Raw genomic sequence first — 57,095 nt, 5'->3', positions numbered from 1 at the left:
TGCTGCCGTTGCCGCGCGCCTATGTCGTGCCCGGCGGACGCTTCCACGAACTCTATTACTGGGACTCCTATTTCACGATGCTCGGGCTCGCGCACAGCGGCCGTCACGACCTGCTCGTGAGCATGGCGGACAATTTCTCCTTCCTCATCGATACGTACGGCCATATTCCAAACGGCAACCGCACTTACTATCTGAGCCGTTCGCAGCCACCGGTATATGCGCTGATGGTGGCGCTTTTCGAATCGCACGGTGTGGCGCGCGCGTTGCGTTATCTGCCGCATCTGCGTCGGGAATACGACTATTGGATGGAAGGCGAGGCGTCGCTCGGGCGAGGAGATGCGTATCGCCACCTCGTGCGTTTGCCCGACGGCGCATTGCTCAATCGCTACTGGGACGAGCGTGAAACGCCGCGTGAGGAGGGCTATCTGGAGGATGTGACGACAGCGCTCGATGCGCCGCTTCGTCGCGCCGGAGAGGTTTATCGGGATCTGCGAGCCGGCGCGGCCTCGGGCTGGGACTTCAGTTCGCGATGGCTCGCAAACGCCAACGATCTGTCGTCCATCCGCACGACGGCGATTCTGCCAGTCGACCTGAACAGCTTTCTGTATGCCGCAGAGACGCAGATCGCCAGGCTCAGCGAGGCGGGCGGCGATACGGATACGGCGCGCGCGTTCGCCTTGCGCGCACAGGCGCGACGCGATGCCATGACCCGTTACCTCTGGGCGGATGCGCAGGCGGCGTTCGTCGACTACGACTGGCAACTGGGCGCGCCGCGCCCGCAATTGTCCGCAGCGATGGCCGCGCCGTTGTTCGTCGGGCTGGCGTCGCGCGAGCAGGCGCACCGCTCGGCGGCCACGATGGCGCAGCGCATGCTGGCCGCCGGTGGGCTGCGCACGACCGAGACCTCCAGTCTTCAGCAATGGGACCCGCCCAACGGCTGGGCGCCGCTGCAATGGATCGGCATCCATGGACTGCGCAAGTATGGCGAACACCGGCTCGCGAACGACATCGCGCATCGGTGGTTGTGCACGGTCAGTTCGCTGTACGCGCGTGAGAGCAAGCTGGTGGAGAAGTACTCCCTGCATACGAGCGATGCCATGAGCGCGAGCGGCGGTGGCGGCGGGGAGTACCCGCTGCAGGATGGGTTCGGATGGACCAATGGGGTGGTGCGTCGCCTGCTGGGCGAGCATCCGGATCACCATGCGCATCGGGTGAGAGCCCGGGACTAGTGCGCGTCGGTGTTCGGTGGCGCTCCCGTGGGGCGGGGCTTCTACGGCCGCGAGGGCATGCTCGCGTGACGGGAAATTTGGCGTCGTACAATGCGCCATACGCACATTTGCATTTCCTGTGAGGCCCCATGAAGCATTCGGCGCATGCCGTAACCGACGCCGCCGTCGCCACGATTCGCGAACGTATCGAACGTCAGGTCTATCCGGCCGGTGCGATGCTGCCCTCGCAACGTCAACTCGCCGAGGAACTCTCGATCAGCCGCGCCTCGCTGCGCGAAGCCCTGTCGACGCTCGAAGCGCTCGGTATGGTGGCGATACGCCCCGGCAAGGGCGTGTACGTGAATGACGCATCGGCGCGCATCGGTGTCGCCTGGCGCTTTGCGGACCAGATCTCGCTCGCAGATACCTACCAGTTGCGCTACGCCCTGGAGGGCTTCGCCGCCCGGCTCGCGGCGCTCGCGGCCAGCGGCAGCGAGATCGAGTGGCTCACCGACAACGTCGAATCGATGAAGGGCGCGCTCGTCGAGGGCGACGTCGATACGGCTGCCCAACTGGATTTCGCATTTCACTTGCGTATCGTGGGGCTCGCGGGCAACGCGGCCATCGCCGACATTCTGCGCGGCAGTACGGAAATCGTGATGGAAAGCCAGCGTCTGCCGTTCTATCAGCGTGAACTGGTGCTTTCCACCTATCATGAACATCTGGAAATCCTGGACGCCCTAAGACGCCGCGACGGTGCCGCCGCGGGGGCTGCGATGGAGCGTCATATCGTGCTGGCGGCCCAGCGGGCGGGCATTCACTTCCCTATCCCCTCTGCGTATCCGTCTGGCGGCGCCTCGCCCCTCAGGGAGAACGCAGAGCGTACTGGTGCCCCACACGTTCAGCTTTGAGATGAACCGGAAATGCGCTATACTTTGAAGGTTTTAGTCATTTAACCCTCACCCTAGCGCCTACCCGCCTGACATCTCGTCCGCAGTCCGAGCATCCGCTGTGCGCATATTCCGCGCAATTCCGGTGCCCGCGCTGATGTCATCGCGAGCGGACGATGGGGCTGGCAGCAGGGTGAACCCTTCAGGAGTTTCCCGTGCTGCCGTCATTCCCACCCGCCATTCTCGCGCTCGCTGACGGCACGGTCTTTCGTGGGTACGCCATCGGCGCTGCCGGTCACACCATCGGTGAAGTGGTCTTCAATACGGCCATTACCGGCTACCAGGAAATCCTCACCGACCCCAGCTATGCGCGCCAGATCGTCACGCTGACGTATCCGCACATCGGCAACACGGGCGTCAATGGTGAAGACGTCGAAGCCACGAAAGTCCATGCCGCCGGCCTGATCATCAAGGATCTGCCGATCCTCGACTCGAATTTCCGCGCCGACAAGACGCTGTCCCAATACCTGAAGGACGAAGGCGTCGTTGCCATCGCCGGCATCGACACGCGCCGTCTGACCCGAATCCTGCGCGACAAGGGCGCTCAGAACGGCTGCATCCTCGCCGGAGAAGAGGCCGACGAAGCCAAGGCCATCGCACTCGCCCAATCGTTCCCCGGCCTCGCCGGCATGGACCTCGCCAAGGTCGTCTCGACCACGGCGTCGTATTCATGGACCGAGACGGAATGGCGTCTGGGCGAAGGCTACGGCGAGCAGAAAGATCCGAAATTCCACGTGGTCGCGCTCGACTACGGTGTGAAGCGCAACATTCTTCGCATGCTCGCCGAGCGTGGCTGCAAGGTCACCGTGCTGCCTGCGCAGAGCTCGGCCGATGACGTGTTCGCCCTGAACCCGGACGGCGTGTTCCTCTCGAACGGCCCCGGCGACCCGGAGCCGTGCGACTACGCCATCGCCGCCACGCGTACGTTCCTGGAGCGCCGCATTCCGACCTTCGGCATCTGCCTCGGCCACCAGATCATGGGCCTGGCCGTGGGCGCCAAGACGCTCAAGATGAAGACCGGTCACCATGGTGCGAACCACCCGGTGAAGGATCTCGAGACGGGCCGCGTCGTGATCACGTCGCAAAACCACGGCTTCGCGGTGGACGCAAACAGCCTGCCGGCCAACGCGCGTGTCTCGCACGTCTCGCTGTTCGACGGCACGTTGCAGGGCTTCGAGCTGACGGATCGCCCGGCATTCTGCTTCCAGGGTCACCCCGAAGCGTCGCCCGGCCCGCACGACATCGGCTATCTGTTCGACCGCTTCGTCAAGTCGATGGCCGACGCGAAGGCGTCCGCATAAGCGCGCACGCGACGGGATCAGGAAACAGGAAAGGAACACACGCATCATGCTCGGAAACTCGATCGGCATCCTCAACCTCTGGACGTATCTGGCCGGGGTCGTGGTCGTCATTTTGCTGCCGGGACCGAACTCGCTCTACGTGCTCGCCGTGGCCGCACAGCGCGGGGTTCGTCAGGGTTACGCGGGCGCTTGCGGCGTGTTCCTCGGCGACACCATCCTCATGACGCTGTCGGCGGCCGGTGTGGCGTCGCTGTTGCATGCGCAGCCGGCGCTGTTCTTCGTGGTCAAGTACCTCGGCGCCGCCTATCTTTGCTGGATGGGCCTGAACATGCTGCGCGGGGCCATTGCCAACGCTCGTGCTGCCCGCGCCAACCCGGAGGTATCGGCCGTTGCCGCACCGAAGCAGGTCGACGCGGATCAGCCGTTCCGGCGCGCACTGTTCATCAGCCTGCTCAATCCGAAAGCGATCCTGTTCTGCGTGTCGTTTTTCATCCAGTTCGTCGATCCGGACTACGCCTACCCCGCGGTGTCGTTTGCCGTGCTGGGCGTGATCGTGCAGACGTGCAGTTTCCTGTATCTGAGCACGCTGATCCTGGCCGGTTACCGCCTGGCCGAGCACTTCCGGCAACGTCGCCGGTTGAGCGCCGGGGCAACCGGCGGCGTGGGCGCGTTGTTCGTCGGCTTCGGTGTGAAGCTCGCGACCGCGACGCTGAGTTAAATTTTTGTTGAGAACGTTATGCCAAAGCGCACAGACATCAAGAGCATCCTCATCATCGGCGCCGGCCCGATCATCATCGGTCAGGCATGCGAGTTCGATTATTCCGGCGCACAGGCCTGCAAGGCGCTGCGCGAGGAAGGCTACAAGGTCATCCTGATCAACAGCAACCCTGCCACGATCATGACCGACCCGGATACGGCCGATGTCACCTACATCGAGCCGATCACCTGGGAAGTCGTCGAGCGCATCATCGCCAAGGAGCGCCCGGATGCCATTCTTCCGACGATGGGCGGCCAGACCGCGCTGAACTGCGCGCTCGACCTGCATCGTCACGGCGTGCTCGACAAGTACAAGGTCGAGCTGATCGGTGCGTCGCCGGAAGCCATCGACAAGGCTGAAGACCGTCAGAAGTTCAAGGACGCGATGACCAAGATCGGTCTCGGTTCGGCCAAGTCGGGCATCGCTCACTCGATGGAAGAGGCGCTGGCGGTGCAGGCGCAGATCGTTGCCGAAATCGGTGGCAGCGGCTATCCGATGGTGATTCGTCCGTCGTTCACCCTCGGCGGCTCGGGCGGCGGTATCGCCTACAACCGCGAAGAGTTCGAAGAGATCTGCAAGCGCGGTCTCGACCTCTCGCCCACGCGCGAACTGCTCATTGAGGAGTCGCTGCTGGGCTGGAAGGAGTTCGAGATGGAAGTCGTGCGCGACCGCGCCGACAACTGCATCATCGTGTGCTCGATCGAGAACCTCGACCCGATGGGCGTGCACACGGGCGACTCGATTACCGTGGCCCCCGCGCAGACGCTGACCGACAAGGAATACCAGCTGCTGCGTAACGCGTCGCTCGCCGTGCTGCGCGAGATCGGCGTGGAGACGGGCGGTTCGAACGTGCAGTTCTCGATCAACCCGAAGGACGGCCGTATGGTCGTCATCGAGATGAACCCGCGCGTGTCGCGTTCGTCGGCACTGGCCTCGAAGGCCACCGGCTTCCCGATCGCCAAGGTCGCAGCCAAGCTGGCCGTGGGTTATACGCTCGACGAATTGCGCAACGAAATTACGGGCGGTGCAACGCCGGCGTCGTTCGAGCCGACGATCGATTACGTGGTGACCAAGGTGCCGCGTTTCGCCTTCGAGAAGTTCCGTGAAGCCGATGCCCGCCTGACCACGCAGATGAAGTCGGTCGGCGAAGTGATGGCCATGGGTCGCACGTTCCAGGAATCGTTCCAGAAGGCCATGCGTGGTCTGGAAGTCGGAGTGGACGGTCTGGACGAAAAGTCGACCGACCGCGACGAAATCGTGGCCGAAATTGGCGAGCCGGGCCCGGACCGTATCTGGTATGTGGGCGACGCCTTCCGTCTGGGCATGAGCCTCGAAGAGGTGTACGCCGAGACCGCCATCGATCCGTGGTTCCTCGCCCAGCTCGAAGCCATCGTCAAGAAGGAAAAGGCGCTCGCCGGTCGTACGCTGGAAAGTCTGTCGACCGAAGAGCTGCGCTTCCTGAAGCAGAGCGGCTTCTCGGATCGTCGTCTGGCCAAGCTGCTGGGCACCGATCAGACTGCCGTTCGCAAGGCGCGTATCGCCCGGAAGGTGCGCCCGGTCTACAAGCGTGTGGACACCTGCGCGGCCGAATTCTCGACGAACACCGCGTACATGTACTCGACCTATGAGGAAGAGTGCGAAGCCCAGCCGACCGACAAGAAGAAGATCATGGTGTTGGGCGGTGGCCCGAACCGTATCGGTCAGGGTATCGAGTTCGACTATTGCTGCGTGCATGCCGCGCTCGCGCTGCGCGAAGACGGGTACGAGACCATCATGGTCAACTGCAACCCGGAAACGGTGTCGACGGACTACGACACGTCTGATCGCCTGTACTTCGAACCGGTGACGCTCGAAGACGTGCTGGAAATCGTCGACCTGGAAAAGCCGGTCGGCGTGATCGTCCAATATGGCGGTCAGACCCCGCTGAAGCTCGCGCTCGATCTCGAAGCGAACGGTGTGCCGATCATCGGCACGAGCCCGGACATGATCGACGCCGCAGAAGACCGCGAGCGCTTCCAGAAGCTGCTGCAGGACCTCGGACTGCGTCAGCCGCCGAACCGTACGGCCCGCGCCGAAGACGAAGCCCTCAAGCTCGCGGCCGAGATCGGCTATCCGCTGGTCGTTCGCCCGTCGTACGTGCTGGGCGGTCGCGCGATGGAGATCGTGCACGAGCCGCGTGATCTGGAGCGCTACATGCGCGAGGCCGTCAAGGTGAGCAACGACAGCCCGGTGCTGCTCGATCGCTTCCTCGACGACGCCATCGAATGCGACGTCGACTGCATTTCGGACGGCAAGGACGTCTACATCGGCGGCGTGATGGAGCACATCGAACAGGCGGGCGTTCACTCGGGCGACTCGGCTTGCTCGCTGCCGCCGTACTCGCTGTCGGCCGAGACCATTGCCGAGCTCAAGCGTCAGACGGCCGAGATGGCCAAGGCGCTGAACGTGGTCGGCCTGATGAACGTGCAGTTCGCGATTCAGCAAGGCAACGGCGTCGACACGATCTATGTGCTGGAAGTGAACCCGCGCGCCTCGCGTACGGTGCCGTACGTGTCGAAGGCGACCGGCCGTCAGCTGGCCAAGATCGCCGCGCGTGCGATGGCCGGGCAGTCGCTCACGTCGCAGGGCGTGAACGGCGAGGTCGTGCCGCCGTACTACAGCGTCAAGGAAGCGGTGTTCCCGTTCGTGAAGTTCCCGGGTGTCGATCCGGTGCTCGGACCGGAAATGCGCTCGACGGGCGAAGTGATGGGCGTGGGCCGTACGTTCGGCGAAGCGCTCTTCAAGTCGCAACTCGCGGCCGGCTCGCGCCTGCCTGCGTCGGGTACGGTGTTGCTTACGGTCAAGGATGCGGACAAGCCGCGTGCCGTCGAAGTCGCCCGCATGTTGCACGCGCTGGGCTACCCGATCGTCGCCACGCGCGGCACGGCCGCAGCGATCGAAGCCGCCGGTATTCCTGTGCGTGTGGTCAACAAGGTGAAGGACGGCCGTCCGCACATTGTCGACATGATCAAGAACGGCGAAATCGCGCTGGTGTTCACCACGGTGGACGAAACCCGCACCGCGATTGCCGATTCGCGCTCGATCCGCATGTCGGCACAGGCACATAAGGTCACGTATTACACGACGATCTCAGGTGCCCGCGCCGCCGTGGAAGGCCTGAAGTACCTGCAAAACCTTGAGGTCTACGACCTTCAGGGGCTGCACGCGCAATTGCCGGCCTAAGCTCGAGTCAGTTGGAGCCAGCTGGCGGATTGCGGCAGGTGAGCTCGGGGCGAGGGGCAGTTGCCGCCGTCCCGGGCAAAGACGCAAAACAAATGGCGCGCCCGTTGGGGAACTGATCCCCGTCAGGCGCGCCAAATGCTTTAAACGCGCACCGAGTGTGCTCTGCATCGGGTGTCGCGCCGCACGACCGGTCCGCCGGTTGGCAGCGACGGCAACTCTGCTACACTAGCGCAACACAGGTGTCACAGCCGCGGTCGAGCGGCGTTCGCAAAAAGTGCGAATGCGGCTTAGCTGCGGCAATTTTTTTGTCTTTCGGAACAACGCGCATGAGTACCATTCCTCTGACCAAGCGGGGCGCTGAGCTGCTCAAGGAAGAGCTGCACCGCCTGAAGACCGTCGAACGTCCGAACGTGATCACTGCCATTGCTGAAGCCCGTGCGCAGGGCGATCTGTCGGAAAATGCGGAGTATGACGCCGCAAAGGAAAAGCAGGGCTTTATCGAAGGTCGCATTGCCGATCTGGAATCGAAGCTCTCGGCAGCGCAGATCATCGACCCGGCGGCGCTCGACGCCGAGGGCCGTGTGGTCTTCGCTGCGACCGTCGAACTCGAAGACCTCGAGAACGGCGGCACGGTCGAGTATCAAATCGTCGGTGACGACGAGGCGGACCTGGAGCACGGCAAGATTTCGGTGAGTTCGCCGATCGCCCGTGCATTGATCGGTAAGTACGCAGGCGATGTGGCCGAAGTGCAGGCCCCGAGCGGCGTGCGCGAGTACGAGATCATCGATGTCCGCTACGTCTGATGTGACGTCTGACGTGAGGTCTGCCGGCAGCGTGCCGCGGCTCGAACGTCTGTTCCGCCTGATCGCGACCCTTTGGTGCGGCAGCCAGTGGGCCATCGGTTACCTCGTGGCCCCTACGCTTTTCGCCGTACTTGAGTCTCGCATGGTGGCCGGCACGGTCGCCGGGCGACTGTTTCACACACAGGCCTGGCTGAGTCTGGTCTGTGGCGTGCTGCTGGTCTGGCTGGCAACGGCGCTCATCTCGCGTACGGCCGATGCGTCGGTGGCGCGTAGCTATCGGGCGCTGCGCTGGCTGGCAGTGGCGATGATGGTTTGCGTGCTGATCAGTTCGTTCGGTTTGCAGCCTTTCATGGCGCAACTGCGCGAGCAGGCGGAAGCATCCGGCGTCGACATTGGTCAATCGGCCTATGCCGCACGTTTTGGCATGCTTCACGGCATTTCGAGCGGTATCTATCTGCTGCAAAGCCTGCTGGGCATTGCGCTGATCTGGCGGCAGCCGGTGCGCGGCTAAATGCCGCAGCAGCGGGCGGGCACATGCCGGATTCGCTTCCGGCCCATGCCCGGCCCTTGGCCCGGCCCGTGCCCCGCTCATGTCGGACCATGCCAGACCAAAAAAAACGCGCCCGACGATGTCAGGGCGCGTTCTTTTGAGGGCGGGCGGATCGCGTTGCGCGCGTCGCCGTTGGGGACTTAGTCGTTGCGCTGGCGCTTGACGCTGGTCTGACGCTTCTTGGCGCGCTTGACGATGCCGCCAGCCGTCATGCGTTCGTTGCCAGCCACCGTCACCTTCTTGACCGTCGGGCGACGACCGGCGTTGGTGCTGGTCTTGACGACGGTCACGGTGCGCGGGGCACGGCCCTTGACCGTGGTGCCGGTGCCGCCGGACCGGGCGCGAACGGGCGTCGGCTTTTCGTCCGGCGTCGGGCGGTACAGCACCAGCAATTTGCCGATGTGTTGTACGGGCGCCGCACCCAATTGGTCGCAGATGGATTCGTAAATGGCCACGCGTGCGTCACGTTCGTCGCCGAACACCCGCACCTTGATCAGTTCGTGGGCCTTCAGGGCGCCGTCGATTTCCTTGAGCACCGCCGGCGTCAAGCCGTCGGCGCCGATCAGAACGACGGGATTCAGCGCATGGGCGGCAGAGCGCAAGTCGGCGCGTTGCGCCGGGGTCAGGGTCAAAGCGGGCATAGAAGACAGACGAAAGACAGACGAGACAAACGAGTTAGGATGCGCCCGCAACCCGTGGCATTGAGCCTGTTAGACCATCGGCATGTGCCGGCCGGCTAAAGGATTTTGGGCGCGCAAGGGCGTATTATCCTGCAAATTCGCAGTGTTTTTGAAGAATTATGGCAAAAAACCGTTTCAACCACGCGTGGTTGCACGATCACATCAACGATCCCTACGTCAAAATGGCGCAGCGCGAGGGTTATCGCGCCCGCGCAGCCTACAAGCTCAAGGAGATCGACGAACAGGACCGGCTGATCAAGCCCGGTCAGGTCATTGTCGACCTCGGATCGACACCGGGCAGCTGGAGTCAGTACGCGCGTAACAAGCTGGCGGCGGGCAAGCGCGTCGACGGCGGCATCGACGGGACGATCATCGCGCTGGACATTCTGCCGATGGAGCCGATTGCCGACGTCCATTTCCTGCAGGGCGATTTCCGCGAAGACAGCGTGCTCGAACAGCTGGAAGAAATTGTCGCTGGCCGGAAAGTCGACCTTGTAGTTTCTGATATGGCCCCCAACTTGTCCGGTGTGGCGTCGGCCGATGCGGCGCGGATCGAGCATCTATGCGATCTGGCGCTGGATTTTGCACAGCGACACCTGAAACCGGAAGGGGCGTTACTGGTCAAATGTTTCCACGGCAGCGGCTATAGCCAGATTGTCGAAAAATTCAAACACCAGTTCAAAACGGTGGCGCCGCGCAAGCCGAAGGCGTCCCGAGACAAATCCTCCGAAACGTTCATTCTGGGTCGGGGTTTGAAAAAACCGGCTTGATGCCCGTCAAACCAGCGCACTGGCGCTATGGTGGCGGTAGAGAATCACTATAGCGGTGCGCCTGCGAGTGGATTAGAATGAATTCCTGGCGCGAAGCGATTTCATGAAGGAGCAACGCTTTGAACAATAATATGTTTTCCAAAGCGGCGGTGTGGTTAGTCATCGCGCTGGTCTTGTTTACTGTTTTTAAACAGTTCGACAAGCCGCACGTCCAGGAGGGCGTGACGTACTCCCAGTTCATGGACGATGCCAAGAACGGCAAGATCAAGAACGTGGTGGTGCAGGGGCGCAGCCTTCAGGTGACGCCCAGCGACGGCCAGAAATACACCATCGTGTCGCCAGGCGACATCTGGATGGTGGGCGATCTCATGAAGTACGGCGTTCAGGTGTCGGGCAAGGCTGACGATGAACCGAACGTGCTCATGTCCGCCCTTTACTATCTCGGACCTACGTTGCTGATCATCGGCTTCTGGTTCTACATGATGCGACAGATGCAGGGTGGGGGTAAGGGCGGTGCCTTTTCCTTCGGCAAATCCCGCGCGCGCCTCATCGACGAGAATGCCAATCCGGTTACATTTGCCGACGTCGCGGGTTGCGACGAGGCCAAGTATGAAGTCGGCGAACTGGTCGACTTCCTGAAAGATCCGCAAAAATTCCAGAAACTGGGCGGTCGTATTCCGCGCGGCGTGCTGCTCGTCGGCCCGCCGGGAACCGGTAAGACACTGCTCGCGCGTGCCATTGCCGGCGAAGCCAAGGTGCCGTTCTTCAGCATCTCGGGTTCGGACTTTGTGGAAATGTTCGTTGGCGTGGGCGCTGCCCGCGTTCGCGACATGTTCGAAAACGCGAAGAAGCAATCGCCCTGTATCGTGTTCATCGACGAAATCGACGCGGTTGGTCGCCATCGTGGCGCCGGCATGGGCGGCGGTAACGACGAGCGCGAACAGACGTTGAACCAGATGCTGGTCGAGATGGACGGCTTCGAGGCCAACTCGGGCGTGATCGTGATTGCCGCGACCAACCGTTCGGACGTACTCGACAAGGCGCTGCTGCGTCCGGGACGTTTCGACCGTCAGGTCTACGTCGGTTTGCCGGATATCCGTGGCCGCGAGCAAATCCTCAAGGTGCACCTGCGCAAGGTGCCGATCGCGAACGACGTGGACGCCTCGGTCATCGCACGCGGTACGCCGGGTATGTCGGGCGCCGATCTGGCCAACCTGGTCAATGAAGCGGCGTTGTTCGCCGCACGCCGTAACAAGCGCATCGTCGAGATGCTCGACTTCGAAGACGCGAAGGACAAGATCTTCATGGGTCCGGAGCGCAAGTCGGCGGTCATGCGCGACGAAGAGCGCCGTGCCACGGCTTATCACGAGTCGGGTCACGCCGTGGTCGCCATGCTGCTTCCGGGCGCCGATCCGGTGCACAAGGTAACGATCATCCCGCGTGGTTGGGCGCTGGGTCTGACGATGCAGTTGCCGGAGCACGACAAGTACTCGGAGTACCGCGACACGATGCTCACGCAGATCGCCATTCTGTTCGGTGGCCGTGCAGCAGAGGAAGTCTTCATCAACAAGATGTCGACGGGCGCTTCGAACGACTTCGAGCGCGCCACCAAGCTGGCTCGCGACATGGTGACCCGCTACGGTATGTCGGACGCATTGGGCCCGATGGTCTACGTCGATACGGAGCAGGATTCGGTGTTCGGTCGCATGTCGGCCAAGTCGGTGTCGGAAGCCACGCAGCAGAAGGTCGACGCGGAAGTGCGCCGCATTCTGGACGAGCAGTACGCGCTGGCCAAGAAGCTGCTGGAAGACAACCGTTCGAAGGTCGAGTCGATGACCGAAGCCCTGATGGAATGGGAAACGATCGACGGCGAGCAGATCGGCGACATCATGGAAGACCGTCCGCCGCGTCCGCCCAAGGGTGGTCCGACGAATGGCGGTGCTTCGGGTGGCAACCCGCCGCTCAAGCCCAGCAACACCCCGGCGACCGTCTGACGAGCGCCACGACAGGACGACGACGTCCCCTGTCACCCGGAAAGGCCGGCATTTCGCCGGCCTTTTTGCATTCTGATGCCGAACGTCTGCGGCAAGTCCCGTCAGCGCCCGCCGGCCGACCGTTGCACCCGATGGGACGTAACGGTCATAACGGTCGTAACGGTTGTCACGGTCGGCAGGCGAGACCGTGAATTTCGGTGTTACCGAGTGTTTCCGTGGTCGAAGTGACGGACGATTCCGGTAACATTACGGCCATACAGGGCCTCCGGCCCCGCCGGAGCGCCGAGCTTGCGCCGATCCGTCGGCGGGCAGGCGGCCAACGGGCCTTCAAAAGGGGTCTTGATACCGGTCTTCGGGTTTTATTGAGCTACGAGCTTTCGCATGTCCACCGAGCAGTCGCAACCCCATTCTCTTAATGCCCCCAATGCCGTGTCGGCCGACGCGGCACAGGATATCGTCTTGCCGGCGAGTGCCGGGCAGGCCCCGGTCAAACCCGACACGCTGGCGCTGGGACCGCGCTTCCGGCTCGACGCCCGTCGCGTGCATGTCATGGGCATCCTCAACGTGACGCCCGACTCGTTCTCCGATGGCGGCAAGTTCGTCGCACGCGACGCTGCGCTGCGCCATGCCGAACAATTGCTGGCCGACGGCGCGGACATGCTCGACATCGGTGGCGAATCGACCCGTCCCGGCGCCGAAGCCTTGCCGGAAGACGCCGAACTGGCACGTGTCGTGCCGATCGTCGAGGCGTTGCGAGACTGCGGCGTGCCGCTCTCCGTGGATACCTACAAGCCGGGCGTCATGCGTGCGGTGTTGGCCGCGGGTGCCGACATGATCAACGATATCTGGGGATTCCAGCAGCCGGGCGCGATCGATGCCGTGCGAGACAGCGAAGCGGCGCTGTGCATCATGCACATGCTGCACGACCCGAAAACCATGCAGGACGCCCCGATCTACACGGACGTCGTCACCGAAGTGGCCGCGTTTCTCGACGGCCGTGTGGACGCCATGCTCTGCGCCGGTGTGGCGCCCTCGCGTCTTTATCTCGATCCGGGATTCGGTTTTGGCAAGAATCTCGCTCATAATCTCGCCTTGCTCAAGCATTTGCGGGTGCTGTCGCGTGACGGTCTGCCATTGCTCGTTGGTATGTCGCGCAAGCGGATGCTGGGCGAGATCACCGGTCGTCAGACGCCGCAGGAACGCCGGGTGGCGAGCGTTGCAGCCGCCATGTGCGCCGCCGAACGAGGCGCGGCGATCGTGCGGGTGCACGACGTCGCGGAAACCGTCGACGCGCTCAAGGTCTGGCAGGCGGTGCGCGAGGCCGACTGAGGCATTCGCCCCGTCCAGCCCCGGTGTCGCGCTGTACGCGACACGACAAGTACAAGACACAAGGAATGCGCGCGCGAACGGACCCTCAACCGGTTAACCTGCGCGACGCTTCAACTGGGAACGATGCAACGATGAAACGACGCTATTTTGGGACTGATGGAATTCGCGGCACGGTGGGCGAGAGTCCGATTACGCCGGAGTTCGTACTGCGCCTGGGCTACGCGGCAGGGCGCGTGCTGGCGGGCAACCAGACGCTGGGACGTCCCACGGTATTGATCGGCAAGGACACCCGTGTCTCCGGTTACATGCTCGAAGCTGCGCTGGAAGCCGGTTTCGCGGCGGCGGGTGTGGACACCATGCTGGCCGGCCCGATGCCGACACCCGCCGTCGCGTACCTCACCCGGGCGCTTCGTCTGGCGGCCGGTGTCGTGATCAGCGCGTCGCACAATCCGTATCACGACAACGGCATCAAGTTCTTCTCGGCCGACGGCAACAAGCTGCCGGATCAGACCGAGCTGGCCATCGAGGCCGAACTGGACAATCCGATGACCTGCGTGCGCTCCGAGCAACTCGGCAAGGCGCGCCGTCTGGATGACGCCGCCGGTCGCTACATCGAGTTCTGCAAGAGCACCTTCCCGAACGATTTCGATCTGCGTGGCATGAAGATCGTCGTCGATTGCGCCAACGGCGCGGCGTATCACATTGCACCGCACGTGTTCCACGAACTCGGCGCGGAAGTCATCGCCATCGGCAACCAGCCGAATGGTTTCAACATCAACGAGGACTGTGGCGCTACCGCGCCCGACGCACTCATGCGCGCCGTGCGAGCGAACCACGCGGATCTCGGTGTGGCGCTCGATGGGGACGCCGACCGTCTGCAAATCGTGGACAGCGCAGGCCGGCTCTACAACGGCGACGAACTGCTGTATCTGCTGGTAAAGGACCGTCTGAACAACGGCGGTGTGCCGGGGGCAGTCGGTACGCTCATGACCAACATGGCCGTCGAAGTGGCGCTCAAGGAACTGGGCGTGCCGTTCGTGCGCGCGAAGGTCGGCGATCGCTACGTGCTGGAGCAGTTGCACAAGCACGGATGGCAAATCGGTGCGGAGGGTTCCGGCCACATTCTGTGTCTGGACAAGCACACGACGGGCGACGGCATCGTCTCGGCCCTCCAGGTGCTCGCTGCCATCCGCCGTGCGGACAGCAAACCGCTCGCCAGGCTGCTGGAGGGCGTGCGCCTGTTCCCGCAGCACATGATCAACGTACGCACGCCCGCCGGTTACGACTGGCAGGCCGACGCGCGTCTGGCCGCGGAGCGCGAGAGCGTCGAGTCCAAACTGGGCGATTCGGGCCGCGTACTGATCCGCGCGTCGGGCACGGAGCCGGTGTTGCGGGTGATGGTCGAAGCGCGCGACGAGTCGCAGGCTTCCGGCTTTGCCCAACATCTGGCCAACGTGGTCAAGGCGGCGGCCTGATGGCTTGATGGGCTGACCGTTGGCCCCTTGGACCGCTGGACCGCTGGACCGCCGGTCCATCGCTTGACCGACCTATGCGTCGGGCCCTTGCATTTCCCCACCGGCGACGTCCGTTCTGACGTCGCCGCCCCCACCGCCAGGAATCGCCTGGCAACGTCGATCCCTTCAACCTTCCCTCGATAGTAATCCGAGCGCGGCATCGTGCGTTTGTGACAGTGCCCTCGGCGTCGTCAGACGGATTCCGACATCGTTTCGTCACTGTCACAGGGCTGACACAGACCGAAAGCGAGGCCTTTCACGCGTCTGATTTCGATGCGATCCCGCCGAAACCCGCGCCAATCCGAGATTCTTCCGATGCCGTGAGGCACACCGAGCGTCGCATGCAATGTGACGATTTCGAGGCGACTCCGTGACATTCCCATTGTGAGCTTTCGAAAATGACACATTACTGTCACATTCGGAATCTATTCTTCGAGCCATCCACACGCTGTACCACACCAACTCGGAGAGATCCATGAAGCTGATGAAGACTGCGATTGCCGGCCTGGCTGGCGTTCTGTTCGCCGCTGGCGCGATTGCGGGCGAGATTACGGGCGCTGGCAGCACGTTCGCCGCACCGATCTACACCAAGTGGGCTGACGCTTATCAGAAGTCGACCCAGAACAAGGTCAACTACCAGGGCATCGGCTCGTCGGGCGGCATCAAGCAGATTCAGGCAAAGACGGTCGATTTCGCCGGCTCGGACGCCCCGCTGACCGATGAAGAACTCGCCAAACAGGGTCTGTTCCAGTTCCCGACGGTTGTCGGCGGCATCGTGCCGGTCGTGAACGTGCCGGGCGTGAAGCCGGGCGAACTCGTGCTGTCGGGCGAAGTGCTGGGCGACATCTACCTGGGCAAGATCAAGAAGTGGAACGACCCGGCCATCGCCAAGCTCAACCCGAAGGTCAAGCTGCCGGATACCGACATCGCCGTGGTTCGCCGCGCCGACGGTTCGGGCACCAGCTTCGTGTTCACGAACTACCTCTCGAAGGTCAACGCCGAGTGGAAGAGCAAGGTCGGCGAAGGCACCACGGTCAACTGGCCCACGGGCACGGGCGGCAAGGGTAACGACGGCGTCGCGGCCTTCGTGCAGCGTCTGCCGGGCGCCATCGGCTATGTCGAGTCGGCCTACGCCAAGCAGAACAAGCTGACGTACACGGCCCTGACCAACGCCGACGGCAAGACGGTCGAGCCGACCGCCGAGACGTTCGCCGCCGCCGCCGGCAAGGCCGAATGGTCGAAGACGTTCTACCAGATCCTGACGAACGAGAAGGGCGACAAGTCGTGGCCGATCGTGGCAGCGACCTTCGTGCTCGTGCACCAGAAGGCTGACGCCGGCAAGGAAGCGCAAAGCGCCGACGTGCTGAAGTTCTTCGACTGGTCGTTCAAGAACGGCGTGAACACGGCCAAGGAACTGGACTACATCCCGCTGCCGGAAGACGTTCTGAAGCAAATCCGTGCCGGCTGGAAGGCCAAGGTTGCCGAGTCGGCTGCCAAGGCCGGCGTCTAAAGCGCCCTGCAATGAGGCACCCGACGATGCGCATGTGCGGTCTCGGGCGCCTTGATACCGGCATCATCCGCGCCGCCTGCGCCGAAGCCCGAATCATGATCCGGCAACGGCTGGCGGCGCGCTCACGCTGAGACGACATCATGGCAGAAGCCACCAGCCCCCTCGCAACACCGGGCGCACAGCGCGCCCCGTCTTCCGTTGGCGACTTTCTCTTCGCGCTGCTCACCCGCGCCGCCGCCCTCATCACGCTGCTCCTGCTCGGTGGCATCATCGTGTCGCTGATCATCAGCGCGTTGCCGTCGATCGAGAAGTTTGGCTTCGCCTTTCTGTGGACCAAGGACTGGGATCCGCCCGCAGAACAATTCGGCGCGCTCGTGCCCATCTACGGCACGATCGTCACTTCGGTCATCGCCCTGATCATCGCGGTGCCGGTCAGCTTCGGCATCGCCCTGTTTTTGACGGAACTCTCGCCCGTGTGGCTGCGCCGCCCGCTCGGCACCGCCATCGAACTGCTCGCGGCCATTCCGAGCATCGTCTACGGGATGTGGGGCCTGCTGGTCTTCGCCCCGATCTTCAGTCAGTACTTTCAGAAGCCGCTGGGTGCGCTGCTCGGCAACGTGCCGGTCATCGGCGCGCTGTTCCAGGGGCCGCCGCTCGGCATCGGTATCCTGCCCGCCGGCGTGATCCTCGCGATCATGATCATTCCGTACATCGCTTCGGTCATGCGCGACGTGTTCGAAGTCACGCCCGTGCTGCTCAAGGAGTCGGCGTACGGCATCGGCTGCACGACCTGGGAAGTGATGTGGCGCGTGGTGCTGCCCTTTACGAAGACGGGCGTCATCGGCGGCATCATGCTGGGTCTTGGCCGGGCGCTCGGCGAGACCATGGCCGTCACGTTCGTGATCGGCAACACAAACCTGCTCGACAACGTCTCGCTCTACTCGCCGGGCAACAGCATTACCTCGGCGCTGGCCAACGAGTTCGCCGAAGCCGGCCCGGGCCTGCACACGTCGGCCCTGATGGAACTCGGCCTGATCCTGTTCTTCATCACCTTTGTGGTGCTGGCGCTGTCCAAGCTGATGCTGCTGCGCCTCGAGAAAAGCGAAGGTAAATAATGATGACCCAACAAGCGCTCGAATTGGAATCGCCCGCCGTGAAGCCCACCGACGCCTTTACCCGCGTGCGTCTGCAAGCCTATCGCCGCCGCAAGAACATGTTCGCGATCGCCATGTCGCTCGCGGCCATGGCTTTCGGTCTGCTCTGGCTGCTGTGGATTCTGTACACCACGCTCTCGCTGGGCATCGGCGGCCTCTCGCTCTCGCTGTTCACGGAAATGACCCCCCCGCCGAACACGGCCGGCGGCGGTCTGGCCAACGCCATCATGGGTAGTCTGGTGATGGTCGGCGTGGCGACGCTGGTGGGCACGCCGCTGGGCATTCTGGCCGGTGTGTATCTGGCCGAGTACGGTCAGAAGTCCTGGCTTGCGAGCATCACGCGATTCATCAACGACATTCTGCTCTCGGCGCCTTCGATCGTGATCGGCCTGTTCGTCTATGCACTGGTCGTCGCACAGATGGGGCACTTCTCGGCATGGGCCGGCATCATCTCGCTGGCACTCCTGCAGATCCCCATCGTGATCCGCACGACGGAGAACATGCTCAAACTGGTGCCGAACAACCTGCGCGAGGCGGCTTTCGCGCTCGGCACGCCGAAGTGGCGAATCATCGTGAAGATCACGTTGAAGGCGTCCATCGCCGGCATCGTGACGGGCGTGCTGCTGGCCGTGGCGCGTATCGCGGGTGAGACGGCGCCGCTGCTGTTCACGGCGCTCTCGAACCAGTTCTGGTCGATGAACCTGAACCAGCCGATGGCCAACCTGCCGGTCACCATCTTCAAATTTGCCATGAGCCCGTTCGCCGAATGGCAATCGCTTGCCTGGGCGGGCGTATTCATCATCACCCTCGGGGTGCTGTTCCTGAACATTCTGGCGCGCACGCTGTTTGCCAAGAAGTAAGCGGCAACGACACACGACACGACGCGACCATAACGCCACGACAAACGCCTACCTGACGGTTGAGACAGACCATGACGAACCCGACGCAAGAAATCAAGCTGCCCTCGAAGATCGAAGTCAAGAACCTGAACTTCTTCTACGACAAGTATCACGCGCTCAAGAACATCAACCTGCGCATTCCCGATCGCAAGGTAACGGCCTTCATCGGCCCGTCGGGCTGCGGCAAGTCCACGCTGCTGCGCACGTTCAACAAGATGTACGCCCTGTATCCGGAGCAACGCGCCGAGGGTGAGATCAACATGGACGGCGAGAACCTGCTCACCGCGAAGCAGGACATCGCGCTGCTGCGCGCGAAGGTCGGCATGGTGTTCCAGAAGCCCACGCCGTTCCCGATGTCGATCTACGACAACATCGCCTTCGGCGTGCGTCTGTTCGAAAAGCTCTCGCGCTCGGAAATGGACGATCGCGTGGAGTGGGCGCTGACCAAGGCGGCGCTGTGGAGCGAAGTGAAGGACAAGCTGCAACAGTCGGGCTACGGCCTGTCCGGCGGTCAGCAACAGCGTCTGTGTATCGCGCGCGGCATCGCGATCCGCCCCGAAGTGCTGCTGCTCGACGAACCGTGCTCGGCGCTCGACCCGATTTCGACGGGCCGTATCGAAGAGCTCATTGCCGAGCTCAAGGACGATTACACGGTGGTGATCGTGACCCACAACATGCAGCAGGCCGCCCGTTGCTCGGACTTCACGGCCTACATGTACCTGGGCGAGCTGATCGAATTCGGCGAAACCGAGAAGATCTTCATCAAGCCGGACCGCAAAGAGACCGAAGACTACATCACCGGCCGTTTCGGTTGATGCCACGAGGAAAACCTGCGACATGAACGATAAACACCTCTCCAGCCAGTTCGATTCCGACCTGAATCAGGTTTGCTCGCGTGTGCTCGAAATGGGCGGCGTGGTCGAGTCCCAGATCGTGACGGCCATGCAGGGCCTGAACACGTTCGACCGTACGCTCGTCGACGAAGTGATCGCCAACGAGCACCGTCTGAACACGATGGAAGTCGAGATCGACGAAGAGTGCAGCAAGATCATCGCCCGCCGTCAGCCGACCGCGCGCGACCTGCGTTTGCTGCTCTCGATCTCGAAGACGATCACCAACCTCGAGCGCGCGGGCGACGAGGCCGAGAAGATCGCCAAGCGTACGCGCCATCTGCTCGAAGACGGCGCGGCGCAGAGCGTGAATTTCGCCGAAATCAAGCTCTCCGGCGAGATGGCTGCGCAATTGCTGCGTCGCACCCTCGACGCGTTCGCGCGCCTCGATATCGTGGCGGCGGCCGAGATCGTGCGCGACGACAAGGCCATCGACAATGAATTCCGCGGCTTCGTGCGAAAATTGGTGACGTACATGATGGAAGACCCGCGGACCATCTCCGCCGGTCTGGACTTCCTGTTCATCGCCAAGGCGATCGAGCGGATCGGCGATCACGCGAAGAACATTGCCGAGTTCATCATTTACATTGTCAAGGGCACCGACGTCCGGCACATTTCGCGCGAAGATCTGCAGCGCAAGGTGCAGGGCGAGTAAGGCACAAAAGCGGACAACACGCCTGACATTACTGAAGGTTTGAGAGGGAACCGATGCCTAGCAGCATTCTGATCGTGGAAGACGAGCCGGCAATTTCCGAGCTGATCTCCGTTAACTTGCAACACGCGGGTCACTATCCGATCCGGGCGTACAACGCTGAGCAGGCGCTCACGTTGATCAGTGACGTCCTGCCGGATCTCGTTCTGCTCGACTGGATGCTGCCGGGCAAGTCGGGCGTGACGTTTGCGCGCGAGTTGCGCGCGAACGAGCGCACGAAGCATGTGCCGATCATCATGCTCACCGCGCGCAGCGAAGAGCAGGACAAGGTGATGGGCCTGGAGATCGGCGCGGACGACTACGTCACCAAGCCGTTCTCGCCGAAGGAGTTGATGGCGCGCATCAAGGCCGTGCTGCGCCGCCGCGCCCCGCAATTGACCGAGGACGTGGTGAGCGTGAACGGTCTGAAGCTCGACCCGGCCACGCATCGCGTCACGAGCCATCAGTCGAGCGGCGACATCAAGCTTGACCTCGGCCCGACGGAGTTCCGTCTGCTGCACTTCTTCATGACGCACCCGGAGCGCGTGCACAGCCGCTCGCAGTTGCTCGATCAGGTGTGGGGCGATCACGTGTTCGTCGAGGAGCGTACGGTGGACGTGCATATCAAGCGGCTTCGCGCGGCGCTCAAGCCGGCAGGCCACGATGCTATGATCGAGACCGTACGCGGCAGCGGCTATCGTCTGACGAAGTCCGTCTGACAAGGAGAGGCCGGCGCGCCCGAGCGGGTCGGTCGCTTCCGGACCGTCAGGTTCGTCAGGTTCGTCCGGTGCGTCTGGCCCCATTGGCGCCATCGAACGCTGTGCTCAGCGCCTGCCGTGCCCATGCCGCGCCCGCCCGTGGGGTACCGCGCGGCAACCTTCCTGTGCATCGTCTATGAATATCATCTGGGCCCGCGCGCTGGCGTTCCTCATCCTGCAAGCGGCCATTTCGGTGGCTGTCGGCTGGATGTTCGGTGCGAGCGCAGGTTACGTCACCGCGGTCGTTCTGCTGGTGATACAGCTTTTCTTCAACGTCTATCACGCGCAGCGACTTTGGCGTCTGCTCGAAGCGCCGGTCTACGGCGAAGTGCCGAGCGCACTCGGGTTGTGGGGCGAAATCTATTACCGGCTGCACAAGCTGGCCAAGCGCTGGCATAACCAGGTCAAGCAGGTGGAACAACAGCACGCACGCTTCATTCAGGCGATCCAGGCATCGCCCAACGGCGTGATCATGCTCGACGAACAAAACCAGATCGAGTGGTGCAATGCGATCGCCGAGACGCATTTCGGTATCGACGCCCGGCGAGATCTGCGTCAACAGATCACCCATCTTCTGCGAACACCGGCCTTCGTGCATTACTTGTCGTCGGAGCGCTACGACGAGGCGCTGCTCATGCATCACATGGGCGAAAAGCGCAACAACGTGCTCTCGATGCAGGTGTTTCCCTATGGCGACAATCGCAAGCTGATCATCTCGCTCGACGTGACCGATCTGGAGCGCACCGACGCGATGCGGCGCGACTTCGTGGCGAACGTCTCCCATGAACTGAAGACACCGCTCACGGTGCTCTCCGGCTTCCTGGAGACCGTTGGCGAGCTGCCATTGTCGCCAGACGAGATTCAGCGTTACGTCGAGATCATGCGTCAACAAGCCGGGCGCATGCAGAACATCGTGAACGATTTGCTGACGTTGGCGAAGCTCGAAGGCAGCGGCAAACCGCCGCCGGACGACCGCATCGACATGGGCATGCAAATGCGCTCGCTGCGTGGCGATGCCGAGGGGTTGTCGCAGGGTCAACACGTGATCGAAGTGCTCGGCGCAGACGGTCTCGACCTGCGCGGCGCGGAAGGCGAGTTGCACAGCGCGTTCAGCAACCTGGTGAGCAATGCCGTGCGTTACACGCCGCAGGGCGGCAAGATCCGCATCGAATGGGGGGCGACGGAAGACGGCGGCGCGCGTTTCGCCGTCATCGATTCAGGACTCGGCATTCCCGCCGAGCACATCCCCCGGCTGACCGAGCGCTTCTATCGCATCGACCGCAGCCGCTCGCGCGACACGGGGGGGACAGGGCTCGGACTCGCCATCGTCAAGCACGTACTCACGCGCCATCAGGCCGATCTGCGCGTGACCAGCGAGGAGGGGCGCGGCAGCACGTTCGCCATCCATTTCCCGCCGACGCGCGTGGTGCATCGCACGCTGATCGAGGCCCCGAAGCAGGTGTCGGTGGACGGTTGACACGGGGCAGCATGCGGGTGGGTCAGCGCGACCGATTTCCGTAGAAAAAAAGGCGCTCGACCTCGCGGCCGAGCGCCTTTTTCGTTGGGCGTTGCGGCGCGTGCCCGCGAAGTCGTCCGCTCAGTTCCCCGTTTGCACGTGCTGCGTGATTTCCTGCATCAACACCATCTGGCTGTTGTATGGCGTCTTGCCCGCCTTACGTCGCGCGTAGCTGCCGTCTGGCCGCATGAGCCACGACAGCGTGTTGTCGCGCAGATGCACCATCAGCCCTTCGCGAATCACGCGCGCCTTCAGGCGCTTGTCTCGCACGGGGAACGCAACTTCCACGCGACGGAAGAAGTTGCGCTCCATCCAGTCGGCGCTGGAGAGCATGACGTGCTCGTCGCCGTTTGCGTAGAAATAATAGATGCGATGGTGTTCGAGAAAGCGCCCGACGACCGAGCGCACGGTAATGTTCTCTGACAACCCCTTTACCCCGGCGCGCAGTGCACAAACCCCTCGCACGATCAGGTCGATCTTCACGCCGGCGCGCGATGCCTTGTAAAGCTCGGCAATGATCGTCGGTTCGAGCAGCGCGTTCATCTTGGCAATGATGCGGGCCTTTTTGCCGGCCATCGCCGCTTCCGTCTCACGGCGAATCGCTTCGAGCAGGTGCGAATGCATCGTGAACGGCGACTGCCAGAGGCCATGCAGGTGAGTCTGGCGACCAATGCCGGTGAGTTGCTGGAACACGACGTGGACATCGGCGCACAGCGCTTCGTCAGCGGTCATCAGGCCGAAGTCGGTGTACAGACGCGCCGTGCGCGGGTGATAGTTGCCGGTGCCGAGGTGAACGTAACGCTTGAGGAACGTCTTCTTGCCCTGGCGCGTGCGACGCACCACGAGCAGCATCTTCGCGTGGCACTTGTGGCCGACCACGCCGTAGACGACGTGCGCGCCAACCGCTTCGAGGCGCGCCGCCCAGTTGATGTTCGTCTCCTCGTCGAAGCGCGCCAGCAGTTCCACGACCACCGTGACTTCCTTGCCGTTGCGCGCGGCTTCCATGAGGGCGTCCATGAGCGCCGACTCGTTGCCGGTACGGTAGATGGTCTGCTTGATGGCGACGACATCCGGATCGCGCGCCGCTTGCAGCAGCAGTTCGAGCACGGGCTGGAAGCTGTCATACGGATGATGCAACAGCAGATCGCCCTGATCGATGAGATCGAACATGGCGGGCGAAGCGCTCATGCGCTTGGGCAATGCCGGAACGAACGGTACGAATTTCAGGTCCGGCCGGTCGACCATCTCCGGCAGCGGCATCAGGCGCACCAGATTGACGGGCCCTTTGACGCGGTAGCAGTCCGAGTCGGCCAGTCCGCACTCCGTCTGGAGTCGGCGCACCAGGCGTGCCGGGGCGCCGGCGTCGACTTCGAGCCGAACGGCGTCACCGAGGTGGCGCGCGGGGAGCTCGCCTTGCAGCGCGGTGCGTAAATTGGTGATTTCGTCTTCGTCGACGAACAGATCGCTGTTTCGCGTGACCCGAAACTGATGGCACGCCTTGGCGGTAAGGCCGGGGAACAGCTCGCTGGCAAAACGCAGCATGAGCGAGCTGAGCAGCACGAAGCTGTTCGGCAACGGCGCGAGCGCGGCCGGCATGGGCACCAGACGGGGCAGGGCGCGGGGCGCCTGAACGATGGCGAGTTCCGCGTCGCGGCCGAAGGCGTCCTTGCCTTCGAGTTCCACGGCGAAGTTCAGGCTCTTGTTGAGCACGCGCGGGAACGGGTGCGCGGGATCCAGCCCGATGGGGGTGAGCACGGGGACCAGTTCGCGCAGGAAATAGTCGCGCGCCCATTCGACTTGCGCGTCGTTCCAGCTGCCGGACGGGTGAAAGGCGATGCCCTCGGCCTCCATGAGCGGGAGCAGGCTGTCGAACATGGCATATTGCTTCTCGACGAGCGCCTGTGCCCGGGCGCAGACTTGCGTGTAAACTTGCTGAAACGTCATGCCGTCGGGCGTGAGCATGCCCGGATTTTCGCGCATCTGCTCCTTGAGCCCGGCGACGCGAATTTCGAAGAATTCATCCAGATTGCTACTCACGATACAGACGAAGCGCAGGCGCTCGAGCAATGGCGTGGCCGGATCGGCTGCCTGGGCAAGCACGCGTTCGTTGAACGCGAGAATGCCCAGCTCGCGGTTGAGCAGCGGGTAATTCATGTTGAACGTGCGGAAGACATGGGATTGGCGTGAATTCTTCATTCGTATTGTTACAGTTATATGACATTCACATTTGTCAACGACGTGTCATATTCGATTTGTAACGTATTCGTCATTTATTTGTCGAGTGCCCGTCATGCTTTTAAAGTTGAGCATCGGGCTTTTCGGCCTTCTTCGCTTCGGCGCATTCCCACATGAGCACCCCATCGCCATTGTTAGCGGCCGTCGACCTCGGCTCGAACAGTTTCCGCCTGATCATCGGCCGCGTGGAGGAAACATCCGCGGGGACGCAGATCTATCAGGTCGATGCGCTGCGTGAACCGGTGCGGCTCGCGGCGGGACTGAACGCCGAGAAGTACCTCGATCATCCGTCCCAACAGCGGGGCTGGGAGGTGCTCAAGCGTTTCGGCGAGCGACTGCGCGGCTTTCATCCCGATCAGGTGCGGGCGGTGGCAACCAACACGTTGCGCGTTGCCAAGAACGCGCAGGACTTTCTTGGCGAAGCCCAGCGTGCCCTGGGGTTTCCCATCGAAGTGATTGCCGGACGTGAAGAAGCGCGCCTGATTTACGCCGGGGCGGCGCATTCCGTGCCCACGTGTGCGGGCAATCGTCTCGTCGTGGACATTGGCGGCGGCTCGACCGAGTTCATCATCGGTCAGGACTACGAGCCATTGATCATGGAGAGTCTGTACATCGGCTGCGTGAGCCACAGTCGGCAGTTCTTCCCCAGCGGCAATGTCGACGAGTATGCGATGAAGCAGGCCGAACTGGCCGCGCGTCGCGAAATTCAGATCATTTCCGCGACCTATCGTGAAGCGGGGTGGTCCCAGGCGATCGGGTCGTCCGGCACGGCGCGTGCCCTGGCCGAGTTGCTCGAAGCCAATGGCTTTAATGACGGCGGCGTGCACGGCCTGACCCGTGGCGGCCTTGAGCGTCTCAAGCGCGCCCTCATCAAGGCGGAGAACGCCAATCGTCTGAAACTGGCCGGGCTCAAGCAGGATCGTATTCCGGTGTTGCCGGGCGGCCTGTCGATCATGTTGTCCGTCTTCAACGAGCTCGAAGTCGATCACATGGAGACAACCGACGCCGCGCTGCGTCTGGGGGTCATGTACGACCTGCTGGGGCGTACGCAGCATCAGGACATGCGTGCCGTGACGGTCGAGCAGTTCGTGCGCCGGTACGGCGTGGATCGAGCGCAGGCCGAGCGGGTCGGGCGTCTCGCCATTTCGCTGTATCGTCAGTTGCCGCTCGACGTGGCGGGCGCGCACGCCAAGGACGCCGAAGACGAAGCCAGCGAAGTGGACGATGGTCGTGAGGAAGGCGAGGCCTTGCTCAACTGGGCGTCGTCGCTGCACGAGATGGGACTCTCGATCTCGCACAGTGCTTATCACAAGCACTCGGCCTACATCGGAAGCAATGCGGATATGCCGGGCTTCTCACGCCCGGATCAGGCGCGTCTTGCCGAGTTGCTGCTGGGGCACGTCGGCAAGTTGGGCAAGCTCGCCTCGCAGGCGCAGCAGGTCGATTGGCAACTGCTGTTTTGCCTGCGGCTGGCGGTCCTGTTCTGTCGTCGCCGTACAGACGCGCTGCCGGACAGCATCGAAGTCGAACGTCTGGGCGACGGCTTTCAGGTGTCGGTGCCGCGTCAGTGGATCGATGCCAATCCGCTCACCGATTACAGCTTGCAGCGCGAAGCGCAGGAGTGGGAAAAGATCGGCATGCGCTACAAGGTCGTGTACGCCTGACGTGCGCAGTGCCATCGGCATGTGAGGTGCAGCAAACGAAAAGCCCGGCATTTGCCGGGCTTTTCGTTCCTCTGCACGTTGGCCTGCAAGGCTGCAACGCTCAGGGGCGCAGTACCTCGGGGGATCGTCTGTCAGGCTTGTTGGAGCTTGCTCACGAGTTCCGGTCCGAGGAAGTGACGCGCGTAACGCGGATTCATGTCGGAGAGGCGGAACAGGGTGAGGAAATCCGCGGTATTGAAGTCGGGGTCCCAGGCCGGCGCGCCGCAGATGCGGGCGCCCAGACGCAGGTAGCCTTTGACCAGAGCAGGCGGCTCGACGTCGAGCGTCGATTGCAGCTCGTCGACCGGTAGTGCGATGCGGGGCACGGCGTGGTACTCGGCCGGGGCCATGGAGGTGTCCTGGAGCTTGCGGTAGAGGCTCGCGGCGTAGTGGCCGCCATCGGCCATCGGCACGCTCGCGCAGCCGAGCATCGTCTCCAGTCCGTTGCGCAGCATGTACTCGGCCAGACCGCTCCAGAGCGCCATGATGACGGCGCCGTTGCGGTAGTCGGTATGTACGCACGAGCGACCGGTTTCGAGCATCTTCGGGCGCAGATGGTCGAGGCGCGACAGATCGAATTCGCCTTCGGAGTACAGGCGGCCGAGGCGTTTGGCCTGGGAGGGGGGCAATACGCGATAGGTGCCGACAACCTTGAGCGAGTCCTGATCGCGCACGATCAGGTGGTCGCAGTATTGGTCGTATTCGTCGACGTCGAGGCCAGCCGGGCCCTTGACCGATGCGCCCATTTCTTCGGCGAAGACCTGGTATCTCAGGTGCTGCGCTTCACGAAGCTCGCTTTCGTCGCGTACCCACGCCACAGCCAGATTCGGTTTGACAGGCGTTTCAGGGCGAGGAAGACGCCTCCGCGACGTGGGGGTCAACGAAGAGAGCGGCATAGTGGGGTTCGGCAGGTCGCGCATAAAAGCCCTTTTTGTGACGGTCGCGTTGCGACGTACTTTAAAAAGCATCAATGTCGATTCCGTGAACGGTAGACGACAATTCTATGACAAAACGTCCGCTGTCATGAGGCAGCCCCCTGATTCATTGCCTTACGACGTCCATTCCATGGGGCTTTCGGGGTTTTGGGATGGCGAGTGCGCAGCGCGCACGAAATGTGTCAGATCAGGTCCGGATTGATGACGGCGCGCACCACGACCTGGCTTTCGTCTTCCCGGCGGCGGGAAGCGAGCCACCAGATACCGCCCTTTTTGATGGTCCAGTAGGCCTCCTGACCGCTGAGCAGGAGCGCGGCGAGTTGACCGAGGGCCGGTTGATGGCCGACCAGCACGACGGTCTGGGCGGTGCCTGGCCAGTCGATGGCGCCGAGCAGTGTGACGGCGTTGGCGCCCGGGGCGAGGTCGCGCACGATGCGGGGCGTCGGCGTGAGCGCCTGAGCGGTCTGAACGGCGCGAACGGCGGGGCTGGACAGAATCAGCGCGTCGTCGGGCAGGCGGGGGCGGAGCCACTGAGCGGCCTTGTCGGCCTGTTTGCGGCCCCGATCGGTAAGTTCGCGGGCCAGATCGGCCTGGGCGCTGAGGGCGAGGGTGGCAGGCAGGTTTTCGGCGTCGGCGTGACGCCAGAGAATCAGGTTCATCGACACGGGTTCTGGCATGGTGAACCTCCCACTATGGCGGGCTTTCATGGCGGCGGCATGACCGTCGGTGGAACCGGGATGACGGTGTCATTGTGCACCGCCCATGCAGTCGGCGCCGGGAAAATGCCGGGAATCTGCACAACCATTTGACGCGGCGCAAGGAAACCTCTAGAATTCGTCCTCTTTCGTCGGAGCGTAGCGCAGCCTGGTAGCGCATCTGATTTGGGATCAGAGGGTCGTAGGTTCGAATCCTATCGCTCCGACCAGCAGGATCAAGGGGTTAGCTTCGGCTAACCCCTTTTCTTTTGTCCCTGCAGTGTGCCATTGCTACTCCTTTGCTACCATCTGTAGCGGCGTCAATAAGGAGCATTGAATGATGGCAATGGCTTGCGTTCCGGACGAGTTTCGCCTCTTCGTCGTTCGTGCCGATTGGCGCGATTCCAATTTATATCCTCGGGATACGCTCCACGACCCATCGATTTGGGCATGGGAATTCCTGCGTAGGAATAATGGTTACGCGCGGGACTATGACTATTGGAATGATAGGGTATGTGAAGATGTACCGGCAATCCCGCTGCCAAAGATGCTGCTCGACGGCTACTATTGCGATCCCGAAGCCATTCCGGGAATGAGGTACGACGAGTATAAGAAGGCATACCCAATCCATGTAGTCCTTTCCGTCCAGGATTACCTTCGCGAGCGTTGGGGTGTTATTCGTTTGGTTGACCCGTCGCTATCAGCTGCAGAAGTAGAGAAGCGTTTCCCAGGAGATGATCCACGAAATCGACTTTCGTGGATATTCGCGTCGACTACGCCGCAAGTCATCAGTCCTGCCCCCGGGTTTTCTGCCAAGAGTTACTTATTTCATAAGCACTTATCGTTGCCTGTTTCTGGATACTGCACGGGCACCGAAGTGATGGTTCGCCTTGATATCACTGGAAACTTCGATGTGCAAATGGACTCGCTCCGACGGAAAATCGGCGGGCTCTTTGAAGGAGGGGATCGTGGCGGTGAGACGCTCAGCGGCAGTCGCGAGCAATTCCTTCAGATTCTTGAGCATTCAGTTGGTTCTTCCGTTGATGCGGATCAAAGAGAAGCGCTTGAGGCGTTTCTCGCAGTTAATTCAAACTGGAATTCCACGTCGGCGAGATACGATACGCTCCAGAGCACTGCTCGAATGGTCGATCTCATCGGGTCCCTCGAGGCGGGTACGCTGAAAGGCGAGTTGGAAGCAAAGTGGGGGGACAAATTTCCCCCGATCTCAGTATCTGGGTTGGATTTTTCGCTAAACCCATATCTTTCGCCCAGTCCAGCCCACTACTTGCAGGAGCATCTGCGCATACGCGTTCCATTGCGGAAGGCGTTGCATAAATACTTCACTTTTCACCACCTCTCCGGAGGGAAGTCAGTGATTAAGCTGATCAATCGGTGTTTGGACAACGCATACCAGTTCGCCGGAGGCGGCCACGCGCAGGTGGCAAGAATGTCGCCTCCTAAACGAACGAAGAAAAAAAGATAACGCAATACATTTTCGTCCCCCGACCATTTTGTATTCTCGCTCAGGGCTGATCTCCATAAATTGACGTTGCCACGAAGGTTGTGGCGAAACTTCATGAGACTAGGAGATCAGCATGACCGAAACACCCGTCCCCGTGCCGTATGTACTCCAGGAACTGCTGCATGAGTTCCTGGACGATCGCGCACTTTCGTCCAAACTTGATCTGAGCCCGAAGACCCCGGCGCAGTGGCGCTATCTCGGCAAATTTTCGGAGGAGTTGCCCTACTACAAGTTCGGCCGCTCCGTCCGCTACCGCCGTGAAGATGTTGACGCGTTCATTGAAAAGATGCGCGTTGGCGGCGTTGCTGCGGAGGTCTACCGTGCCGAATAAAGCTCTGTCCAACGCTGGTCCTGTCCACCGCCGCGTCGACGGCACGGGGGCTGTCACTCGCCGTCGTAGCATGTCCTTCCTCGCGAAGATCAACAGCATTTCGTCTGGCTTGACGGTTGTCGAAACTCCCGAACCCTGTTTGGGGGCGGTTCGCGAGACCTTCGAAACGCAGTTCGCGTGCGGCGGTGAGATTGCCGGCGTTTGCTCGCCTCCGGCCGAGTTTGTGTGGTCCATGCATTCCGGAGGTGTGCGCGTGCTGGACGAACTCAATGCGCTTGCCGCCTTGGAAGGCAATGCCAAGCACACGGCTCCCCGTGAGTTCTATCAGGTTGGGACGCGCCGCAACTACAATTTCTGCAGCGATGAAGGACTGGAAACGCTTGTGCCTATTATTGATAGCGCTAACTGTGGGTGCGTAACCTTTTCGCAATCCTGCGGCGCGCTGTCACTGGAACAATTGGTCGCCGCTATCTACGAAATTCGTTCGGCAGCCGAGAAGTCGTCGGCCTACGCGGTGATGTTCATCGGTCATTCCGAACGAGAGCAGATGCCGGACATTCGTGATTTCTGCGACGAGTACTTCAACGTTGAAGAGTGCGAGCCCGATCCGAATGCCCACCAGGCGTTCTCGATTGCATCCGCGCGACTCCGTAACATGTACGTGTTCGGCTACGGCAAGGTGATGTGCAACCTTCGCATGACTGACATGGGGTACGAGCGAACGTTCGAGCCGTTCATCGCCAAGTCGCTTCTTGATCGCTTGATCTGGAAGTTGCGTGCGTCCGGCAAGTCCCTTGCTGAAGTCGGCAGCCTGGTTGACCTGCACAAGTCGAACGTGAAGCGCCGCTTGGATGAAATGCGTCCTCCCTGTAAGCAGACGATCCCGATGAGCCAGCTTGAACAGTACATCGACTCGCTGGTCTTCGACGACGTGGATACGTCGAACTCGGACCTCCCGGTCGACGACTTCGATTAAGCGTTGCGGGCGGGAATCGCAATTCGCGCAACTGGCGCAACGCCGGGCTAGGTCACACTAGCCCGGCGTTTTTCATTCGAATCCATTCTTTCTGCTCGGGAGCGATGCGCCCCCTTTTCTCGCCTTATACTTGCTCGCTCCCGAGCGGAGCGCATTGTGCGCATCAACAGAAACGATCCGGGGAATTAGCAATCGATCGCTACCGCCACAGAATACTAATCTATATCCCCTCATCTACGTCCACCGCTAGGCTTCCGCAGCAACATCCCCCAAAATTCCCCGCAGTTCTCCTCATCCACGATGTCGAATCCAAGAAGTTGTAAAGGGCATGTGCAGCTCCCTTTTACTCAACTCGCACGAAGGATTCGCGTGATCGATCTGGCCGACATCACATTTCCGTTTCGACACAAGCCGTTCGGTAACGAACGCATCAAGGTCGCTGAGAATAGTGCGTCAGCGCAGCCCGTGTCGAAGCGCTACAGCACTACCGTCTCGCTGCATCCGAACGGCGCGCCCATCAAGGTGACGTCGCTCGAGAATGGTGCCGCCATCAACATCCGAACTACGCCGCTCACTCCCCTGCAAGGGCACAACGTGTTCGGCTCGAACGATGTGAACATGTTGTGCTCGGCATTGATCTGTGCCGTGCTTGACGCGATGAAGCTGAAACACACAGAGCAGCAGCGCATTGCGTGGCGAGCAGGCAACTTCACTCTTGATGCGCTGGATATCACGCAACGATTCGTCTTACCTGACGGCATTGCGCAGAAGCAAATCTTCGAACACATTCGCCTGAATTCGACCTGGGAATTCCGTCCCGCAGTGATATCGCAGGGCGTTGGTGTTCGTGTCGAAGCGCCTCGTCGTAACGCTGCAGTCTTGTTCTACGACAAAGCGCAGAAACTGACCGATCAGCGCACGCGTTCGCTCAAGTATCTTCGGGCGGTTGTCGGCGAAGATGCTGCGGAAATTTGGCAAGATCTCAACGTCATCGCGAAGCGGAGCGTTCGCGTCGAACTCAAGCTGGAAAAGAAGTATCTGTCGCAGCACAAGCTCAGTCGCGGTTCGGCGTGGACCGTGGAAAAGGTGCGCGAAGTGTTCTGGGAAGAAATGGCCCACCTTTGTCTTGAGTCGTATGTGCCACTGTCGCAGTTGCGCGACAAGATCGATGGCGTCAGTAAGCACCTGCGGTACATGCTGGAACTGTGGGCGCGTGGGGCCGATCTGCGGACGATGTGCCCGGTGTCGACGTTTGATCGTCATCGCAGGGCAATCCGTGCATCGACAGGCATCGACATCCTTCTCGACCGCCCGATGATTGATCCCCTGCCTCTGGCGGAGATTTTCTCCGTTGATAACATGCGCCCGGATTTTCCTAAGTGGGCTAGCCGTTACCCGGCGTGTGCGGTTGGTGCTCGTGCTCGCCGCTACCCGTAAGTGGGTGCGAAGTGGTTCGTGAGGTGCCCTTGCCGCTCGAACCACTTGATCCGTCCACTGAAACACTCGACGACTTCTGCTCACCCACCTCGTGCATGCGTTCCGCCAAGACTGACGTTGCCGTGACCGCAACGTCAGTCTCGGTTCATCTCTAAGGAATTAGCACACCACCAAACGATGATCAATTGCGAGTTGAGAGTAGCAACGCAGCCCGAAATCACGCACCCAGGCCCGGAAACCGAGCAACCAATGCTGAGACCGCGCGGATTCTGGCGTGGAAGCAGTAACGTTGACCTATCAGGTTCATTTCCAGAAATACCCTGACAAGCTTCCATATCGAAAAGATGGCCGCAACGCTTACTACCGCGTGCTCGAATTTCGGTCGTCCCGCAATGCTGAGCTGTCGGCGGCACGGTGTGACCATGGTGGCGGGCGAATAATGTAAAGAAACCATCCACCGCCCCCCGCTATCGTTTGAGCAACCGCGTCATCCAATCCGGGCGAGCGAATGTGGTGGACGGTGCCAGACGTCAAAAAAATTCCGCGTGCTCATATTTCTGTGAAGCGCCGGTGGCGTTTCCCTCCTCGATTCATCTAGCCCTTCCACGAAAGCCCAAGACGATCGGTCACCCCCTCCCGAGCTCAGGGCTCCGGACATCGGAGAAGGTCGAGCTGAAGATGATTCATATGACCCATTGATCGCAACTCCATGCTGATGTTTAAGCAATGCCCTTCGGAGAACCTCCATGCCTATTGAAAAACAGCAACCCGATAAATCGGTGAGCCGGCGCGCGACTCACGTGCGTCAGGGTAGCAATAGCGACTTCCTTAAGCAGATCAACACGATGCCGCATGGCTTGATCGTCGTCAAAGCCCCCGAACCCTACTCGTGGTGGGTTCGTGAAGCCGTCGAGAAGCAGTTCGTTTGCGGTCACGAAATTGCTGGCGTGTGCCTGCCTTCGGTCCGTTTCTTGTGGTCCATGCATTCCGGTGGAGCGCATGGGCCGGACAAACTCAGCCTTGCCACACTGGGGGGCACGTCCGCAAACCCTGTTCCTCGTATGTTTTGCAATGTCAGTTCGCGCAGCAACTATAATTTCAGCAGCGACGAAGGGTTGGACACCGTCGTGCCGATGATCGAAAGGGCAAGCGGCGGATGCGTTACCTTTTCCCAACCCAGTGACTTGCTGTCCCTCGAGCGATTTATTGACGCGATGCATGAGATTCGCTCGGCTGCGAAGAAATCGTCGACCTATGTCGTGATGTTCATCATCCCTTCGGACCAACAGGAGATGCCGGACATTAGGGAGTTCTGTGACGATTACTTCGACGTGGAAGCCTGTGAGCCCAATCCGAATGCACATTACGCGTTCTCGATCGATTCCGCGCGACTCACTGATATGTATGGCTTCGGCTTTGGAAAGATGATCTGCAACTGTCGTGTCTTTGATGCCGGTTACGAAAGTGATTTCGAACCGTTTATCGCTAAATCGCTGATTAACCGTTATATCTGGCGACTTCATGCGTCCGGCAAGTCACTGAGTGCCATCGCGGAATTGATCTTTGTGCACAGATCAACCGTCAGGCGTCGCTTGAATCAGATGCCACGGGTGTATCCACTGGATTTCGACGAAGATGAGGAGGAACGCTACTTCGACGAAATCTACTTTGGCGGCTCTGTGCGGCGCGGTGACGACGAATCGATCGACTTCTTCAAGAGTTTCGTCCGCCAGTCGCAACGGTAGCAACTTGTGCAATTCTGAGTTCTGGCGACCGGACTCGGAGTTTTCTTCTTTTCGCGACTAGACAACAGGCGCTTCTCGTTTGTGTGGACGCAATACTCGTGTTCGACGTTGCACATGTTTGCAAAACGTCAGCGAAGCTCCGAGTGACGGAGTAGGACGAGCGTTTCAATTGGAAGGCCTATCGATCATCGGCCAACGGAGACTTTCCCGACCGAAAGGGGGCAAAGCTAACAGTAGCTAGTCCGATTTGGAAAATTCGGTTCCAGCTCATCCCAATCGCGCCATCTCAGTGACCTGCCCCCATCATTAGTGCCAATGAGCTTATACCAGCTCCTGAAATGCGGCCGAAGCATCCGCGATCGCGTTATACGCTATCCGTAAGTGAGGATGAAGTGGTTCGTGAGGTGCCCTTGCCGCTCGAACCACTTCATTCGTCCAATGCAACCCCCGCTCATTTTCCGTGGCGCGAACGTTTCATCGAGACTCATGTTTGCCGACACGGCAACGTGGGTCTCGGCTCATTGGGAGGGGATTAACATCCCACCAAGCGATGATCGATGGCCAGTTGAACCTCGCAGATCAACTCGCTGGTGATGACGTCCAGTTCCTCCGTCTTGGGCAGCTTCAGCTTTTTCGCACCGATCGCTTCGATCAGCTCGACGCCGTCGTAGGGCACTACCTCAATTGTGATGTCCCACAATGCCGCTCGCTCTCCGATATCGATGTCTACGACACATCCGCGATAAATGAAATTGATGGTCGGCATGGCATGCTCCTGCGTCAAGCCTCTTGCCATCATAGGACACTCCGTGAAAGTGCGGAATTTGTTCGAACGGCGGCTTGCGACCCGCTGCTGCCATTCACGAACCTTGACTTCAGCGGCCGCTAACTTGCGCCAAGCGGCCGCTGGCTCCGACAAGCAAGTTAGTGCGAGACCCTACGCAAGGCCAGCGCGCCGCAGAGCATCAGCGCCGCAGCCCCACCAAATGCAAAAAGTGGAGATACCACCGACCACACCGTTCCCACAACTGCGCTAGACAAGAACTTCGTTCCGCCGTTGACCGCTCCCAACGCGCCATAACTGATTGTCAGCGTGTCTGGGGAAACCATTTCGGCGGTGACCGTAGACTCCAGCGTGTCTTGCACCGCCACATACAGCCCGGCAACAACAAATATCGCCGACAGCAGTACCATGTTGCCGCTTTCCGACCCGAACGCGAGGACCGTCAGTAACGCCGCGATTGCACCAAGCAAATATCCGCCGACGAGAAGCGGAAGCGATCCAACCCGATCGGCTAATGCGCCGATCGGAAACGCGGCGAGAACCTGAACCACATTGCGACCTACATACAGCAGACCTGCTATCTGTGCCGCGCGCAACGTGCCAACTGAGGGGGAAAGCAGTTGGGTAGCCGCGAGAATCAACAGACTGTGCGAGAAGTCGCCCAGGCCGAACAGGCCGACTGCTCTCAGGTATCGTTTGAACCGCGCGGGCAAGCTGCGCAGTGAGCCGAAAAAGCGCAACTGCGGGTTTGATGACTGCTCCGGGTCCTGAACAAACCACAGGAAAGCCAGAACGGCCATCACTCCGGGGATCAACGACAGCCAGAGGACCAGCCGGAACGGATTCGTTGCATCCGGCAAATGCAGCGCCTGAGCCCACCCAAGGACCGCAACGCCCAGCAGAGGACCGACGACTGCACCGACGGTGTCCATCGCCCGGTGAAAGCCGAACGCGCGTCCACGGGTGCGCGCATTCACCGCCTGAATGACGATCGCATCTCTCAGCGGCCCTCGCAGCCCTTTGCCGAACCACGACACGAGCCGACCCAACAGCAGGAGCGGCCACCCGGTTGCCAGCGCGATAAAGATCTGTCCGACGGGCGTCAGCGCATAGCCAATGAGCACCAGGCTTTTGCGATGGCCCAGCTTGTCGGCGATGTATCCAGAAACCATCTTTGTGAAGCTGGCCAACGCGTCAGCGAATCCCTCAATGATGCCCAGCGCGGCAGCTGGTACACCGAGAACCGCCAGAAAGCCAGGCAGGAGAACGGTAGTTGTCTCGTAGCAGAAATCGCCGAGCGCGCTGGTCAGGCCTGCACCGACGACCGTGCGGTTAAGCCAGCGGGGTGTGACAGACTGCGGCGAGGTGTAATCGATCTGATCGTCGGGCATTGAGCGGAATTCCGGCAAAAACGTTTTAGGCCTTAAGCCCAGACGAGCTGCAAGTGTTGGCGGCAGCATGGCGAGTCCATCAACCTGGGAAATCGAAGCGCGCAAGGACCGGATAGTGGTCCGACGCCGCGTCCGTAACGGGAGTACGGACCACTTCATATTGGCAAGCTGTTTTCGCCAATGCGGCAGACGCCAGAAGATAGTCGCAGCGCATCGTTGCAAACTCGGTCTCGCGGAAAGCCGTAGTCGGAACAGTAGGCTCCACTGACCCGAACTCCCGCCCAAGGTCCACCCAGCCTGCCGCTTCGAGTCTCGCCAGAACAGTGCGGTCAAGAGTGACCAGATCATCAGCAAGATAGCGCGCTCGATGATGTGGCGCGAGCATTGTCCAGTCCGCGGGCTCGGGATCATGCGGTGATGCCGAGTTGAAATCCCCCGTCAGTAGAACTAATTCTTCGGCAGATGCCTGAACGGCCAGGTACGCAGCTTCACGTCTCCTTACCTCTGCTCCATTCGGACAGAGGTGCGCGCTGATAAAGGTAAGCGGCTTGTTCACGCCGGGCACTTCGACACGCAAGGTGGCAAGCGCATGGTGGAAATGGGTGTTGTCGCTGCTGAACGTCAACGGGCGGATCGGGGCTCGCAAAAAAACCGCCACGTTCTGGCCCGTGTGGGGCGCGAGCGCCAGGAAGCCACGCATCCCGATCCGTTGCTCCAGGTCGTACAGCCATGCTCCGCCGTTCGCTTCGAATCCTTTCGCTTCCTGCATCAGGAACACGTCAGGAGACAGTTCGTTAATTACCCCGATCTGTGCGTCGGCGCGAGCGCGACTGGTCCCGTCGCGCCCGGCGAACAGGGTATTCCATGTCAAAACAGATAGCTGCATATCAAGGTCGTCCAGGTTACCGGTTTTCGTCGTGGGCTTCGAATACCCGTTGTGCGTAGGTCTCGAGCAATGCTTCACACTGCTCGAGACGCTGCTGTGCTTCTTGGGCTCGGGTCGCTTCATAGAAGTCCAGCTTGCGAATCTTCTCCAGCCAGGTCTGCAACTTCTTGAGGTCGACGTCGTTCTCTTCGAGCTCCGCATAGGTGAAGTGTTGATCCGCCGTTTCTTTTGCGATCTCCGCGTCGAAGTCATCGCACTTGGCGATGAATTCCACATATTCCTCGTCGCGATCCGCCTTGAATCGCGCGACCACCTTTTCCTCCTGTGCCTTATCCAGCGCAACCGTTTCGAGCAGAACCGATTCGCCCGCCATTTCCGTGATGTCGTTTTCGATCATCTTCAGGCGCCTTGTGTGATCGTCGGTGCGAGGCAGCATGCAGACGCCGTTCTGCAGGTAGACCGCACCCATACCCTTCAGCTTGCGCCACAGGCCGATGCGCTTTTTGGCCGGCTCGGCCGGGACCTTGTACGTGAGGAGTAACCAGTTGAGCGTTTTCATGTTGCACATTGTGGATGTAACGGTCGTAACATTCAAGGGGTTCGGTGCGGAATTTCAGGTTGTTCGTTTTAGTCGTTTGCTGTAGACTTCGCATCAAGGAGATGGCGTTCCTCCCTTAACCATCGCGTTCACCGCGGTTAATGACGCCTACAGTTACCTGACTTCCGTTGGGGCTGTAGGCGCTCGCGTCCACATCCTTCCCGTTGGTCAGGCCATGCAACATCGGCACATTGACCAATGCATAAATTCCATCGCTTTGAACAACTGGAACTGCTGCCGTATCTCGGCAAGTGGTTTCTGATCGCGTGCGTCGCTGCGGCTCTTGCTGGCAGCGCGTCAGCCTTCTTCCTTCTCGCTCTCGATCATGCGACCGCATGGCGCGAGGCTCACCGCTGGATAATCTGGCTGCTGCCTGTGGCGGGTTTCGCCGTCGGGTACGTGTACTACCGGCTCGGCAAACCGGTTGATGCCGGAAACAACCTCATCATTGACGAGATCCACGACCCCAAGAAGGTCGTACCGCTGCGTATGGTGCCGCTCGTACTCGGCGGCACGATCGTTTCACATCTTTTCGGCGCATCGGTCGGTCGTGAAGGCACCGCGGTGCAGATGGGCGGAGCACTTGCCGACCAGCTAACCCACGCGTTCCGTCTGGAACACGAGGATCGTCGCATCCTGCTGATGATCGGTATGAGTGCGGGCTTCGCGTCCGTATTCGGTACGCCGCTCGCCGGCGCAGTGTTTGGTCTGGAAGTGCTTGCAATAGGCCGGATGCGATATGACGCGCTGTTTCCGTGCATCGTGGCGGGCATTGTCGCTGATCAGGTATGCCTCGCATGGGGCGTTCATCACGTCCACTACGCCGTTGGGGCCATCGCGCCGATCACCACGTGGAGCGTTGTCGCGGTCGTCCTGGCTGGCATTGCGTTCGGTCTGGTAGGAATGGCATTCGCCACCAGTACGCACAAACTCGGCGCGCTGGTAAAGCGCCATATCGCGTATGCGCCATTGCGCCCGTTCGTTGGCGGGATCGTCATCGCCACAGCAGTCTGGGCACTAAACGCGTATCACTACATCGGCCTGGGTATCCCCGACATCGTTCAGTCGTTTCAGCAACCGATGCAGCCGTGGGACTTTCTAGGAAAGTTCGGGCTTACCGTTGCGTCTCTCGGTACGGGGTTCAAGGGTGGAGAGGTTACGCCGCTGTTCTACATCGGCGCGACGCTCGGGAACGCGCTGGCACCGCTGCTTCACATGCCATTCGCACTGATGGCGGCCATCGGTTTCGTAGCCGTGTTCTCAGGTGCCGCCAACACGCCTATCGCTACCACGATCATGGCCATGGAGTTGTTCGGCACCGGCATCGGCCCGCTTGCCGCGATCGGTTGCGTGACCGCTTATCTGTTCTCCGGCCATACGGGGATTTACCACGCGCAGCGCGTTGGTCACAGCAAACATCGCAGGCACCGCCTCCTGGTGCCAGACGGGATACGGATCGCTGAGCTAGGCAGGTTCCGTCAACAAAAGGCTGAGGCCGCAGTTCCGCCTTCAACCGAAGAACAAGTGGGTCTATCTCCTGATGCGGCACTGACGACAGAGGAAGGCAGCCAATGATTCCGGAAAGCAACCACGAACAAATCGCGGCGCTGCGGCTCTACTTCCCGATTGCGACGCGCGCGAGAGCGACGCGGTTCTGGCATCGCCTGAGCGCGCCAGCACTCGCTCATCACCTTATTGCAGTTGCGAAGCGGTCCAACATCATGCAGGCGATGTTGCATCACGTCAGCGCAGGATACATTCCCGGCGAGCGGCTTTCCCACCATCACCCGGAAATCAACGGGATGCGCCATCCGCAGTGCCTCGAACTCGTGGATACGGAGGCTCGCTTGCGTCAGTTCATGCACGACCACGCAGAGGAGTTGCGCAAGGTCCACGCGGTGCTGCTGCTTTGCGAACTTCCTCTCGGGCATCGACGCACGGCGAATGTGCTTTCGACCTCGATTAGCGGGTGAGCTATGGCCGGAGCCTATTCGCTTATCGCCATCAGCATCGGGGCGATGCTCGGCGCACTCAGCCGCTATGGGCTAAGCCTCGCGATGAACGCGCTCGTGCCGAACATTCCGATGGGCACGCTGGCGAGCAATCTGATCGCCGCCTATATCGTCGGCGCGGCGATCGCATTCTTCGGGTCGACAGCCAGCCTTTCAGTCGCGTGGCGACTTTTCGTCATCACCGGTCTGGCTGGCGGCCTCTCCACATTCTCGACTTTCTCGGCGGAACTGCTGACCTTGCTCAGGGACGGTCGTCTCGGCTGGTCGGCAGGCATGCTTGCGCTGCACGTCGGTGGCTCATTGGCGATGACCGCGCTGGGAATGGCCACGATTTCTCTAACCCGTCACACCTGAAAAAGGAGTCCGCAATGCAAGGCTATCAATTGACGTTTTTCACAGAACAGAACCGCAAGCACGGACATCAGCCGATCTGCGACTGGCTACTGAAATTTGCCGAACAACACGGGGCTTCGGGCGGGACGCTAGTCACTGGCGCAGAAGGTTTCGACCACGCCGGCAAATTCCATTCGGCCGGTTTTTTCGAACTCGCTGATCAGCCGGTTGCTGTAACTGTTTCTGTCGACGAGCAGGCATATCCGCGCCTGATGAATGCGCTCGCGGAAGAGGACGTTGACCTCGCCTATGTAAAGGTGCCGGTCGAGTTCGGTCGGATCGGTCGGGCGGCCAACTGAGGGCCCGAGAGATAACCCTGATTCGGAAGGGGCACGCCCACAATTTCTGGAAGGTATGAATGACAAAAAAGTTTGGCGATATGCCGGGCGAAGCAGCTTCGATCATTGAAGCGCGCGGAATCTCACGTATGGATGCACAGCGCAACGCACGTCTGATTGCTGAGACGGACTTCGAATTGCGGGCAGGCGAACGCGTAACGATTAGCGGCCCGTCGGGCGCGGGCAAGAGTGTGATACTCCGCGCGCTCGGGATGCTGGATAGCGTTGACAGCGGGGAACTTCGTTGGCGCGGGCGGAAGGTAACGCGGAATGACGTGCCGCTGTACCGGCGACATATCGCATATGTGCGGCAGCGACCGGCGATGATCGACGGGACCGTTGCCGACAATCTGCGCCTGCCTTATGGTTTCGCTGCCTATCGCGACGTGCAGTTCGACGAACGCCGCGCGGAAACTCTCGCAGACCAGGCCGGACGCGGCGACGGCTTTCTTGAACGCAACGTGCGCGACCTGTCGGGCGGAGAAGCGCAGATCGTCGCGCTTATGCGGGTGCTGCAACTTTCGCCCGACGTTCTGCTGCTGGATGAACCGACTGCGGCACTCGATCCCGAGTCTGCAAGAGCGGTCGAACTGCTTGTGACGCAGTGGTTCGAGGCCGGCGAAGCCGCGCGTGCGGCCGTATGGGTTTCTCACGATCCGGCTCAGGCGCAGCGGGTCGGCGACCTGCACTACACAATGCGGGCCGGAGTCCTTGCTTCCCCTTCTCAAGCCACCACTTCTGTTCCGCATGATTAAAACCCTCAGTCTCACCGACGTCGCATTGGCGACGCTTCTGATCGCGATCAACGGCGTTATCTCACTGTTTCTGCAACTCGACCTGGAGCGGAAGCTTGCGTGGGCGGCGGTGCGCACGGTCACGCAACTGCTCGCGATTGGCTACCTGCTCGGATGGGTATTTCATTACGACCGCTGGTTTGTGGTGCTCCCGCTGATGGTAGCGATGACGCTGGTTGCGGGGTTCGCGGGTGCAGGGCGGGGCCGAAGCACCTACAGAGGGCAGCGCGGCGACAGTGTGGTGTCGGTCTGGTTGTCGTCATGGCTTGTCGCCGCATTAGGCCTGTTCGTCATCATCCGTATCCGTCCCTGGTACGAGCCCCAATACGCGATTCCTATTCTCGGCATGGTGCTAGGCAACGCGCTCACCGGTGTCGCGCTGGGAATCGAGCGCATGACCGAAGAACTGACCGCGCATCGAGACAGGGTGGAGATGATGCTTTCGCTTGGCGCTACACGGTGGGAAGCCGCGCGGCTTGCAGCACGTCAGGCCGTGCGGGCAGGCATGATTCCGACCTTGAATCAGATGAGCGTGGTGGGTGTCGTCAGCCTGCCGGGCATGATGACCGGCCAGGTGCTGGCCGGGCAATCGCCGTTGGGCGCGGTACGGTATCAGATCGTCGTGATGTTTCTGATTGCTTCGGCTGCCGGGCTCGGAACGGTGATAGCCGTGCTGTTGATCTACCGTCGGTTGTTTTCGGAGGATCATTGCTTCCTCGTCGGTCGGATCGTTGAGCGCTCGGCAGGGTCTGCTTAGGTCAATTGCCTGATCGATAACGGTCAGTCGAAGGGTAACGGCCGGTCGGCAGTGAACGGCGGCTACTGGCCGAATGCGGTCGGTGATCTTGTGTTGGTGGCCTGAGGCATATTGTTACCGGATGTGGTTCGATCGCGAATGACATATTTGCTCATTAGCAGCTAGGCCATTCGAGTCAGTCGTCGACTTTTCTGCAATTGCATACTCTCTAAACACACTTTGTCACTTCCCCTCCTATACAGGGTCATCAATACGTTCTCGGGATAAATTGACATCCGCAGGTATGCCCCTGTCATTCAGGGCATAGCGCACGGTGGGCATGTCAAACTGTCACCGATGTCAAAGTCTCACGTGGTGGCCTGCGATATCACCGAATTCGTGAGTATCATGACTTCCAACGGTCGCGATGACAAAATGGCATGCCCCGTCAAAACTGCAAATCACATCGTTCAGGCGTCAAACAATCCAGTCTGCCAAGATGCTTGTGCCAACAACAGCCCCGACATATAGGCCGACAATCTGCGGACCGATAGCCCAGCAGATGCGTGTCCACATGACATCGGAAATTCTGGCACTCGTCACCAGTATGTCCGGCTGAATGATGCGCTGCACGCCATCACCAAGTCGTACGCCGACGTGGCCGAGCATGCTGCCGGCAATCCATAAGCTCAGAAACTTGAGCACAAAAGCGTGTGCTTGGTGCGGAAGATAGACTGATGCAGCAAAGAACGCGACCACAACACATACGATGGCCCATATCCATCTTGCGGTGCGGCTGCCACGCGGTTGCTGCGGGTTGGGTTCATGCGAATTATTGCTTTCGATAGGGTGAGTCATGTTGAAATCCTTGTATGCGTAAGAGAGTGATAGATCACGGAGGTCGTTCGGCGGGAAAGTTGCTAGCTGACGAGTGACAACATGGCATCGCTAGTCGGTGAGGGGCGGTGCTATGGCGGTTTGTCAATTTGACTTGTCTTCCGGCGGCGCTTTCTGACAGCGATGGCACCAACGACAACGATCTTGCTTCGCCCGAATGGTGTTTCATAAAGGGCACGCGTGTTCGTTGATGCGTCATCTGGGCACCATGTCAATCTTGCGTTGTACGCTGCCAAGCACGGTTCGCACTCGGCGGAATCAATCATTAGCAGCGTGTGGGGACGTAATGTTCTGCTGGTTTGGTGTGCTTCAACACCGATGGCAAGTGCGGCATGCAGTACGGTGCGATGCCACTCTCGAAAGAAGAGAATTACCGGCCACCCTTCGAACACTTGCTGCGTGCAAAACTGAATCACGTCTGCATGTGATCCTTCAAATCGCGTCGGCTTCAATCCCAGACGCAACTGGCCCAAGACATTTGCCAACTGCGACAATGTGATTCCTGATTGCCAGAACTGTCCGGCGCGGCGCACGAACTCGTGTTGCTCTGCGGAGTAGCGTGATGTCGGGCGCAACGGGTTTGGCATGCATTGGTGCACAGCCAGTGCCATTGCTGCGGCATGCAGCGCACACGACGAATCGAAACTCCCTTGGAAGCTAAACATTGGCGAGCTTGAGCCGGCAATCGTCAGTCGCAGTCCCGCGCGCAGTGCTGGGTGGAGCTTTTGCACGGTAAATGGCATCAGTATTCCTGGGGCAGGAGCAGAGTGGTCGCGCTGCGATCGGCTTCCGTAATCACCCAGATGCGCTCGCTATTTGGGCCGATTTCGTAGGAAGACAGAACCCTCTCTCCGGCGGCTGCGGCCAGATCATTTAGCAACGCATCGGTTTCGCACACGACGCCCCAGTCTCCGCTCACGTGACGCATGAGCAACTCAACTGCATTTGTGTTCGTTCGCTGGATCAGCTCGAGCGCGCCGGCGGTGGCAAGAACAGTTCCCAGAAGGAAGCGTGGCGACTTGTTTTTTTCGAAATCCATGTAGGTATCCTAAATAAAGTGATCGAAAGAAGGCCCGCCGCGGATGCGGATAGTCAAAGAGAACTAGGGGATTTCAACCGAGGCTACTGCTGGAGGAGACGCCAGAGGTGGCGACGTAAAACGAGAGGCCGACTACTTTTACCGGCTAGGTGAAGCGGGGTTTCTCACACGGAAACAGACTTGTCGCTTGCGAGGGACAGCCAGCCATCCATGTGAGAGCCGAACCGAATTTGATCGATTCTGGTTGAATATATCAAAAATCAAGAATTTTTGGTGGAAAATTCTATTTTTATTGAATTTTCGACGAAAAATACAAAATTTTGACGGAATTTCAATGATTTTGTTGTGATGCTGCAACGCAGTGTGCGGGGATGGGCGCTCGCTTCCGGGATCGGTGGCAGTCGCGGGGACTGGAACCAGTGGTCGGCGGCTGACGAGGACATATCAACGAAAACATGACGTCCCTTCGTGGAAGAGGGGCGGGGTGGTGTTGCTAAGAGTATGGAGGGCGATCGATTATCGGTGCAGTCACGACCTGCCAGAGGTGCTTGTCATCGTGGCAGCGCGCTCATTGACGGGGCACTGACGTAGTCAATGAACTCATGAGGGTCGGCACCGAGCGCGTGCAGAATGTCGAGCAATTCAATCACATCGACTCTCCGAATGCCGCTTTCGTACTTTGAGACGAAGGTCTGATTCCGTCCAAGGCGATCAGCCATATCGTGCTGAAACCAACCACGCGCTTCGCGAAGTTCACGAAGGCGAGCGGCAACCACTTGGTAACGGGGGTCATGGATTGGATGAGGCATGGAAAAATTCTAAATTCGCATTTATCATATGCGAAATGCGCATACGGGCTGATGCGCAAGGAGGACTCGATGAGCTTTCTGGTCGTGGTTTGGTTGAGCGCCAGTGCTTTGATTGCAGTGGCGATTCCCGTGGATATGCACGTTCTTCGCGTCAATCGAATTTGGCTTCCGGCAGGTGCTTGGCTGCTGGCAAGTGCAATTTTTGGCGCGTTTGTCGTGGTGCCGTACCTGGTAACACGTCGGAGGGTCCGAAGGGAATTGGAGCGTGCGGCATTCGCATTGTTGGGGGATGAGACGTATTGCATGGCAATTCGTCGCAGTCGCCTCACCACGTTGAAACAGTGCGGGCTGCTCAGTGACTCGCTTTTCCGAATGTGTGGGAGTCAGCTAGACAGACAGGATCAGTCTCACTGACGGCCATGAGTCGTTTCGTGTGCGCCAGGCGCTTGGTGTAAGCCCCTGTGTTTCGATGAACTTAGGATCAGCATGATCAAGTCAAGATGTCTTTTTGTCCTTCTTTTCTCGCTTGCCCCACTCGTCGGACATGCGCAACTGAACCAGCTATCCGGGTTGGTGCAATCAGCACGCGACGCGGCTTCGTTTGCTAACGGCCTGGTGTCGTCTCCGGCATCGCCAGCAGCGCAAGCGGATCAGTTACCCCTTCATCCGGGAAGGGGCGTCAGTGAGGTCGTAGGGCAGCGTGGGCGAGGGCAGACGACGAAGGGCGACTTGGATGCGGCAACACGCGCCGCATCGGCTTGTCCCGCACTCGTTGATGAGAGGTTCAGCATCGCCGAGCGCTTCATTCGTTGCCGCAATGGAGGGCTATCGGAAGACCAGCAGATGGCGTTTGTCGGTGCGATGCCGATTTCAGCTCAAGGCTACATGGCCGCGATGGTCCAGGATGTTTATGAGGACAACGTCACTGATCCGAGGAGAGGAAAGGAGATCACGGATTACTACGACAGTTGCTACCGACGTGGAACACCGTGCGTACGGAGACGGTGGTAGGACTGGGCGTTGATGCGTTGTATGCCATGGCGTGATTGTCGTGATCAAAGTTTGAGCATCTGTGGGGGAGGCGGGCGTCGGTTCAATCTGGTGTCGCGTTGGCGTTGAAGTGCGAATGAGAGTTTTCAAATCATCATGTTTGAACGTGAAATCGGTGCGGGGATTGGTCGCAACGTTGATCGAATCCTGAGAAGTCGGAGCGATTGGGGTGGGAAATCTGTTGTCGATCTGGCATGCGGGGATGGACGTACGACATACATACTGCGGGAGCTCGGCGCGGATGTGTCTCCGTACGACATCATGCCGGAGTATTGCCGGCTGGAAGGGGGCGCACAGTACGCCGACATCATGGAGGGACTGCCGATAGCAAGTGAATCTGTCGATGTCGTCATCCTGCAAGAGGTGATCGAGCATCTTCCCAATCATTTGTCTGCCCTGCAGGAGATTTGCCGAATCCTCAAACCGGGAGGAGAGCTGTTCCTCACCACGCCGAATCGAAGCTCATTGGCGTCAAAGCTCGCGTATCTCTGCTTCGAAAGCGAGATTCTGCGAGGAACGCCTGCAAGTGCGATGGAAAGCGTTTGGGGTGAGTCCGGCGAGCGGCGGTACTATGGGCATCTGTTCCTCATGGGGGCACAGCAACTTCGCACGTTGGCGATGCTCGCGGGCTTCACATCAATGACAGTGCATCGGACTGAAAAAAGCTCGTCGTCGCAGTGGCTGATGTTTCCGTTATATCCGGCGATTTTCGGCGTTAGCTACCGAGCGTATCGTCGGGCACTGCGCAAGTCAGGCGAGCAGGCGTACGCTTCCGAGAAGAAGGCGCAGCTCCGACTTAACATTGACGGCCGAGTGCTTACTAACAAGTTCCTGGTTGCATCGCTAATAAAGTAACTGGGGATGGTTTGTAGTGGTCAGCCGCTATGCGCAATGTCGAAGATCGCAAGCGTTGTATCGGGCAGTTACCCAGCTTAAGTGTTCTGCTCTTTGGGTGTTGAGTTCAGTAGTCGGGCGCCACCCCGTGCTGGCATTGCCCTCTGCCGCTAATTGCGCTTTCGCGACGTTCGGCGCTCCTAGCGGATTATCGATAATCGCTTACCGTCATGATGAGTGTGCAACTGAGAATCGAGAGTCCGCGAGTGCTCCGCGACGTCGATGCGCGATTTTCGGAGGATGGTAACAACCACGGGCGTTTATGATGTAAAGGAGCGCCCGGCGTTTCTCTCTCGTAAAAGGCTCAATTTCGAGCGTATTACGAGGACCGAGAAACCATGCTTATTAGACGCGCCAAGACCCTCAAACCTGCCCAAATCCGCCATCTGCTCCGCGTCACAGAGGCGACCAGTCGCCACCCTGAGCGTGACGCACTCATTCTGCTGCTCGGCTTCACCTGCGGCATGCGGATCTCCGAGATTGCCCGCATAGAGGTGGCCGACGTGCTCCAGCCCTCGGGACTGATCCGAGAAGAGGTGAGTCTGCGGGCCGCAATCACGAAAGGCTGCCGCCAACGCTGCGTGTACTCAGCCATCCGAAGGCGCTTGCCGCGCTCGATCGCTACATCGAATGGCGATGGGAGAAAGGCAAGGGCACAGCGATGGATCGCCAGAAGTGGCGGGGCTTGATGTCTCAGACGTCGCTCATCCTGACTCATAAGGGCAGTCGTTACGAACTGAGCGTCAAGCGCCGGACGAATGATGCCGGGGAACAGGTCGAATACCTGGCGGCGGACAGCTTGCAGAGCTATGTCACCGGCCTGTACCGTGCCGCAGGGCTTGGGAAGGGCTACAGCAGCCACTCGGGACGGCGGACATTTGCCAGCCGTCTAGTGGCCCAGGGGCATTCGATTGAGACGGTGCAAATTCTTCTTGGTCACGCGCACATTGACCACGTTTCGCCCTACTTGGAAGTGTCGGTACGCGAAGCGAGTGAGGCTGTGGCGGCTTTCGGTGTCGGTTGGGACTGAGCGATCCAGCGGGTGTGCTGGCGCACGCAAATGAGCTATGATACTCAACGAGTATATTTGCATGGAAGGACACACGGGTGAGCAAAACGACACCGAAGACTCAGCAAGAGTTCCTGCGCGACGCAATGGATCGCCTGGGGATGACTCGTGAGGAATTCGCCGAACGGATCGGGACGAAGAAGCGCGGCTTGGACAATTGGCTTCTACCGAGTGACTCGAAAGAGTACCGATCGATGCCGGATATGGCTTGGAAGTTCATTCGAGAAATTTTGGACAACCACAAAAAAAAGCCACTTGACTATACTCATTGAGTATATGTAATCATCTCAACCTATCCGTCTTTTCTGCCGTTACAAGGTTGAGTGAATGATGCGCATCAGCGAAAAAAAGCGTGCAGTCTCTGAGTTGATTGTGAAGTTCGTGGATGTAACTCTCCATGATGATGACGGCGTGCGTTGGGTCGTTGGGCCCGGCGACAAGCGTGCGGGGCAGAGCGGCACGGCAATCGCCACGATAGGTTTGCGGCATTCATCCGGCTACGAGATCGTGTTGAAGTTGGACAACGGCAAGATCGACAGTTTTGCGCCTATGCAGCTTTATCCAGCACTTCAGCAACGTTCCGTCGAGCACGGCGTAAGAAAGTCGAGAATTAACCAACGGGGATCAGCAGATGGCGAACACTTTCAAGGTCAACGGAATCACCATCACCGGCGGAAAGGATCTGAATATTCGGAACGGCCGTGTCATCGTGGACGGCAACGAGGTCGACGTTGGTGACGCAAAGCAGATCAATATTGAGATCCACGGGGAGGTCGAGCATGTCGATGTCGATACGTGCGACAGCATCGTCATCAATGGTTCGGCGGGGCACGTAAAGACGATGTCGGGCGATGTTCGGTGCGGGGATGTCAGTGGCTCGGTCAAGACCATGTCGGGCGATGTGCACTGCACCAGCGTGGCTGGGAACGTCTCCACGATGTCCGGCGATATCCACAAGTAGGCAACGCAAGGAAAAATACACGAATGCAAGCTATTGAGCTTTCGGGGCGGTGGAATTTCCCCACGATTACTGTTGGCGACGAGCCGATCAAAATCACCGCAGATGGCTTTGCTGTGTATGACCTGCTTTCTGCTTTTCAGGACCTGAAGGTCACTCACAGTGGTTTCTACATGGGCACCTATAAGCACGTCGCATTGCGCGGTGGGAGAGCGTACGTCTTCGACTTCGAGCGAAACCGCGTGCGCGCCCCTCTTGGCCTTGTGACAGTCCACAAGCGGTAATTGAACGGAGACCAGGGAAAGCACGGGAGCGCTATGGCGACCTACAAGGACATCCAGTTCTACGTAAAGCGGAACCACGGGATCGTAGCGCAGAGTTGTTGGATCGCGCACGTGAAGGAATTGAACGGATTGCCATTGCGAAGCACAAGGACCGCGGAGCGGGTGAAACCATGTCCGCCGCAGTGGCGCGCGGCAATTGAGGAAGCCATGCGCCACTACCGCTGGCTCGACTGAAATCGAAAAAGGGGGGCGGGACGTGTTGGGAAGACTATTTAGACGTCGTGCAGTCGTGTCAGTGCCTACCGGATTCCCGGTTTACACCTACGAGGACTTTGTCCGCCAGTTCAGCCTTAGCGAATCAGTCGCCCGACAAGTGTGCAAGGACTATCGCACGTTGTTGGGTGAGGGAATTGCAGATCAGTTCGTGGCGGAGATCAGGGCGAATGCACGTAATGGGTTTCTCATCGGCGGCATTTGCTCAGAGCGATATGGGGTCCCGGCCGCGACGATAGGGGGACTAGTCCGATACTTTATGGATGTCACTACGGCACTAAAGAACAAAGACACCGTCTGCGAGCTTGGAATTACAAGCGCTCGTTGGCTCAGTACACGAGTTCCGCCGTACTGTCATGGCGACCTCGACGGAATTCGATTCAATCCTCAAGTCGGGGTAAAGCTTGGGGACTTATATCTTCTACCTGGCGTCACGTTCGGATGTGGATGCGTCGCAAAGTCGGACATTGGTGCCTAGACCACGGAAAAACTGGAGAACGCAATGAGTGAAGAATCGAGGGGAGGCGGATTTCTCGGCGCGCTGTTCACGGCAGCCGGTGTCGGCTCGGTGATCCTGCTACCGTTTTACTTGGTATGGAGGTTTGGCATTGCGCACATTGCTGGCATGTTGGCTCCGCTCGCTACCGTGATTGCAATCTATCGAGCAGATTGGCTCACGAGCGTGGGTTACGAACAGGCTTCGATGCTCCATTCTCTCCTCTCAATGCCGTGGACCGCCATCAGTGTGACCAGTTGGGTGTTCTACGCGCTCTGTCTTCTAGCTGTCGTGACGAACTCACTACCGCCGATATTGGCCGGGCGCGCTTCACGTAAGTAACTCCACGGAAAAATTGCAGGAGGCTACATGCTTGGATCCGACGAATGGAAGGCCCGAGTCATTGCGTCGAACACGACGCCTTGCCCATCCTGTGAGTCACCTCGAGTGATGATGGGTGCATGCGCGATCGGCAGCAAGACGGTCCATCAGGAATACGTGTGCGAGTCCTGCCAGTACGAGTTCACCGCTCTCTTCACGCTTGCAGGCTGTTACAGCGGCCACCCGAACAACTAGCGAAAAAATGGGGAAGAGGATGAAGCATTGGGCCTTTGCATTGCTAGGAGTGGCTGCAACGCAATTCGTTTTTGCGAATCCGTCGGCGTATGTGTGCACCGTGGAGAAAAGTGCAGGACTACATTACGACGCGCAGACAAAAGAATGGACACCGCGTGCGTTCGCACGAGGGAAGCGATATGTCCTCCGAAGACTGACCGAAGAGAGCGCTAAGGACGGCAAGTACGGCTCTTTGCTGAAGCTCGACCCGAATAAGCCGAACTGGGCATTTTTTGACGGCCAGATGCCTCTGTCCAACTGCACTGAAGACACATCGATTGTCCAATTCAGCGAACTAGTTTGCCGACCAATTATCGCCACCGTGAATTTTGACAAGGTTTCGCGTCGATTTGAGGTCTCCCACCACGGAGCCTATGTTGCGCAGGGCTATTGGCAACAACTACGGCTGGAGGATCCGGAGCGGTACAAACAGGGTCTACTCGATAATCGTGGAGGCGATGCGGATCGCCCCGATGATGTGTTTGTCGAAATTGGCACGTGTACCCCAGGTCGCTGATCGATTGCGGGGACGCCGGACGTACATAGGAAAAACAAGATGTACGAAATCTGGGTGGTAGAGAACGATGGCAGGCGCGTTTTAGTGCGCGACGATGTGGTCGACTCAAAGCACGCGGATGCACTCGTGAAGGTCGCCAATCACGGCGCGGAGCTGCGCGGCGAAGGCCACCGTTACGAGGCTGTGCGTGTCCAAAACTCCAACGATTAATACAAACGATGAGAACACGACTTTCGCTGGCGATGGTAGTCACAACGGCACTATTGGGCTGCGCGACCACTGGCACAGATGGTGTAGTCCCGATCGGTCCCGACATGTACATGATTGGTGGGCTGGGCGAATTCACTGACTTTTCCGCCAGCGCCGTCAAAGCACGCATGTTCAAGCAAGCATCGGCGTTTTGTGCGGCGCAGGGACGTTTGATGACACCGATGGGTAGCACGGGCAAGGATTCCGGCTACGGTACCTACGCATCGGCCGAAGTGCAGTTCCGATGCCTGGCCCCCACCGCCCCGGGTACAGCGAAATAACTTTCTGGCGGTGCAAGCGACCGGCCTATAAAACTCGGAAAAACCTGAATATAAGCCGTAAAGGATAACCACAATGCTCAAGTACTTTCAGGACAGGCGCGAGCAGAAACAGCTACTCGCGGCATTCAAAGAACGAGCGGCGGTTCAATGCTGGACGCTTCTTGAAATATTGAAGCGAAACGACGGCACACTAGTCTCAAGCTCGCAATGGCTCGACTGACCTGCTCCCCGCGATTAGTACGCTGACGATGTAGAGTCCGTTCCCAAGAGGAGCGGTCATGAAAAAGCGATTCACCGAAGAACAGATTATTGGCGTGCTGAAGGAGGCCGAGGCCGGCCTGAAGCCAGCGGAGCTGTGCCGCAAGCACGGCATCTCAGAGGCGACCTACTACAACTGGAAGGCGAAATTCGGCGGGATGACAGTCTCCGAAGCGCAGCGCCTGAAGGAGCTGGAGCAGGAGAACAACAAGCTCAAGCGCTTGCTGGCCGAATCGATGCTGGACAACGCGGCGCTGAAGGACCTGCTGTCCCGAAAGTAGCAAGCCCGCAGGCCAAGCGCGAAGCGGTCCAGATATTGATGACTGAACGCGCCATGGGTGTCACCCGGGCCTGTGGGCTGGTAGGGATTTCGCGCTCGCTGTTCCACTACGAACCGCGCCGCCGCGTTGACGATGAAGCGCTGACGGGTCGGATGATGGCCATCGCCGCGCAAAAGCGCCGCTATGGCTACCGCCGGATTCACGTGCTGTTGCAACGGGAGGGATGGCTGGCCAATCACAAGCGCATCTGGCGGCTGTACAGCAAGGCGGGACTGAGCGTGCGCAAGCGGCGACGCAAGCGCATTGCGGCCGTCGAGCGCACGCCGCTGCCGTTGCCAACCGACCCGAACCAGAGCTGGTCGATGGACTTCGTTTCCGACGGGCTGGCCTATGGTCGGCGGTTTCGATGCCTGAATGTGGTTGATGATTACACGCGCGAGTGCGTGGCCATCGAGGTTGACACCTCGCTGCCGGGCTTACGAGTGAAGCAAGTGCTTGAGCGGCTCAAGGAGATGCGAGGCTTGCCCGCGTCCATCACGGTGGACAACGGTCCGGAGTTCGCTGGTAAGGTGCTCGATGCATGGGCCTACGAAGCGGGTGTCACACTATCGTTCATCAGACCCGGAAAGCCAGTGGAGAACGCCTACATCGAGAGCTTCAACGGGCGGTTCCGCGATGAGTGCCTGAACGAGCACTGGTTCGTCTCAATGCGCCACGCCAGGCAGCTGATTGAGGAATGGCGTATCGAGTACAACACCGAGCGGCCTCACAGCTCGCTTGGCTATCTGACCCCGGCGCAGTTTGCGCAGGGGCATGAGCAGAAAGTGTTTTTAACCCCGGACTCCACGTGCGCTTCGTACTAAAACCGGGGGCAGGTCACCACTGGTCAAGCGCGCGGCTCGTAAATTCGGGACCCTGATCTGTTCGCACCGCCTTGGGATAGCCACGGAAGCGAGCTGCACAGTCCAATGCCCGAGCGACATGCAAACCTGAGATGCCATGGTCGACGACGATGTCGACGGCCTCTTTCGTGAAGTCGTCGACGACGGTCAGGCACTTCACGCGCCGGCCGTTGGAAAGCGCATCCATCACGAAATCGATTGACCATACCTCGTTGGGTGCGCCCGGCAATGCCAGTTGCTCGCGTTCAATCATTACGCCGTGGCGCTTGCGACGGCGCCGCACAGCCAGCCCTGTCTCACGGTACAGGCGATAGATGCGCTTGTGATTGGCGTGCGTGCCTTCGCGTTCCACCAGAGCGTGCAATCGGCGGTAGCCGAATCGACGACGTTCGTGCGCCAGCTCCACTAGACGCGCCGCTAGCACCTCATTCTCGTGGTCCGGCTTCGCGTCGTAATGCAGCACGCTGCGAGAAAGCCCGACAAGCCGGCAAGCGCGGCGCTCGGAGATGTTGACCTTCTCCCGAATCGCCGACACTGCTTCGCGTTTGGCTTGCGGGCTCAGGGCTTTCCCTTGACGACGACCTTCAACGCTTCCATATCGAGCATTGCTTCGGTCAGCAGCTTCTGCAGCCGGGCATTCTCAACCTCGAGGCCCTTGAGCCGACGGGCTTCGGAGACTTCCATGCCGCCGAACTTTGCGCGCCACGTGTAGAACGACGCGTCACTGAACCCGTGCTTCCTGCACAGTTCCTTGACTGGCATGCCAGCTTCAGCTTCCTTCAGAAATCCGATGATTTGCTGTTCCGTAAATCGCTTCTTCATGTTCGTCTTCTTCTCCGAAAACGCACTTTACTAGACTCCGGCTGGCCCTGTTTGTAGGGGGCAGGTCACCTCAATCGAACGACCCTGCTCCAATAGGCGCCTGGCAAACGTGCTACGCCACGGGTGTCAGCAGCGGCCTCTCCAAGCGCCAGCTGGCGCTTAAATTGCCTGCCGCAAAAATGTCCCATCTAGGACTTTAGTCCAATGTGCCGGGCGCGCTGACCCGCTACAGTCGCTTGCATCTTGGCATGGCTATACGTGCACGCCGCAATTGTTCGGACAGCACCGAGATCGTTAGCCGAAGGCAAAAAAAGGACGCTCAATGAATCGCATTTATCGGCTGGTCTGGAATCGTGCACGTCAGGCGCCGCAGGTCGCGTCGGAACTGGCAAGGTCGACCTGCGGCGGCACAGCCGGCGACAAACTCGAGCCTGCGTCAGCCCGCTCCGGTTCATGCCAAGTCTCCTTCGCAGTCGCGCTACTGTCCGTCGTCGTCGTTCCGGCCTTCGTCGCGGTAACACCCGCGTCGGCGCAATCGTTCCTCGCGACTGGCGGTAACGGCACACTACCGTGGAGTGGCGGGGTTCCGCCAAACGGTGGCAGCGCCGGGGTTCCCGGCGTTGGGGTCGGCGGGGCCGGAGGCGTCAGCAACCAGTCTTCGGGAATTCTTAGTCTCACGGCTCCAAGCGCAGGCGGAAATGGTGAGGATGGCTTGGGTACCACCAGCGGCGGTGGTGGTGGTGGCGCAGGCGGCGATGGAATGGTCAACACGTCTGACGGCAGCACGTCTCGCGTCATATCCATCGGGACTTCCGCGACGGTCCAGGGCGGCTCCGGAGGCGCTGGCACCTCAGGCGCCGCTGGCGGGGGCGGGGGTGGCGCGGGCTTGATCGCGCTCGGTAGTGGCACCGACACCACAACAATCACCAACGCAGGATCATTGCTAGGTGGTAGCGGCGGCAACGGCGCCGACGCAGGCATAGCCCTTTTGACCGGTGGAGGCAACGGCGGAAACGGAAGCGGTGGGGCCGCGGGAGGCGGGGGCGACCCGCTGGGCGGTGGCGGCGGTGGTGGTGGTGGCGGCGCAGGACTGGTGCTGTCTACCGGGTCAACTGTGAATGTATTCAATACCGCAGGAACGATCAGCGGGGGCAACGGCGGCGGCTCCCTCCCGGGCACCGGTGTCGGAGCTGGGGGTGGCGGTGCGGGCGGCAATGGCGTGGGGGTCATCACCGGGACCTATGCCGAAATCGTTAATGCCGGTGTGATCTCCGGGGGGGATGGCGGCTCCAGCGGTCTCTTCGGCGTCGCAGGGCAAGGGGGAAATGGCATCCGTGGCGACGGGATCAAGGTCACGGTCGTGACGGGGGGCATGATATCGGGAGGCTCTGCCGGTGAAACCGGCAACCCAGGCAGCCCCAGTGCGAGGGGCGGCGATGGCATACAGGGAGACCTGTTGGGCGTGAGCGTCGACGGCACGATCAGCGGGGGGACGGGAGGTAGCGCTTTTTCCTTTACGGCCGGCACCGGTGGGGCTGGTGTCAGAGGCAATGGCTTCACGATCTACATCGGTGCCGAAGGAAAAATCCTCGGCGGCAGCGGAGGAAGCAATCTCACCACGGGCATAGCCGGCAATGGCGGAGCCGGTGTCAGCGGCGACGCCCTAACCATCACCAATCTTGGCGAGGTCACGGGAGGAAGCGGCGATCTGAGTGGGGCTGGCGTTGTCGGCAACAGTCTGAATATCACGAACTCCGGCGTCATCTCCGGCGGCAATGCTGCCAGTTCGCTGGCGAGCAACGGGACCGGCGGCGACGGTATTCGCGACGTCCTTGGTAACGGCGGCCTCATCACCAATACAGGCACAATCTCCGGCGGGGCGTCAGGCACAGGTCTCGTTCCAGGCGGTGCCCCGGGAGCCGGAATCCGCGGCAGCAGCTTCACCGTTCGCAACGAAGTGAACGCGTCAATATCGGGCGGCGCAAACGGCGGGGGCGGCGACGGCGGGACAGGGGTGAGCGGTAGCGGCATCGATGTCATCAATCTCGGTACGATAACCGGCGGCACGGGCACTGGATCGGGCAGCCTGACGAGCACCAATGGCGGGATAGGGATTAGCGACATTGGCCAGAGCGGCATCACCTCAATTTCTAACGCGGGGGGGATCGCTGGCGGCGCGGGCGTATTCGGCGGCTCCGGTGGTATCGGTATCACTGGCAGCGATCTCATTGTCATCAACCAACGTGGGGCCATTATCTCTGGCGGGGCCAGCAGCGGCGGAGGCGGCGGTGGCACTGCGCTGACCGGTACTCGCCTACGCATTACCAATGATGGCAATATCACTGGCGGCCAAGGCAGCAGAGGTTTCCTGAATGCCGGCGGTGGCGCTGATGCTGTCTCCGGCGACGGCAATGTCCTCACCAACAACGGCATTATTTCCGGCGGCAAGGGCGCGGATGGCGTCCTTTTTGGCGGCGGTGCAAATGGTGGTACAGCCGTTACCGGAAACGGTCTCACCATAGTCAATGTCGGCGTGATTCAAGGGGGGAGCGGTGGAGCTGCCTACATGATCTTCCCGGGCATTCCCGGCGATCCTGCTCTTGGTATTCCCGACACCCCACCAACATACAGCGGCCCCAGTGGTATCGGCGGTAACGCTATTTCCGGTGCCGACGTGACGATCACGAATAGCGGCACGATCAGCGGTGCACAAACCGCCGGCGGCAGCGGCTGGTCCAACGCCATCACGCTCACTGGCGGCAACAACTCGCTGACATTGCTCGCCGGTAGCCACATCGTGGGTAACGTCGTAGGCCAGGCGGGGTCGACGAACACACTAACCCTCGCCGGGGATACCAGCGATGCCACCACTCGCTTCGACGCTTCGCAATTGGGCCCGCTCGGTTCATCGGCCCAATACCAGGGCTTTACGACTTTTACCAAGACAGGATCCAGCACATGGACGCTCACCGGCGCCACGGGTGAAACGACGCCATGGACAGTCTCAGGCGGCGCCCTTTCGATTGCCGGCGACGGCGCCCTAGGCGCGGATAACGGCACGCTCAAACTCGACGGCGGCGCGTTGCAAGTGTCCGGCGATAACGTTGCTTCATCGCGCAATGTCAGCATCACATCGGCAGGCGGCGCAATCGATGTGACCAGCACTAACCGCTATACCGTCTCAGGTATCGTCGCGGACGCGACGGCAGGCTCTAGCGGCAGCCTCACGAAAACCGGCCCCGGCACCCTCACGCTCGCGAGCAACAGCACTTATACCGGCGGTACCACCATTGCGGCGGGCACGCTGCAGCTGGGCAATGGCGGAACGACAGGTTCGATTGTGGGCGACGTTCTTAACAACGGCATGCTCAGCTTCAACCGCCGCGACAACGTC

55 protein-coding genes, 1 tRNA gene, 2 pseudogenes and 1 riboswitch (1 of these 59 running past the window's edge) are annotated in these 57,095 nt (G+C 60.3%); of the genes and pseudogenes, 45 read left to right on the top strand and 13 right to left on the bottom strand.

The annotated features are described in order from the left end of the window. From treF to PCA31118_RS25460, 7 genes are all read left to right on the top strand, one after another. Positions 1-1,229, top strand: the 3' portion of a protein-coding gene (treF, locus tag PCA31118_RS25490) for an alpha,alpha-trehalase TreF (RefSeq protein ID WP_217431297.1). Its footprint begins 385 nt before the window's first position; only the last 1,229 of its 1,614 coding nucleotides appear in the window; the start codon falls outside the window, past its left edge; it ends in the stop codon at positions 1,227-1,229. A gap of 128 nt (positions 1,230-1,357) precedes the next feature. Then, complete coding sequence (locus PCA31118_RS25485; protein ID WP_150627729.1) at positions 1,358-2,119, top strand: FadR/GntR family transcriptional regulator; 762 nt, start codon at positions 1,358-1,360, stop codon at positions 2,117-2,119. Between the two features lie 194 nt (positions 2,120-2,313). After that, the gene (gene carA, locus PCA31118_RS25480; protein WP_150627728.1) at positions 2,314-3,459 is read left to right on the top strand and encodes a glutamine-hydrolyzing carbamoyl-phosphate synthase small subunit; all 1,146 of its coding nucleotides are present in this window, start codon (positions 2,314-2,316) and stop codon (positions 3,457-3,459) included. A gap of 46 nt (positions 3,460-3,505) precedes the next feature. Next, entirely contained in the window at positions 3,506-4,177 is a 672-nt protein-coding gene (gene leuE / locus PCA31118_RS25475; protein ID WP_150627727.1) for a leucine efflux protein LeuE, read from the top strand. 18 nt (positions 4,178-4,195) lie between these two features. Beyond that, complete coding sequence (gene carB, locus PCA31118_RS25470) at positions 4,196-7,438, top strand: carbamoyl-phosphate synthase large subunit (RefSeq protein ID WP_150627726.1); 3,243 nt, start codon at positions 4,196-4,198, stop codon at positions 7,436-7,438. Between the two features lie 326 nt (positions 7,439-7,764). Next, entirely contained in the window at positions 7,765-8,241 is a 477-nt protein-coding gene (gene greA / locus PCA31118_RS25465; RefSeq protein ID WP_044456400.1) for a transcription elongation factor GreA, read from the top strand. Further along, complete coding sequence (locus tag PCA31118_RS25460) at positions 8,225-8,752, top strand: DUF4149 domain-containing protein (RefSeq protein ID WP_150627725.1); 528 nt, start codon at positions 8,225-8,227, stop codon at positions 8,750-8,752. Before greA ends, PCA31118_RS25460 begins: the two co-directional genes overlap by 17 nt. A gap of 179 nt (positions 8,753-8,931) precedes the next feature. On the opposite strand, the gene yhbY is transcribed toward PCA31118_RS25460, so the two are convergent. Then, positions 8,932-9,432, bottom strand: coding sequence for a ribosome assembly RNA-binding protein YhbY (yhbY, locus tag PCA31118_RS25455; RefSeq protein ID WP_150627724.1), 501 nt, complete (start codon positions 9,430-9,432; stop codon positions 8,932-8,934). A 158-nt stretch (positions 9,433-9,590) separates the two neighbouring features. Between yhbY and PCA31118_RS25450 the strand changes: the two genes are divergently transcribed. The 11 genes from PCA31118_RS25450 (at position 9,591) to phoR (ending at position 22,457) form a co-directional block, all read left to right on the top strand. Further along, positions 9,591-10,241, top strand: a complete 651-nt coding sequence (locus PCA31118_RS25450) for an RlmE family RNA methyltransferase (RefSeq protein WP_044456397.1) — start codon at positions 9,591-9,593, stop codon at positions 10,239-10,241. Between the two features lie 119 nt (positions 10,242-10,360). After that, positions 10,361-12,235, top strand: a complete 1,875-nt coding sequence (gene ftsH, locus PCA31118_RS25445; RefSeq protein WP_044456396.1) for an ATP-dependent zinc metalloprotease FtsH — start codon at positions 10,361-10,363, stop codon at positions 12,233-12,235. A 549-nt stretch (positions 12,236-12,784) separates the two neighbouring features. Then, positions 12,785-13,564 carry a dihydropteroate synthase gene (folP, locus tag PCA31118_RS25440; RefSeq protein ID WP_246190435.1) on the top strand — a complete coding sequence of 260 codons (780 nt, stop codon included), beginning with the start codon at positions 12,785-12,787 and terminating at the stop codon, positions 13,562-13,564. 131 nt (positions 13,565-13,695) lie between these two features. Then, positions 13,696-15,039 carry a phosphoglucosamine mutase gene (glmM, locus tag PCA31118_RS25435; protein WP_150627723.1) on the top strand — a complete coding sequence of 448 codons (1,344 nt, stop codon included), beginning with the start codon at positions 13,696-13,698 and terminating at the stop codon, positions 15,037-15,039. A gap of 514 nt (positions 15,040-15,553) precedes the next feature. Next, on the top strand, positions 15,554-16,588 hold the full coding sequence (pstS, locus tag PCA31118_RS25430; protein ID WP_044456394.1) for a phosphate ABC transporter substrate-binding protein PstS: 1,035 nt from the start codon (positions 15,554-15,556) through the stop codon (positions 16,586-16,588). Between the two features lie 140 nt (positions 16,589-16,728). Further along, complete coding sequence (pstC, locus tag PCA31118_RS25425; RefSeq protein ID WP_044456393.1) at positions 16,729-17,703, top strand: phosphate ABC transporter permease PstC; 975 nt, start codon at positions 16,729-16,731, stop codon at positions 17,701-17,703. 2 nt (positions 17,704-17,705) lie between these two features. After that, positions 17,706-18,602 carry a phosphate ABC transporter permease PstA gene (gene pstA / locus PCA31118_RS25420; protein WP_044458290.1) on the top strand — a complete coding sequence of 299 codons (897 nt, stop codon included), beginning with the start codon at positions 17,706-17,708 and terminating at the stop codon, positions 18,600-18,602. Between the two features lie 71 nt (positions 18,603-18,673). After that, positions 18,674-19,456, top strand: a complete 783-nt coding sequence (gene pstB / locus PCA31118_RS25415) for a phosphate ABC transporter ATP-binding protein PstB (RefSeq protein WP_039397158.1) — start codon at positions 18,674-18,676, stop codon at positions 19,454-19,456. A gap of 22 nt (positions 19,457-19,478) precedes the next feature. Beyond that, the gene (gene phoU / locus PCA31118_RS25410; protein WP_044456391.1) at positions 19,479-20,186 is read left to right on the top strand and encodes a phosphate signaling complex protein PhoU; all 708 of its coding nucleotides are present in this window, start codon (positions 19,479-19,481) and stop codon (positions 20,184-20,186) included. A gap of 53 nt (positions 20,187-20,239) precedes the next feature. Beyond that, a complete protein-coding gene (phoB, locus tag PCA31118_RS25405; protein ID WP_010805263.1) occupies positions 20,240-20,941 on the top strand; it encodes a phosphate regulon transcriptional regulator PhoB in 702 nt (233 codons plus the stop codon). 175 nt (positions 20,942-21,116) lie between these two features. Next, positions 21,117-22,457 (top strand): phosphate regulon sensor histidine kinase PhoR, encoded by a 1,341-nt coding sequence (gene phoR / locus PCA31118_RS25400; RefSeq protein ID WP_150627722.1) that lies wholly within the window; start codon positions 21,117-21,119, stop codon positions 22,455-22,457. Positions 22,458-22,577: 120 nt separating this feature from the next. On the opposite strand, the gene ppk1 is transcribed toward phoR, so the two are convergent. Beyond that, positions 22,578-24,692, bottom strand: a complete 2,115-nt coding sequence (gene ppk1 / locus PCA31118_RS25395) for a polyphosphate kinase 1 (protein WP_150627721.1) — start codon at positions 24,690-24,692, stop codon at positions 22,578-22,580. 152 nt (positions 24,693-24,844) lie between these two features. Here ppk1 and ppx point away from each other — a divergent pair, with 152 nt between their 5' ends. Further along, the gene (ppx, locus tag PCA31118_RS25390) at positions 24,845-26,395 is read left to right on the top strand and encodes an exopolyphosphatase (protein WP_150627720.1); all 1,551 of its coding nucleotides are present in this window, start codon (positions 24,845-24,847) and stop codon (positions 26,393-26,395) included. A gap of 131 nt (positions 26,396-26,526) precedes the next feature. On the opposite strand, the gene PCA31118_RS25385 is transcribed toward ppx, so the two are convergent. Beyond that, complete coding sequence (locus PCA31118_RS25385; RefSeq protein WP_044456386.1) at positions 26,527-27,354, bottom strand: GNAT family N-acetyltransferase; 828 nt, start codon at positions 27,352-27,354, stop codon at positions 26,527-26,529. 197 nt (positions 27,355-27,551) lie between these two features. Further along, positions 27,552-28,028 (bottom strand): SixA phosphatase family protein, encoded by a 477-nt coding sequence (locus PCA31118_RS25380; protein ID WP_150627736.1) that lies wholly within the window; start codon positions 28,026-28,028, stop codon positions 27,552-27,554. A gap of 189 nt (positions 28,029-28,217) precedes the next feature. Between PCA31118_RS25380 and PCA31118_RS25375 the strand changes: the two genes are divergently transcribed. The 6 genes from PCA31118_RS25375 (at position 28,218) to PCA31118_RS25350 (ending at position 34,075) form a co-directional block, all read left to right on the top strand. After that, positions 28,218-28,294: transfer RNA gene (locus tag PCA31118_RS25375), tRNA-Pro, on the top strand. Positions 28,295-28,401: 107 nt separating this feature from the next. After that, positions 28,402-29,547 carry a transcriptional regulator domain-containing protein gene (locus PCA31118_RS25370; RefSeq protein WP_150627719.1) on the top strand — a complete coding sequence of 382 codons (1,146 nt, stop codon included), beginning with the start codon at positions 28,402-28,404 and terminating at the stop codon, positions 29,545-29,547. A gap of 112 nt (positions 29,548-29,659) precedes the next feature. Then, entirely contained in the window at positions 29,660-29,917 is a 258-nt protein-coding gene (locus PCA31118_RS25365) for a helix-turn-helix domain-containing protein (protein WP_150627718.1), read from the top strand. After that, positions 29,907-30,893, top strand: coding sequence for a hypothetical protein (locus tag PCA31118_RS25360; RefSeq protein WP_150627717.1), 987 nt, complete (start codon positions 29,907-29,909; stop codon positions 30,891-30,893). The genes PCA31118_RS25365 and PCA31118_RS25360 overlap by 11 nt, the downstream gene beginning before the upstream one ends. A 369-nt stretch (positions 30,894-31,262) precedes the next feature. Then, the gene (locus PCA31118_RS25355; RefSeq protein ID WP_150627716.1) at positions 31,263-32,330 is read left to right on the top strand and encodes a phage/plasmid replication protein, II/X family; all 1,068 of its coding nucleotides are present in this window, start codon (positions 31,263-31,265) and stop codon (positions 32,328-32,330) included. A 746-nt stretch (positions 32,331-33,076) separates the two neighbouring features. After that, positions 33,077-34,075 carry a helix-turn-helix domain-containing protein gene (locus PCA31118_RS25350; protein ID WP_150627715.1) on the top strand — a complete coding sequence of 333 codons (999 nt, stop codon included), beginning with the start codon at positions 33,077-33,079 and terminating at the stop codon, positions 34,073-34,075. 532 nt (positions 34,076-34,607) lie between these two features. Here the strand turns inward: PCA31118_RS25350 and PCA31118_RS25345 are convergent. From PCA31118_RS25345 to PCA31118_RS25330, 4 genes are all read right to left on the bottom strand, one after another. After that, positions 34,608-34,841: a hypothetical protein gene (locus PCA31118_RS25345; RefSeq protein ID WP_150627714.1), complete on the bottom strand. Its 234-nt coding sequence runs from the start codon at positions 34,839-34,841 to the stop codon at positions 34,608-34,610. Between the two features lie 158 nt (positions 34,842-34,999). Further along, on the bottom strand, positions 35,000-36,319 hold the full coding sequence (locus PCA31118_RS25340) for an MFS transporter (RefSeq protein ID WP_246190434.1): 1,320 nt from the start codon (positions 36,317-36,319) through the stop codon (positions 35,000-35,002). A 10-nt stretch (positions 36,320-36,329) separates the two neighbouring features. After that, positions 36,330-37,136: an endonuclease/exonuclease/phosphatase family protein gene (locus tag PCA31118_RS25335; protein WP_150627713.1), complete on the bottom strand. Its 807-nt coding sequence runs from the start codon at positions 37,134-37,136 to the stop codon at positions 36,330-36,332. 16 nt (positions 37,137-37,152) lie between these two features. Next, positions 37,153-37,695: a Chromate resistance protein ChrB gene (locus PCA31118_RS25330; RefSeq protein ID WP_150627712.1), complete on the bottom strand. Its 543-nt coding sequence runs from the start codon at positions 37,693-37,695 to the stop codon at positions 37,153-37,155. 88 nt (positions 37,696-37,783) lie between these two features. Further along, a riboswitch (Fluoride riboswitch) is annotated at positions 37,784-37,852 on the top strand. A gap of 80 nt (positions 37,853-37,932) precedes the next feature. On the opposite strand from PCA31118_RS25330, the gene PCA31118_RS25325 reads away from it, so the two are divergent. From PCA31118_RS25325 to PCA31118_RS25300, 6 genes are read left to right on the top strand one after another with little or no spacing between them, the layout of a single operon-like run. Beyond that, positions 37,933-39,309 (top strand): voltage-gated chloride channel family protein, encoded by a 1,377-nt coding sequence (locus tag PCA31118_RS25325; protein WP_150627711.1) that lies wholly within the window; start codon positions 37,933-37,935, stop codon positions 39,307-39,309. Continuing rightward, on the top strand, positions 39,306-39,707 hold the full coding sequence (locus PCA31118_RS25320) for a putative PII-like signaling protein (RefSeq protein WP_150627710.1): 402 nt from the start codon (positions 39,306-39,308) through the stop codon (positions 39,705-39,707). The genes PCA31118_RS25325 and PCA31118_RS25320 overlap by 4 nt, the downstream gene beginning before the upstream one ends. Positions 39,708-39,710: 3 nt before the next feature. Continuing rightward, the gene (crcB, locus tag PCA31118_RS25315; RefSeq protein ID WP_150627709.1) at positions 39,711-40,100 is read left to right on the top strand and encodes a fluoride efflux transporter CrcB; all 390 of its coding nucleotides are present in this window, start codon (positions 39,711-39,713) and stop codon (positions 40,098-40,100) included. Positions 40,101-40,114: 14 nt separating this feature from the next. Then, the gene (locus PCA31118_RS25310; protein ID WP_150627708.1) at positions 40,115-40,438 is read left to right on the top strand and encodes a DUF190 domain-containing protein; all 324 of its coding nucleotides are present in this window, start codon (positions 40,115-40,117) and stop codon (positions 40,436-40,438) included. Between the two features lie 59 nt (positions 40,439-40,497). Beyond that, the gene (locus tag PCA31118_RS25305; protein ID WP_246190433.1) at positions 40,498-41,232 is read left to right on the top strand and encodes an ABC transporter ATP-binding protein; all 735 of its coding nucleotides are present in this window, start codon (positions 40,498-40,500) and stop codon (positions 41,230-41,232) included. After that, complete coding sequence (locus PCA31118_RS25300; protein WP_150627707.1) at positions 41,225-42,028, top strand: ABC transporter permease; 804 nt, start codon at positions 41,225-41,227, stop codon at positions 42,026-42,028. Before PCA31118_RS25305 ends, PCA31118_RS25300 begins: the two co-directional genes overlap by 8 nt. A 456-nt stretch (positions 42,029-42,484) precedes the next feature. Here the strand turns inward: PCA31118_RS25300 and PCA31118_RS25295 are convergent, their stop codons facing one another. The 4 genes from PCA31118_RS25295 to PCA31118_RS25280 all read right to left on the bottom strand — a co-directional run bounded on the left by PCA31118_RS25295 (position 42,485) and on the right by PCA31118_RS25280 (position 44,752). Beyond that, positions 42,485-42,865 (bottom strand): hypothetical protein, encoded by a 381-nt coding sequence (locus PCA31118_RS25295; protein WP_150627706.1) that lies wholly within the window; start codon positions 42,863-42,865, stop codon positions 42,485-42,487. 110 nt (positions 42,866-42,975) lie between these two features. Then, a complete protein-coding gene (locus PCA31118_RS25290) occupies positions 42,976-43,647 on the bottom strand; it encodes a hypothetical protein (protein ID WP_246190432.1) in 672 nt (223 codons plus the stop codon). After that, a complete protein-coding gene (locus PCA31118_RS25285) occupies positions 43,647-43,943 on the bottom strand; it encodes a hypothetical protein (protein ID WP_150627705.1) in 297 nt (98 codons plus the stop codon). Before PCA31118_RS25285 ends, PCA31118_RS25290 begins: the two co-directional genes overlap by 1 nt. A gap of 551 nt (positions 43,944-44,494) precedes the next feature. After that, the gene (locus PCA31118_RS25280) at positions 44,495-44,752 is read right to left on the bottom strand and encodes a helix-turn-helix domain-containing protein (RefSeq protein WP_150627704.1); all 258 of its coding nucleotides are present in this window, start codon (positions 44,750-44,752) and stop codon (positions 44,495-44,497) included. 69 nt (positions 44,753-44,821) lie between these two features. On the opposite strand from PCA31118_RS25280, the gene PCA31118_RS25275 reads away from it, so the two are divergent. The 12 genes from PCA31118_RS25275 (at position 44,822) to PCA31118_RS25220 (ending at position 52,840) form a co-directional block, all read left to right on the top strand. Then, a complete protein-coding gene (locus PCA31118_RS25275) occupies positions 44,822-45,166 on the top strand; it encodes a hypothetical protein (protein WP_150627703.1) in 345 nt (114 codons plus the stop codon). 732 nt (positions 45,167-45,898) lie between these two features. Continuing rightward, positions 45,899-46,657 (top strand): class I SAM-dependent methyltransferase, encoded by a 759-nt coding sequence (locus PCA31118_RS25270; protein ID WP_150627702.1) that lies wholly within the window; start codon positions 45,899-45,901, stop codon positions 46,655-46,657. A gap of 377 nt (positions 46,658-47,034) precedes the next feature. Next, entirely contained in the window at positions 47,035-47,385 is a 351-nt protein-coding gene (locus PCA31118_RS27725; RefSeq protein ID WP_150627701.1) for a tyrosine-type recombinase/integrase, read from the top strand. Beyond that, positions 47,358-47,726, top strand: a complete 369-nt coding sequence (locus tag PCA31118_RS27450) for a tyrosine-type recombinase/integrase (RefSeq protein WP_150627700.1) — start codon at positions 47,358-47,360, stop codon at positions 47,724-47,726. Before PCA31118_RS27725 ends, PCA31118_RS27450 begins: the two co-directional genes overlap by 28 nt. A 77-nt stretch (positions 47,727-47,803) precedes the next feature. After that, entirely contained in the window at positions 47,804-48,037 is a 234-nt protein-coding gene (locus PCA31118_RS25255; protein WP_246190431.1) for a transcriptional regulator, read from the top strand. Between the two features lie 359 nt (positions 48,038-48,396). Then, the gene (locus PCA31118_RS25250) at positions 48,397-48,726 is read left to right on the top strand and encodes a hypothetical protein (protein ID WP_150627699.1); all 330 of its coding nucleotides are present in this window, start codon (positions 48,397-48,399) and stop codon (positions 48,724-48,726) included. A 23-nt stretch (positions 48,727-48,749) separates the two neighbouring features. Next, positions 48,750-49,007: a hypothetical protein gene (locus PCA31118_RS25245; protein WP_150627698.1), complete on the top strand. Its 258-nt coding sequence runs from the start codon at positions 48,750-48,752 to the stop codon at positions 49,005-49,007. A 775-nt stretch (positions 49,008-49,782) separates the two neighbouring features. Then, positions 49,783-50,118, top strand: coding sequence for a hypothetical protein (locus PCA31118_RS25235; protein WP_150627696.1), 336 nt, complete (start codon positions 49,783-49,785; stop codon positions 50,116-50,118). A gap of 253 nt (positions 50,119-50,371) precedes the next feature. Next, positions 50,372-50,908 carry a hypothetical protein gene (locus tag PCA31118_RS25230; RefSeq protein WP_150627695.1) on the top strand — a complete coding sequence of 179 codons (537 nt, stop codon included), beginning with the start codon at positions 50,372-50,374 and terminating at the stop codon, positions 50,906-50,908. 39 nt (positions 50,909-50,947) lie between these two features. After that, positions 50,948-51,118 carry a hypothetical protein gene (locus PCA31118_RS27145; protein ID WP_174990605.1) on the top strand — a complete coding sequence of 57 codons (171 nt, stop codon included), beginning with the start codon at positions 50,948-50,950 and terminating at the stop codon, positions 51,116-51,118. Between the two features lie 104 nt (positions 51,119-51,222). Continuing rightward, complete coding sequence (locus tag PCA31118_RS25225; RefSeq protein ID WP_150627694.1) at positions 51,223-51,438, top strand: hypothetical protein; 216 nt, start codon at positions 51,223-51,225, stop codon at positions 51,436-51,438. Between the two features lie 278 nt (positions 51,439-51,716). Beyond that, a protein-coding gene (locus PCA31118_RS25220) for an IS3 family transposase (RefSeq protein ID WP_150627693.1) occupies positions 51,717-52,840 on the top strand; the annotation gives its coding sequence in 2 pieces (ribosomal slippage) (positions 51,717-51,975 and positions 51,975-52,840; 1,125 coding nt in all). A 16-nt stretch (positions 52,841-52,856) separates the two neighbouring features. On the opposite strand, the pseudogene PCA31118_RS25215 reads toward PCA31118_RS25220, so the two are convergent. Next, positions 52,857-53,701: pseudogene (locus tag PCA31118_RS25215) on the bottom strand (IS3 family transposase); the annotation flags it as partial. A gap of 322 nt (positions 53,702-54,023) precedes the next feature. Between PCA31118_RS25215 and PCA31118_RS27720 the strand changes: the two are divergent. Together PCA31118_RS27720 and PCA31118_RS25210 are read left to right on the top strand one after the other, a co-directional pair. Further along, a pseudogene (locus PCA31118_RS27720) lies at positions 54,024-54,143 on the top strand (ESPR domain-containing protein); the annotation flags it as partial. Positions 54,144-54,920: 777 nt separating this feature from the next. Next, positions 54,921-57,095 (top strand): beta strand repeat-containing protein (locus PCA31118_RS25210; RefSeq protein ID WP_246190430.1); only part of this gene is annotated, 2,175 nt, incomplete at its 3' end.

The organism is Pandoraea captiosa (genome assembly GCF_902459775.1).
GTDB lineage: Bacteria > Pseudomonadota > Gammaproteobacteria > Burkholderiales > Burkholderiaceae > Pandoraea > Pandoraea captiosa.
The sequence above is the reverse complement of the archived record's forward strand: the minus strand, read 5'-3'. Positions and strand labels throughout refer to the sequence as shown.

Coding starts and splice junctions, on each gene's coding strand:
- PCA31118_RS25485 (WP_150627729.1), top strand. CDS start 1,358: ATGAAGCATTCGGCGCATGCCGTAACCGACGCCGCCGTCGCCACGATT.
- leuE (WP_150627727.1), top strand. CDS start 3,506: ATGCTCGGAAACTCGATCGGCATCCTCAACCTCTGGACGTATCTGGCC.
- carB (WP_150627726.1), top strand. CDS start 4,196: ATGCCAAAGCGCACAGACATCAAGAGCATCCTCATCATCGGCGCCGGC.
- greA (WP_044456400.1), top strand. CDS start 7,765: ATGAGTACCATTCCTCTGACCAAGCGGGGCGCTGAGCTGCTCAAGGAA.
- PCA31118_RS25460 (WP_150627725.1), top strand. CDS start 8,225: ATGTCCGCTACGTCTGATGTGACGTCTGACGTGAGGTCTGCCGGCAGC.
- yhbY (WP_150627724.1), bottom strand. CDS start 9,432: ATGCCCGCTTTGACCCTGACCCCGGCGCAACGCGCCGACTTGCGCTCT.
- PCA31118_RS25450 (WP_044456397.1), top strand. CDS start 9,591: ATGGCAAAAAACCGTTTCAACCACGCGTGGTTGCACGATCACATCAAC.
- folP (WP_246190435.1), top strand. CDS start 12,785: ATGGGCATCCTCAACGTGACGCCCGACTCGTTCTCCGATGGCGGCAAG.
- glmM (WP_150627723.1), top strand. CDS start 13,696: ATGAAACGACGCTATTTTGGGACTGATGGAATTCGCGGCACGGTGGGC.
- pstS (WP_044456394.1), top strand. CDS start 15,554: ATGAAGCTGATGAAGACTGCGATTGCCGGCCTGGCTGGCGTTCTGTTC.
- pstC (WP_044456393.1), top strand. CDS start 16,729: ATGGCAGAAGCCACCAGCCCCCTCGCAACACCGGGCGCACAGCGCGCC.
- pstA (WP_044458290.1), top strand. CDS start 17,706: ATGACCCAACAAGCGCTCGAATTGGAATCGCCCGCCGTGAAGCCCACC.
- pstB (WP_039397158.1), top strand. CDS start 18,674: ATGACGAACCCGACGCAAGAAATCAAGCTGCCCTCGAAGATCGAAGTC.
- phoU (WP_044456391.1), top strand. CDS start 19,479: ATGAACGATAAACACCTCTCCAGCCAGTTCGATTCCGACCTGAATCAG.
- phoB (WP_010805263.1), top strand. CDS start 20,240: ATGCCTAGCAGCATTCTGATCGTGGAAGACGAGCCGGCAATTTCCGAG.
- phoR (WP_150627722.1), top strand. CDS start 21,117: ATGAATATCATCTGGGCCCGCGCGCTGGCGTTCCTCATCCTGCAAGCG.
- ppk1 (WP_150627721.1), bottom strand. CDS start 24,692: ATGAAGAATTCACGCCAATCCCATGTCTTCCGCACGTTCAACATGAAT.
- ppx (WP_150627720.1), top strand. CDS start 24,845: ATGAGCACCCCATCGCCATTGTTAGCGGCCGTCGACCTCGGCTCGAAC.
- PCA31118_RS25385 (WP_044456386.1), bottom strand. CDS start 27,354: ATGCGCGACCTGCCGAACCCCACTATGCCGCTCTCTTCGTTGACCCCC.
- PCA31118_RS25380 (WP_150627736.1), bottom strand. CDS start 28,028: ATGAACCTGATTCTCTGGCGTCACGCCGACGCCGAAAACCTGCCTGCC.
- PCA31118_RS25370 (WP_150627719.1), top strand. CDS start 28,402: ATGATGGCAATGGCTTGCGTTCCGGACGAGTTTCGCCTCTTCGTCGTT.
- PCA31118_RS25365 (WP_150627718.1), top strand. CDS start 29,660: ATGACCGAAACACCCGTCCCCGTGCCGTATGTACTCCAGGAACTGCTG.
- PCA31118_RS25350 (WP_150627715.1), top strand. CDS start 33,077: ATGCCTATTGAAAAACAGCAACCCGATAAATCGGTGAGCCGGCGCGCG.
- PCA31118_RS25345 (WP_150627714.1), bottom strand. CDS start 34,841: ATGCCGACCATCAATTTCATTTATCGCGGATGTGTCGTAGACATCGAT.
- PCA31118_RS25340 (WP_246190434.1), bottom strand. CDS start 36,319: ATGCTGCCGCCAACACTTGCAGCTCGTCTGGGCTTAAGGCCTAAAACG.
- PCA31118_RS25335 (WP_150627713.1), bottom strand. CDS start 37,136: ATGCAGCTATCTGTTTTGACATGGAATACCCTGTTCGCCGGGCGCGAC.
- PCA31118_RS25330 (WP_150627712.1), bottom strand. CDS start 37,695: ATGAAAACGCTCAACTGGTTACTCCTCACGTACAAGGTCCCGGCCGAG.
- PCA31118_RS25325 (WP_150627711.1), top strand. CDS start 37,933: ATGCATAAATTCCATCGCTTTGAACAACTGGAACTGCTGCCGTATCTC.
- PCA31118_RS25320 (WP_150627710.1), top strand. CDS start 39,306: ATGATTCCGGAAAGCAACCACGAACAAATCGCGGCGCTGCGGCTCTAC.
- crcB (WP_150627709.1), top strand. CDS start 39,711: ATGGCCGGAGCCTATTCGCTTATCGCCATCAGCATCGGGGCGATGCTC.
- PCA31118_RS25310 (WP_150627708.1), top strand. CDS start 40,115: ATGCAAGGCTATCAATTGACGTTTTTCACAGAACAGAACCGCAAGCAC.
- PCA31118_RS25305 (WP_246190433.1), top strand. CDS start 40,498: ATGACAAAAAAGTTTGGCGATATGCCGGGCGAAGCAGCTTCGATCATT.
- PCA31118_RS25300 (WP_150627707.1), top strand. CDS start 41,225: ATGATTAAAACCCTCAGTCTCACCGACGTCGCATTGGCGACGCTTCTG.
- PCA31118_RS25295 (WP_150627706.1), bottom strand. CDS start 42,865: ATGACTCACCCTATCGAAAGCAATAATTCGCATGAACCCAACCCGCAG.
- PCA31118_RS25290 (WP_246190432.1), bottom strand. CDS start 43,647: ATGCCATTTACCGTGCAAAAGCTCCACCCAGCACTGCGCGCGGGACTG.
- PCA31118_RS25285 (WP_150627705.1), bottom strand. CDS start 43,943: ATGGATTTCGAAAAAAACAAGTCGCCACGCTTCCTTCTGGGAACTGTT.
- PCA31118_RS25280 (WP_150627704.1), bottom strand. CDS start 44,752: ATGCCTCATCCAATCCATGACCCCCGTTACCAAGTGGTTGCCGCTCGC.
- PCA31118_RS25275 (WP_150627703.1), top strand. CDS start 44,822: ATGAGCTTTCTGGTCGTGGTTTGGTTGAGCGCCAGTGCTTTGATTGCA.
- PCA31118_RS25270 (WP_150627702.1), top strand. CDS start 45,899: ATGTTTGAACGTGAAATCGGTGCGGGGATTGGTCGCAACGTTGATCGA.
- PCA31118_RS27725 (WP_150627701.1), top strand. CDS start 47,035: ATGCTTATTAGACGCGCCAAGACCCTCAAACCTGCCCAAATCCGCCAT.
- PCA31118_RS27450 (WP_150627700.1), top strand. CDS start 47,358: ATGGATCGCCAGAAGTGGCGGGGCTTGATGTCTCAGACGTCGCTCATC.
- PCA31118_RS25250 (WP_150627699.1), top strand. CDS start 48,397: ATGGCGAACACTTTCAAGGTCAACGGAATCACCATCACCGGCGGAAAG.
- PCA31118_RS25245 (WP_150627698.1), top strand. CDS start 48,750: ATGCAAGCTATTGAGCTTTCGGGGCGGTGGAATTTCCCCACGATTACT.
- PCA31118_RS25235 (WP_150627696.1), top strand. CDS start 49,783: ATGAGTGAAGAATCGAGGGGAGGCGGATTTCTCGGCGCGCTGTTCACG.
- PCA31118_RS25230 (WP_150627695.1), top strand. CDS start 50,372: ATGAAGCATTGGGCCTTTGCATTGCTAGGAGTGGCTGCAACGCAATTC.
- PCA31118_RS27145 (WP_174990605.1), top strand. CDS start 50,948: ATGTACGAAATCTGGGTGGTAGAGAACGATGGCAGGCGCGTTTTAGTG.
- PCA31118_RS25225 (WP_150627694.1), top strand. CDS start 51,223: ATGTACATGATTGGTGGGCTGGGCGAATTCACTGACTTTTCCGCCAGC.